This window comes from Salinivibrio sp. PR932 (assembly GCF_001996125.1).
GTDB lineage: Bacteria > Pseudomonadota > Gammaproteobacteria > Enterobacterales > Vibrionaceae > Salinivibrio > Salinivibrio proteolyticus.
The window spans coordinates 1-46,785 of sequence record NZ_MUFM01000027.1; the positions used below are offsets into that span (position 1 = coordinate 1).

Annotated in this window: 39 protein-coding genes and 1 pseudogene; 17 read left to right on the forward strand and 23 right to left on the reverse strand. The window is 48.9% G+C overall.

Annotated elements, in window-relative coordinates:
• The 3 genes and pseudogenes from BZG84_RS12265 to BZG84_RS12275 form a co-directional block, all read left to right on the forward strand.
• The coding region (locus BZG84_RS12265) for a MalM family protein (RefSeq protein WP_206744475.1) at positions 1–789 on the forward strand (789 nt) is incomplete at its 5' end.
• A gap of 44 nt (positions 790–833) precedes the next feature.
• Positions 834–1,736: pseudogene (locus BZG84_RS12270) on the forward strand (carbohydrate porin); the annotation flags it as partial.
• 68 nt (positions 1,737–1,804) lie between these two features.
• Complete coding sequence (locus BZG84_RS12275) at positions 1,805–2,674, forward strand: MalM family protein (RefSeq protein WP_077678265.1); 870 nt, start codon at positions 1,805–1,807, stop codon at positions 2,672–2,674.
• A 65-nt stretch (positions 2,675–2,739) separates the two neighbouring features.
• Here BZG84_RS12275 and BZG84_RS12280 read toward each other — a convergent pair whose 3' ends face one another.
• From BZG84_RS12280 to BZG84_RS12310, 7 genes are all read right to left on the reverse strand, one after another.
• Entirely contained in the window at positions 2,740–5,427 is a 2,688-nt protein-coding gene (locus BZG84_RS12280) for an EAL domain-containing protein (RefSeq protein WP_198536736.1), read from the reverse strand.
• Between the two features lie 274 nt (positions 5,428–5,701).
• The gene (locus tag BZG84_RS12285) at positions 5,702–6,928 is read right to left on the reverse strand and encodes an OFA family MFS transporter (protein ID WP_108743621.1); all 1,227 of its coding nucleotides are present in this window, start codon (positions 6,926–6,928) and stop codon (positions 5,702–5,704) included.
• 131 nt (positions 6,929–7,059) lie between these two features.
• Positions 7,060–7,773 carry a LytR/AlgR family response regulator transcription factor gene (locus BZG84_RS12290; RefSeq protein ID WP_274533691.1) on the reverse strand — a complete coding sequence of 238 codons (714 nt, stop codon included), beginning with the start codon at positions 7,771–7,773 and terminating at the stop codon, positions 7,060–7,062.
• A complete protein-coding gene (locus BZG84_RS12295; RefSeq protein ID WP_077678273.1) occupies positions 7,770–9,425 on the reverse strand; it encodes a LytS/YhcK type 5TM receptor domain-containing protein in 1,656 nt (551 codons plus the stop codon). Before BZG84_RS12295 ends, BZG84_RS12290 begins: the two co-directional genes overlap by 4 nt.
• A gap of 139 nt (positions 9,426–9,564) precedes the next feature.
• Positions 9,565–10,017 (reverse strand): CC0125/CC1285 family lipoprotein, encoded by a 453-nt coding sequence (locus BZG84_RS12300; protein WP_069586932.1) that lies wholly within the window; start codon positions 10,015–10,017, stop codon positions 9,565–9,567.
• A 169-nt stretch (positions 10,018–10,186) separates the two neighbouring features.
• Complete coding sequence (locus tag BZG84_RS12305) at positions 10,187–10,750, reverse strand: PhnA domain-containing protein (RefSeq protein WP_077479972.1); 564 nt, start codon at positions 10,748–10,750, stop codon at positions 10,187–10,189.
• A 187-nt stretch (positions 10,751–10,937) separates the two neighbouring features.
• Complete coding sequence (locus BZG84_RS12310) at positions 10,938–12,329, reverse strand: L-cystine transporter (RefSeq protein WP_069586930.1); 1,392 nt, start codon at positions 12,327–12,329, stop codon at positions 10,938–10,940.
• A gap of 370 nt (positions 12,330–12,699) precedes the next feature.
• On the opposite strand from BZG84_RS12310, the gene BZG84_RS12315 reads away from it, so the two are divergent.
• On the forward strand, positions 12,700–13,605 hold the full coding sequence (locus tag BZG84_RS12315) for an alpha/beta hydrolase (protein ID WP_077479973.1): 906 nt from the start codon (positions 12,700–12,702) through the stop codon (positions 13,603–13,605).
• A 34-nt stretch (positions 13,606–13,639) separates the two neighbouring features.
• Here BZG84_RS12315 and BZG84_RS12320 read toward each other — a convergent pair whose 3' ends face one another.
• Together BZG84_RS12320 and BZG84_RS12325 are read right to left on the reverse strand one after the other, a co-directional pair.
• On the reverse strand, positions 13,640–14,992 hold the full coding sequence (locus BZG84_RS12320; protein ID WP_077479974.1) for a TldD/PmbA family protein: 1,353 nt from the start codon (positions 14,990–14,992) through the stop codon (positions 13,640–13,642).
• The gene (locus BZG84_RS12325) at positions 14,989–16,377 is read right to left on the reverse strand and encodes a TldD/PmbA family protein (RefSeq protein WP_077479975.1); all 1,389 of its coding nucleotides are present in this window, start codon (positions 16,375–16,377) and stop codon (positions 14,989–14,991) included. The genes BZG84_RS12320 and BZG84_RS12325 overlap by 4 nt, the downstream gene beginning before the upstream one ends.
• Before the next feature lie 212 nt (positions 16,378–16,589).
• Between BZG84_RS12325 and BZG84_RS12330 the strand changes: the two genes are divergently transcribed.
• The gene (locus BZG84_RS12330) at positions 16,590–17,564 is read left to right on the forward strand and encodes a CobW family GTP-binding protein (RefSeq protein ID WP_077479976.1); all 975 of its coding nucleotides are present in this window, start codon (positions 16,590–16,592) and stop codon (positions 17,562–17,564) included.
• A gap of 93 nt (positions 17,565–17,657) precedes the next feature.
• Here BZG84_RS12330 and BZG84_RS12335 read toward each other — a convergent pair whose 3' ends face one another.
• A complete protein-coding gene (locus tag BZG84_RS12335) occupies positions 17,658–18,806 on the reverse strand; it encodes an acyl-CoA desaturase (RefSeq protein ID WP_077678268.1) in 1,149 nt (382 codons plus the stop codon).
• Positions 18,807–19,074: 268 nt separating this feature from the next.
• On the opposite strand from BZG84_RS12335, the gene BZG84_RS12340 reads away from it, so the two are divergent.
• The 3 genes from BZG84_RS12340 (at position 19,075) to BZG84_RS12350 (ending at position 22,231) form a co-directional block, all read left to right on the forward strand.
• On the forward strand, positions 19,075–20,658 hold the full coding sequence (locus BZG84_RS12340; RefSeq protein WP_077479978.1) for a hypothetical protein: 1,584 nt from the start codon (positions 19,075–19,077) through the stop codon (positions 20,656–20,658).
• A gap of 105 nt (positions 20,659–20,763) precedes the next feature.
• Positions 20,764–21,765, forward strand: coding sequence for a response regulator (locus BZG84_RS12345; protein ID WP_077479979.1), 1,002 nt, complete (start codon positions 20,764–20,766; stop codon positions 21,763–21,765).
• A gap of 4 nt (positions 21,766–21,769) precedes the next feature.
• The gene (locus BZG84_RS12350; protein WP_069586922.1) at positions 21,770–22,231 is read left to right on the forward strand and encodes a PAS domain-containing protein; all 462 of its coding nucleotides are present in this window, start codon (positions 21,770–21,772) and stop codon (positions 22,229–22,231) included.
• 6 nt (positions 22,232–22,237) lie between these two features.
• Here the strand turns inward: BZG84_RS12350 and BZG84_RS12355 are convergent, their stop codons facing one another.
• The gene (locus tag BZG84_RS12355) at positions 22,238–23,764 is read right to left on the reverse strand and encodes a sensor domain-containing diguanylate cyclase (protein WP_158074941.1); all 1,527 of its coding nucleotides are present in this window, start codon (positions 23,762–23,764) and stop codon (positions 22,238–22,240) included.
• 182 nt (positions 23,765–23,946) lie between these two features.
• Positions 23,947–24,741, reverse strand: a complete 795-nt coding sequence (locus BZG84_RS12360) for a M48 family metallopeptidase (RefSeq protein ID WP_077479981.1) — start codon at positions 24,739–24,741, stop codon at positions 23,947–23,949.
• 172 nt (positions 24,742–24,913) lie between these two features.
• Between BZG84_RS12360 and BZG84_RS12365 the strand changes: the two genes are divergently transcribed.
• Positions 24,914–25,360: a hotdog fold thioesterase gene (locus tag BZG84_RS12365; RefSeq protein WP_077479982.1), complete on the forward strand. Its 447-nt coding sequence runs from the start codon at positions 24,914–24,916 to the stop codon at positions 25,358–25,360.
• 5 nt (positions 25,361–25,365) lie between these two features.
• Positions 25,366–25,590: a DUF3389 family protein gene (locus BZG84_RS12370; RefSeq protein ID WP_069586918.1), complete on the forward strand. Its 225-nt coding sequence runs from the start codon at positions 25,366–25,368 to the stop codon at positions 25,588–25,590.
• Between the two features lie 101 nt (positions 25,591–25,691).
• Here the strand turns inward: BZG84_RS12370 and BZG84_RS12375 are convergent, their stop codons facing one another.
• The 4 genes from BZG84_RS12375 to BZG84_RS12385 all read right to left on the reverse strand — a co-directional run bounded on the left by BZG84_RS12375 (position 25,692) and on the right by BZG84_RS12385 (position 28,343).
• Positions 25,692–26,519: a DUF2797 domain-containing protein gene (locus BZG84_RS12375; RefSeq protein WP_077479983.1), complete on the reverse strand. Its 828-nt coding sequence runs from the start codon at positions 26,517–26,519 to the stop codon at positions 25,692–25,694.
• 99 nt (positions 26,520–26,618) lie between these two features.
• Positions 26,619–26,936, reverse strand: coding sequence for a hypothetical protein (locus BZG84_RS12380; RefSeq protein WP_077479984.1), 318 nt, complete (start codon positions 26,934–26,936; stop codon positions 26,619–26,621).
• A 124-nt stretch (positions 26,937–27,060) separates the two neighbouring features.
• Positions 27,061–27,186, reverse strand: coding sequence for a hypothetical protein (locus BZG84_RS16555; protein WP_274532433.1), 126 nt, complete (start codon positions 27,184–27,186; stop codon positions 27,061–27,063).
• 224 nt (positions 27,187–27,410) lie between these two features.
• Entirely contained in the window at positions 27,411–28,343 is a 933-nt protein-coding gene (locus BZG84_RS12385; protein ID WP_158011495.1) for an endonuclease/exonuclease/phosphatase family protein, read from the reverse strand.
• A 285-nt stretch (positions 28,344–28,628) separates the two neighbouring features.
• Between BZG84_RS12385 and nrdD the strand changes: the two genes are divergently transcribed.
• The 3 genes from nrdD to BZG84_RS12400 all read left to right on the forward strand — a co-directional run bounded on the left by nrdD (position 28,629) and on the right by BZG84_RS12400 (position 32,539).
• Positions 28,629–30,770 (forward strand): anaerobic ribonucleoside-triphosphate reductase, encoded by a 2,142-nt coding sequence (gene nrdD / locus BZG84_RS12390; protein WP_077678269.1) that lies wholly within the window; start codon positions 28,629–28,631, stop codon positions 30,768–30,770.
• 9 nt (positions 30,771–30,779) lie between these two features.
• Complete coding sequence (nrdG, locus tag BZG84_RS12395) at positions 30,780–31,277, forward strand: anaerobic ribonucleoside-triphosphate reductase-activating protein (RefSeq protein ID WP_077479987.1); 498 nt, start codon at positions 30,780–30,782, stop codon at positions 31,275–31,277.
• A 74-nt stretch (positions 31,278–31,351) separates the two neighbouring features.
• The gene (locus BZG84_RS12400) at positions 31,352–32,539 is read left to right on the forward strand and encodes an amino acid aminotransferase (RefSeq protein WP_077479988.1); all 1,188 of its coding nucleotides are present in this window, start codon (positions 31,352–31,354) and stop codon (positions 32,537–32,539) included.
• A gap of 154 nt (positions 32,540–32,693) precedes the next feature.
• Here the strand turns inward: BZG84_RS12400 and murP are convergent, their stop codons facing one another.
• A complete protein-coding gene (murP, locus tag BZG84_RS12405) occupies positions 32,694–34,148 on the reverse strand; it encodes a PTS N-acetylmuramic acid transporter subunit IIBC (protein WP_077662446.1) in 1,455 nt (484 codons plus the stop codon).
• Positions 34,149–34,176: 28 nt separating this feature from the next.
• Positions 34,177–35,079, reverse strand: a complete 903-nt coding sequence (gene murQ / locus BZG84_RS12410; protein ID WP_077662445.1) for an N-acetylmuramic acid 6-phosphate etherase — start codon at positions 35,077–35,079, stop codon at positions 34,177–34,179.
• A 236-nt stretch (positions 35,080–35,315) separates the two neighbouring features.
• On the opposite strand from murQ, the gene BZG84_RS12415 reads away from it, so the two are divergent.
• Positions 35,316–36,167 carry an SIS domain-containing protein gene (locus tag BZG84_RS12415; RefSeq protein WP_077481978.1) on the forward strand — a complete coding sequence of 284 codons (852 nt, stop codon included), beginning with the start codon at positions 35,316–35,318 and terminating at the stop codon, positions 36,165–36,167.
• A 98-nt stretch (positions 36,168–36,265) separates the two neighbouring features.
• Here BZG84_RS12415 and ylqF read toward each other — a convergent pair whose 3' ends face one another.
• A complete protein-coding gene (ylqF, locus tag BZG84_RS12420; RefSeq protein WP_077481980.1) occupies positions 36,266–37,210 on the reverse strand; it encodes a ribosome biogenesis GTPase YlqF in 945 nt (314 codons plus the stop codon).
• 291 nt (positions 37,211–37,501) lie between these two features.
• Here ylqF and BZG84_RS16560 point away from each other — a divergent pair, with 291 nt between their 5' ends.
• A complete protein-coding gene (locus BZG84_RS16560; RefSeq protein WP_077481982.1) occupies positions 37,502–38,815 on the forward strand; it encodes a methyl-accepting chemotaxis protein in 1,314 nt (437 codons plus the stop codon).
• A 67-nt stretch (positions 38,816–38,882) separates the two neighbouring features.
• Here BZG84_RS16560 and BZG84_RS12430 read toward each other — a convergent pair whose 3' ends face one another.
• Positions 38,883–39,800 (reverse strand): NAD(P)-dependent oxidoreductase, encoded by a 918-nt coding sequence (locus tag BZG84_RS12430; RefSeq protein ID WP_077481984.1) that lies wholly within the window; start codon positions 39,798–39,800, stop codon positions 38,883–38,885.
• Entirely contained in the window at positions 39,797–40,918 is a 1,122-nt protein-coding gene (locus BZG84_RS12435) for an ISAs1 family transposase (protein ID WP_077678270.1), read from the reverse strand. Before BZG84_RS12435 ends, BZG84_RS12430 begins: the two co-directional genes overlap by 4 nt.
• A gap of 336 nt (positions 40,919–41,254) precedes the next feature.
• Between BZG84_RS12435 and BZG84_RS12440 the strand changes: the two genes are divergently transcribed.
• Positions 41,255–42,136 (forward strand): radical SAM protein, encoded by an 882-nt coding sequence (locus BZG84_RS12440; protein ID WP_077481900.1) that lies wholly within the window; start codon positions 41,255–41,257, stop codon positions 42,134–42,136.
• A 29-nt stretch (positions 42,137–42,165) separates the two neighbouring features.
• Positions 42,166–42,936, forward strand: coding sequence for a hypothetical protein (locus tag BZG84_RS12445; RefSeq protein WP_077678271.1), 771 nt, complete (start codon positions 42,166–42,168; stop codon positions 42,934–42,936).
• Here BZG84_RS12445 and BZG84_RS12450 read toward each other — a convergent pair.
• The gene (locus BZG84_RS12450; protein ID WP_077678272.1) at positions 42,857–45,919 is read right to left on the reverse strand and encodes a glycosyltransferase family 2 protein; all 3,063 of its coding nucleotides are present in this window, start codon (positions 45,917–45,919) and stop codon (positions 42,857–42,859) included. The two genes, BZG84_RS12445 and BZG84_RS12450, sit on opposite strands and share 80 nt — an antisense overlap.
• The gene (locus BZG84_RS12455) at positions 45,912–46,733 is read right to left on the reverse strand and encodes a glycosyltransferase family 2 protein (protein WP_077481896.1); all 822 of its coding nucleotides are present in this window, start codon (positions 46,731–46,733) and stop codon (positions 45,912–45,914) included. Before BZG84_RS12455 ends, BZG84_RS12450 begins: the two co-directional genes overlap by 8 nt.
• Between the last annotated feature and the right edge of the window lie 52 nt (positions 46,734–46,785).

The window sequence follows — 46,785 nt, forward strand, 5'->3', positions numbered from 1 at the left end:
CTTAGTGGGTGCTCGACGTTCGTTGATAACCAATATAAGGTTGCACCGACAGGAAAGGCAGTGACGCAGATTGAAAAAGCGAAACAACTGCCGATAACAATGGACAAAGAGATAAAAATAGCGGTCACCACGCAAACACAAGTCCTCGATATCTATAGCATTGATAGCCCTGGCGTCATTTTCGACTTACCGATGGTAAAAAATGGATTAGCTATCAATATTGAGGCAGAAGTCAACGATAGTGTTTTTGTCCCAAGTGCTAAAGTCATTAACCAGTCTGGCGATATTCGTGCTGAGCTTGATGATGATGGGTTAGTCTATCTAAAGCCCCGTCTAGCCGATGGAAACCGTTTGCAAGGTAATATTAAAGTCCATCCACAAATTGGCGACAGTTCGCTCTATTTAGTTATTTTTACCGATAAAGATAAACTTAATGAAACGGTGGCGGTTAGCCACCCAGCGAAATTGGACGCAGAGGGGAGAGGGAATTACTTTCCGGAGGTAGGTGATATTCAAGTGCCGCGCGCGTTGACTGGCACGTTTTCCATCGAAGCAACCGCATTGGGCGCACGTAACAATGCTCAGTCTATCGTCCTGCCAGCGCTCTCCGCCACTGAAAGTCCGCAACAAGAAAGCGTTAGCTTTTATCATCAGGCTATTCGGGCCGCCATTGCAGACAACGATGTCGACAAAGCAATGGGCTTGCTGCGTGATGCGGAACAATTGGGTATTACTGACGCTGATCAAGTCTTTCGTGACGCGATGAAAGCACAATTAGACAAGAGGTAATCTCACCATTTAAGCCACGTTTTACATCGCGTCTTCAACAAGACATCGAATTAGGTGGTATGTCCTTTATGGGTAAGGATACCTCTATTTGGGGTGGTCAGCGTTATCTGAACCGCGCGGCTGGCTTATTGTCAGGTGAATATTGGAAGCAGTCGTCTGGGGTAGGGGCAGGCTTACAAACTAAATTGAATGGTCATACCGCTGGTGCTGCTATCGTTGTCGCTGATCCAGATGCTGGCGAAGCGTCGCGCAGTGATGACCGCACCACACTCACTTCTTATGATCTTTATTACTATGGTGTGGATGTAGGGATCGGTAGCTTAGACTTTGATTTCAAATACATGGAGCAGGCGAACAAAGACAGTAACTCTGATGATGGCTTTGGTGCTGCGATCACCCTTAACTCTAGCTACTACGGCATGGACGGCTGGACTCAAACGGCCATCGCTTATGGTAAAGGTGTGGCGCAAAACCGTGGCGTCAACTTTGGCGGCTGGTCTGGCGGCGATGAAAATCAAGAGTCGATCTTCTTAACCTCTTACGGGGTGATGAATATTTCCGACAATTGGCAAATGGGATCAGAGCTTACCTATTTTGCTGCACTCGATCAGTTGTTCGGCGCGGATGACCTAAAACGTTACATTGCGGCCGTACGTCCTTCTTATAAAGTCAATGAGAACATGCGCCTAGAGACAACCTTGTCATATGGTCATGAAGAAGGGGCTGATGGCTATTGGGGACGTTCAGGCGATGCCGTGGAAAGCGATATTTGGAACCTTGAAGTGGCTGTGCCTTTGACTGTGAATGCAGACTTCTTCGGCCGTCCTCAAATCAAGCCTTATATCATCTACATCAAAGCTGATGATAAGGCCAGCGGTGGCCAAATCGGCATCGATAATAGTGATGACGAAACCGTGATTGGTGTGCATACCGAAATTTGGTTCTAACCGATGCGTTAGTACTATCAGCGTTATAACGAGGCGGCCGAGACGGCCGCCTTTTTAGGATAGAGTTAATGACAAATATAATGAGAAATTATCAGCGCTTTAAAATGGCACTCGCAGTCAGTTCCGCGGTTTGGCTGGTAGGGTGTGCGTCTAACTTGCCGGAAGAGATGCCTGTCGCCCCCAGTCGTCAAGCCTGTTGCGAGACACTTCAACAATTACCTTACGTCCAGTTGAAAGAGAATGAGACACTGACGGTATCGCTTGACCCTCAATCGGAGGTGTTTTCATTTTCAGAGGGTAAGAGTTACACCCAAGCATTTCGTTTTAACGATCGGACAGCGCGTGCTCAGATTAGCGTAAAGAGTGTTATGCAACATGGTCGTGTCTTTATGCCGCGAGTCTTACTGTTAGATGAGCATTATCAGGTGATCAAAACACTGGGGGCGGATACGTTTACGCCGCAAACGGCTAACTTGCTTGATTCCTCTCAATTGTCGGGATCTTTCGATTCTGAGGGAGCGCGCTATATGGTCATGTACACCAATGCGACGACTCTCGGTCATAAGATTACGTTGCCACATCCGGCGAAGTTGCGTGCTCAGGAGTTAGGCGAACCAATGCCGATGGTGACTGATCCAACCTACCGTTATGCGCCGACTGGTCAAGTATCCTTCACCGTGGCAACCAAGGAGTATGCGACTGTCCTATCCAGTGACAATACAAGCGTGAGTGAATTTGTAACACACCAACGGCCCAAACAGCCCGTGGCTCAAAAGGAAACCGTGGACTTTTATAAACAAGCGATGGCCGCGGCCATCAATGAAAAGGACATCAGCAAAGCAATGGCCTTACTCAACGAAGCCAAGGCTTTAAAAATAGAAAGTGCCGATAAGACTTTTATTGAGCTAATCGAAAGCCAGCTCAATGACGCACAATGAGTTCATCTAAAAGGCAGCATTATATTGCCTTATTGTGCGTCAATTGATATCAAAAGCAGTAAGAATCATGAACCCTCATTTTCACCAAAGGTGTTTAATGCTTGCTCTGCACTCATTGGCTTGAAGAAATAAAATCCTTGAATTTCATCGACGCGCCATACATTCACAATGCGTAATTGAGAGGCGGTTTCGACGCCTTCTGCCACTGTGGTCATTCCCAACTCTTGTGCCATGTTAATGATACTGCGGACCAAGGTTTTGGCTTTATCATTGGTTTCAATTTCGCTCATGTAAGATTTATCAAGTTTGACGATATCTAACGGGAAATTGCATAAAGAACTGAATGACGAGTAGCCGGTTCCAAAGTCATCGAGCGCCAGTTGTACGCCTAATGCTTTTAACGCATGCATTCGTTTGATGGTTTCTTTATCGGCACCCAGTAGAATGCTTTCTGTTACTTCGAGTACCAGTTGCCCCGGGGCAAGTTGATAGCGATTGATCAAGCGTTTTAGGTTATCCACTAATCGTCTCGCGCCAAAGTGGGGACTGGAAAGGTTCACGTGGATCGTCAGACGATGTTGTGATTTTTTACGCCAATGTTGCTGTAGTTGTTGTAAGAATGCGCAAGCTTTTTCGAGAACAACCTCATCCAACTCAATGATTAATTTGTGTTTTTCTGCCAAAGGAACAAAAACGCCTGGTGAGACTAAGCCGAGTGAGGGGTGATGCCATCGTGCCAGTGCTTCAAAGCCAATCACTTGGTTGGATGTGGCGTTGACAATGGGTTGGAAGTAGGCGGTGAACTCATTATTTTTTAACGCAGAGACAAGATTGCGGTTGATCACCAAGGTTTCTTGCGCTGCCTGTGCGATATGTTCGTCAACGATCTCCACGTGGTATTTACTGCCGGTACGTGCTTGTTCGATAGCGTAAAAACCGCAGTGTACCAAGGTTTCAAAGTGCTGAAACTGCAGATGTGGGCCGATCAGTGCGCCTTTTAAGCCAATATCAAACTCGGCATCGGTCAGTGCAATATGGTTATCACTGGCTTTGAGGGCAAGACAGGCATGAGCCTCAAGGTCACGCTCATTGCTTTTGTCGGTAAAGACAATGAACTCGTTTTCGCTCAATCGGCCTATGGTGGCACCAACAAACTGTCCTTTTAGGGTATCGGCAATGTGTTTCACCATGCTGTCATAGGCATGATGACCATAAATCTCGTAGATCTCTCTCAGCCGTGTGGCAATAAAATAAAGTGCGAACACGCCCGTTTGGTTCGCCAATGCCGCGTTCAACGCTTTTGTTGTTGATGGGCGATTGAGTAAGCCAGACAGGGTGTCATAGTGTGATAAGGTTTCAATCAGCTCTGCTTGTTGTTTTTGTTGGCTAATGTCTTTCACGGAAAGCATCAGCGAGCTGTTTTCTCCGTCATCGAGCCTGACTGCCTCAATAGCACAAGGCAGAGTATTTCCTTTATAGCAGCGCAGGGCCGTCTCAAAGTGACTCACATCGCGGGAGCTTTGGTGATAGAGGGAGGTAAGACGTGCGAGTGTGCTCTCATCGTTACGACAGAGTTCACGAATGGATAAACTGGTAATTTGTTCTCGTTCGTACCCCAATAAATCCAATAGTGCTTGATTGACATCGATAATTTGATCATCCATTAAGATAATCATTCCCAAGTGCTGGCTGTGGTACAAGGCATCGAAGCGCGACAGCGTTTCCTTGAGTTGGCGTTCTGTTTTTGATGACGCGTGCGCTAGCGCCTTAATTTGCTCGGTAATATGGGTGAATGTATCTTTGCGTTTGTGCGATAACGGGCCGTCGCCGAGGAGGGCACTGATATCGCGCTCAAAGGAAATAAACTGTTTCGCGATTTTTCGGCGATAGAGTATAAAAACGAGTACGCTAATCAGTGATGTTATAGCGAGCATCGTCATGATCAAGTACCGGAATACTTGCCTACCTTTTTGATAGTAACGCCGCTGTTCGGTGGTTTTCAGGGTCGCGATAATCTGGTTATTTAAGTCGTACAAAGGGGTGTAGCGAGTCAGCTTGGTGTCGGTACGAACAATATGCTCGCTGGTTTCAATTTGTTTCAGAATTGCACCTTCAAGCAGGCTGTTGTCGCCGGTAAGGATGTTCTCATAGGCTGATGGGAAACGCCCAGTGAGCGCTTGGCCCCATACCATCCAACCCACTGCTGGCGCTGTGCCTGAGCTATCACGAATGGGGTTGAGACTGATCACCCAAAGGCGATTATCTATCTCTAACAGGCCGGAAAGTGGCGTCAGGGCATCATCAGGCAGCGATTGCGAAATATGCTCACGGATAGCGGCTGATTGATAAATGCGTTGGATAAACTCACGTTCATCATCGTTATTGAGCACCCGTGCCTCTACCACGCGACCGTCTAGATCAGCAAAACCCATCATACTCAACCCGAGTGAAATCAGTGTATCGGCCTCGAGATTGCGGCTGGCATATTGTGTATTCCCGTTGGTGAGTAGCCTATAGGTGTCATCCCAATAGGCCCAATCGACGGCGTACTCAACTTGATTATCCATCACGCGTTGGATAACGGCTTTTGCCTGCTGGTTGGCACGGGTTATCTCTATGTCTTCTAAATGGTTAATACCAAACAAAAAGAAATAGCGAGTCACTAATAAGCTGCTAAAGATGATCCCAACAATACCGAGAAGGAAAATCAGTGCGGCTTTGCTGTGTAGGGTGACAAACAACGTACGTGCCATGCAAAAACCTAATATAAACGCGAGGAGTGGTGAGGTGCCGTCCATTGAAAATAGGCAAGGGTTAAGGAATGATCAATAAAGCAAGGAGATATCGCCCACACTCTGGGACTTTACAGTGTAAATGATGACCTTTTAGTGACACCGTCACATTTTAGTTTTATATGAATAAGGGAAGAGTCATGGGGAGATAAGAATGATGATTGGAGAGCTAAATACCTCGCCCTGAATCACGGAAAGCGTTCAGAGCGAGGTAAAGTGCCGAGATGGCGAGCGCTTAATGGGTTGATGATTCAAGCTGCCAGCTGTGATTGACCGGTTGGTTATCACGCTTCGGCGCTTGGATAGTAAAGGCAATGCATAGCGAGAGTGCGATCATCACCAGCATGACACTGAACGCGGCGACAAAGCCACCAAATAGTGCTGCAATGACAGAGCCCATAAAGCTGCCCACACCAAAGCCAAGATAAATAAATCCGTAGTTCTGGCTGAGGTGATTCATACCAAAATAGTCGCTGACTAAGGTTGGGAAGACCGTAATTGCGCCACCAAAGCTGAATGCGACACAAGCAACTGATAGATAGAAGCTGTATTGGTCAAGTGGCATAAAGCGGAGCATGCCGACACCGGCGGCGCAGACTAACAGCGCTAAGCCAACCACTTTGCTGCGCGCCATGCGGTCAGACAGCACACCCAGCACCAGACGGCCGCCTAGATTTGCCAGTGCGATAATGGCAACGGCTTCCGCAGCGGTGGCAGCATCAAGGTGGACATAAAGTTCACCCACATCTTTAGCGACGCCAATGACATAAAGCCCACTCATACAAATCGTGACGAATACCGTGGCAAGCAGCCAAAATTGTGGCGTTTTAAAACACTCAGAGAGCGTGTAATCGGCAGGTACATCGGTCTCAGACGCGTTTGTAGCTGCTTTTTGCTGTGGTGCATCGTGCATCAGTGCGCCGCCAATCACGACCATGACACAGGCCAGAACTGCCCACATTTGAAAGCTGAGTGCGGCGCCGCCTGCGGCTAAAAAGTATAGATTGATGTATTTAAAACCTAAGCTACCTAACCCATAAGCGCCAATGGCACAAGCTGAGGCAAGCCCTTTGTTTTTTGGAAAAAAGCGTACGCAATTGGAGAGCGTCATGAGGTAGCCAGTACCGTCAGCCAAGCCAATCAGAAGGCCGGCGGTAAGATAAAGTAGCCATAGTTGGCCGACGACAGAGGTTAGCGCGAGGCTGGCGCCAAGCAATAAGCCTGCACCGATAGTTACACGGCGCACACCAAAGCGTGCTTGCAGATGGCCGGAAACGGAAGACGCTAACGCCAGTGCCAGTGTCATAATACCAAAGGTGAAAGCCACTTGGCTGACAGGCTCGTTAAGTTGGGCTGCAAGGGGAGCATTAAACAGGCTCCATGTATAGACAGAGCCAAGTGCAAATTGGGCTAATACAGTGCCAAGCAGGGTTTTCATGCCGGGGGATAAACGTGCGTTCATGGTAACGCTCCAGGGTTTTATCTATTGGGAACACCCCCAAGATACGACCCTGAATCCCCACATCAAGAGTAGGTGAAAAAGATAAAATGAGCTGCAGTTAGCGGGCATGAACTGCAGCGAGATGGCATGAATTACAACTGCATGCGTTCGCGAAACGCCTTCAGATTGCTGCGACTAACCAGCACGGGATGAGGAATACCGGGAAGAAAAACGTGGTAAGTGCTATTTAAGCCCGGTGCAATCTCGGTGATTTTATCTAAGTTAACGCAGTAAGAGCGGTGGCAACGGAAAAAGCTGGCTGGCAATTGTGTCATCAATTCACTGATGGTGTAGGGCACATAGAACTCGCCATCTGGGGTATAGACCAAGGTGGTCTTTTCGTTGGCCGCGGCGTAAAGAATGTCGGCGGTATCGGTAATACGGATCCGGTTATCGCGCATTAAATGCAAGGTATGGCGTTGCTCTGTCAGAGTATCAGCAGGAGTAGCTGCGATAGCAAGCTTGTCGAGCACGCCTTTCACGCGCGTTTCATTGAGCGGCTTTAGCAAGTAATCGAATGCCTCAAGCTCAAATGCATCTGCTGCATGCTCTTTGTACGCGGTGGTAAAAATCACAAAGGGCGGGCGCGCATCCGCGTGTAAACTGCGCGCCAGCAACATGCCATCAATGGAGGGGATGTTGATATCTAAAAACAGCACATCCACTTTATGGGTCTGCAGATATTTAAGCGCTGCTAACCCATCATCAAAACTCTCGGTGATAGTAATAGCACTGTGCTTTTCAATGAGGTATCTCAACTCTTCTTGAGCAAGATATTCGTCTTCAACAATGACAGCGCGCATTATGCCTCCTTGTTTTCGACTGTAAATGATACCCGCGTTCCTGGGTGAAGTGGCTCGACGGTGAGGCCTTGACCATAGAGTAAGATCAAGCGCTGATGAACGTTCATCAAGCCAATATGATGGCTGTCGATGGTGCCATGATAAAGCTGTTCAACAATATTAGGGTCGATGCCCACGCCGGTATCTGTAATGCTAATTTCTGCGCCGCGTTCTATCGCCCGCACTGCAATGGTGACATCACAAGGACGGCGAGAAGGTTGAAAACCGTGGCGAATGGCGTTTTCTACCAGCGGTTGTATCAGTAAAGGCGCGATATTAATGTCGGTCGTTTCAATATCAAAGTGAACGGAAAGTTTGTCACCAAAACGAGCCTGCTCTATTGCCACATAATCTTTGACTTGCTTGATAGCATCCGTAATAGGGATGAGATCTTGTGTGCGCTCTAAATTGTAACGCATAAAGTCGGCTAGATTGGCAATCAAGCCACGGGCGTCATCCGGACGCAGTCGGATCAAGCTGGAGATCGCGTTGAGAGCGTTGAACAAAAAATGTGGGTTAATTTTACTTTGTAGCGCGGCAAATTCGGCTCTACTGGCCATCTCTTTGAGCTTTTGTATGCGCGCTACTTCCATCTGGGTTGAAATCAATTGCGATAAACCAATTGCCATTTCTTGCATCGGGCGACGAATACGGTGAGGTTGACGATAAAAAACCTTTAAAGTCCCGGTGACGACGCCATTTTCCCAAAGTGGAATGATCAACAAAGAGCGAAAGTCATGCACGTTGAGATCATTGCTGATGATTTGCTCACCGGTTTTTACCGCTTGCTGAGTAAGGCGACTAATTTGGTGGTGGGCATCAATATATTGCTCCTCACCAATGCCAACATACGCCAACACATCAGCGGTATCGGTAATGGCAACGGCATCGGCACCGGTGTCTTTACGAATAATACTGCACGCTTTGGTTAAGCCTCGTGTTTCACCGCGTCGAAAGTAAGGCAACGTACGGTTGGCGATATCCAGCGCCTGTTTGGCTTGCTGGGCGGCGAGGTGTTCTTTTTCATCATCGATGTACTGTACCAGTTGAATGATCAGGCCAATACAGACGGTACCCGCAATCATCGGAAAGCTAATGGTCGCGACGATGTGCTGTGCCAGAGCTTGGTCACTCGCCAGTAAAAGAATCAGCAACATGGTCAGCGATTCACAGATCATGCCCGCTAAAATGCCATAACGGGCATAGTGCTGTTTATCGGCGCGATAATGGATCAGCGCAGACAGGCACCCAGCAATAATGCTGGCGATCAAACAGGCTTGTGAGGTTGGTCCGTCAATATCAATCAGGTAGCGGTGAATACCTGAGACGACGCCTGCTGTCACACCTACCCAAGGGCCAAACAAAATGCCCCCAGCGACGATGGCGATGATTCGCACGTTAACCAGTGATCCATCTACATTGACACCTGTGTAGGTGCTGAACAATGCAAATAACACAAATAAGGCGGCAATCAGTGCCGTTTCCATCGGGTGGCGCTGGGTTTTCTGCACAATGGTTTGGATCAGGTGGGTGCGAGTGAGCCAAAACAGCGCCATAAGGAGAAGGGCGGCGCGTTCAAACACCGCCAGCAACATTAAAAATTGGTCGTTGTACATAATCGAGCGAGGCAATGAGCAAAGAGGCGGCAGTATACACCCTTCGTCATGCCATCGATACTGACCTAGCGCAAGCATCATGGTGTACAAGCAGGCGCAAATAACGTAAGTGCCTTACCATGATGCACACTTTCGCGCGCTATTCGACCGTCACGCTGCGTAAAATAAAGGCGCTTTGATAGACCATGGCGTCGGTTTTAGGCGCTTGATGATAACCTTTTGCAATTACCATGATGGTGGTTTCGCTGGTGGTGGAGGTATTGCCGTAGCCGTAATCCCACTTCTTATCTTTACGCTCGCTATATGTGGCGTGACTGCCTTTATTGTCAACGTGTAGCTGCTCGTCACTTAAGGTGAAGTATGGATAGCCAGCGTTTTGTGCCAGCTCTGCGGCTTTGCGCAGGGCGTATTTATGGGCAATGGCCCGGTCGGTAAAGTCATTACCCACAAAACTGATGTGCCACGTGTCCTCGCTCACCGCTATCACATCAAAGCCCATGCCGAACGACCAAAAGTTCTTCTCGGTTGAGTAAGGCGTTGCACAACCGGCCAACAGCAACACTGACAAGAAGAACCAACCGCGCGTTTTCATAGTAACTCCAAGATGACTGAGAAAGGCGCGTATCATAGTGCGTGAGGCACATACCGACTAGCGGTATTTTGTATGACTCTGTCAGCGGTTTGTCAGCCGAAAAAAAACCGACGCCTTGATGGCGTCGGTTTGCATGTCACTTATCGAATTCGGCAGGTGCGAAAGTCGATTACTTACGGCGGCAGAACTCCGCAATCACAAACATGGTTTGGCCGTTTACTTTACCCTGTACATGGGTCGGATCGTCGGTCAAGTTGATGCCGCGGATCACGGTGCCTTGTTTGATCACTTGGCTTGAGCCTTTAACGGGCAAATCTTTAATCACGGTTACGTCGTCGCCTTTTTGTAGTGCTACGCCGTTAGCGTCCAGCACTCTGACGTCTTCGATATCTTGCCCCGTTTCCGCCCACTTACGGACATCGTCTTCCATGTACATCATGTCGAGATTATCTTGTGCCCAGCTTTCGCTAGAAAGACGAGAAAGTTGGCGATAGGCAACCACTTGAACCGCAGGCTCTTGGCTCCACATGCTGTCGCTTAGACAACGCCAGTGGTTCACGTCCATGTTGTCCGGGGTGTTAAGCTGATCATGACAAGTGCCACAGACCAATACGCAGCTGTTGGCTGTGGTGTCTGGCGAGTACGGGACTTCATACACAGAGAGGTTGTCTTGGCTGGTGCAAAGTTCACATTGGCCGCCACTGCGTGCCTGAAGCGTTTGTTCAATACTCATGTTTTATCTCACAACGGGCAGGGAAGTCCCTGCATTAACAATGAGGCAGAGTGTAATCGCTGACATAAATTCTTACAAGTTATAAGGGATTGAGTCAGTGAATAGAGTGGCTATATATGTCGAGTAACGCAAAAACAAAAAATGCCACGCAAACGCGTGGCATTGCCTCAATCAAGGTTGTGTAACGTTAGGCGTTAGCCGTGTCTTGCTTCACCACTTCATGGTGATCGAAAACACTTTTATCTTGGCCACCGGTTAAACGCGAGGTGAGGGTACCGGCCGTCATTGAGCCACTCACATTCACAGCGGTACGGCCCATATCAATCAAGGGTTCGATAGAAATGAGCAAGCCAGCAAGCGCAACAGGCATATCCAATGCCGAGAGTACGATCAGTGCCGCAAAGGTGGCGCCACCGCCTACACCCGCAATGCCGAATGAGCTCACAGTGACAATCGCAACCAAGGTAGCGATAAAGCCCGGATCGAGTGGGTTAATGCCAATGGTTGGCGCAATCATGACCGCCAGCATAGCTGGATACAGGCCGGCACAACCATTTTGACCCATGGTGGCGCCGAATGAAGCGGAGAAGTTGGCGCTGGCCGGATCATTGCCCAAGTTCTTCATTTGCGAGTCGATGTTAAGGGGAATCGTGGCCGCACTTGAACGAGACGTAAAGGCAAACGTCAGCACTGGGAGCACTTTTTTCAGATATTGAATCGGGCTCATGCCGACAAGGCCAATCAATACCAGATGCATCACCAAAATGGCACCCAAGCCTACATAAGAGGCAACCACAAAGTTCGCCAGCTCAAGAATTTCGCTCACGTTTGAGCCAGCCACCACTTTGGTCATTAGAGCCAAAATACCATAAGGCGTGAGGCCGATGATCATACGTACCAAGGCGCGAACAAGCTCTTGTGCCACTTCCATAAAGCGTTCAAAACGCTCGCCGAGTTCAGGCTGAGTACGCGACAAGGTAACACCAGCCATACCAACGAGTGCGGAGAAAATCACCACAGCGATGGTTGACGTCGGGCGGCTGCCGGCGAGATCTGCAAACGGGTTTTGCGGGAAGAAAGAGATAACCATATCCGCCAGTGATAAGTCTTCGACTGAGCCCAAGCGTTGCTCCAGAGCAGCACCGCGTGCCATCTCACGCGCCCCTTGTACGATATCTTGCGCAGACAAACCAAAAAGGTTGCTCACGAATACACCAATGAGCGCAGAGGCGGCGGTCGTGGCAAGCAAGATGCCGATGTTCAGGCTAGAGATTTTGCCCAGCGAGCCAGAGTCTTTCACTTTTAAAATCGCGCCGATAATTGACACGGTGATCAGCGGCATGATGATCATTTTAAGCAGGCTGACGTAGCCGGACCCGACGATATTGATGTAGCCAATGGTTTCGCGTGTGATTGCACCGTCGGCACCGTATAGCGCTTGTAGGGCAGCACCAAATGCGACCCCTAAGCCGAGGCCTGTAAACACACGTGTGGATAAGGATTTTTGTTGCTTGTGCAATTTGACAAGCACCGCCAGCAACAGCGCAAAAGCGATCAGATTTAAAAGGATAACTGTCATAGTCGGCGTTCCAATCTAGAGAATTATAATAATTTGAGCGTGAGATCCCGCGGATGTCGCTAATGGATCGATATTGCCTCGCATCTTATGCCGACTGGTGCACATAATGAAGACATATGTCACAGTGCAATTAGATAAAAAAAGCACTTGTTAAAACTAAATCGAATATGGCGCAACGATTGCGCGACTATTGATGGTATAGTGTCCAATAGAAAGCATGCATTAGGTCAACCTATTTTAAAACGGGTGTTCGTTCTATTAATACGACAAGGCTTCCGGTAAGGTGGCGACGTGTGTTAATCCCCAGACGCCGTGATGATTGGTGTAGCAAACATTAGGAGTGGTGTGTTATTGACGTAAAGGATCGCAAATGAGCAGAAAAGTCTATTTTTCAACGCCGGGTCGTTTTAGCGCTAGACGTGCGCTCGTGGGAGCGGTGAGCCGTTGTCATCATCGCTTGGCGCCTCGTCATGCTAAAAAAGTGGCACGAAAGCTCTTTCTCACTCCAACCCGCAGTCCAATGGCAAACCCAGAACCGGAAGGCTTGGTGCGTGCGCAAGTACAAAGCCAAGAAGGGGTGTTGCAAATGTATAGCCTTGGCGCTGGGCCAACTTGGTTGCTCACGCATGGCTGGTCGGGGTCTGCCAGCCAGTTCTTTCCACTCATGGCGCATATCGCGTCACTGGGCTTTCGTGCGGTGGCATTTGACCATCCTGCTCATGGTCAAAGCGGTGGAGAGGAGAGCCATATTCCCGGCTTTGTGCAGGCGATCAATGATGTATTAGATCAAGTTGATAATGTCTCTGGGATCATTGCGCATAGTATGGGCGCTGCCGCGGTACTCGAGAGTCAGCATCCGCAGATGGATGATTTACCGCTCTTTTTGGTCGCACCTGTGCTGAATTATCGCGAGAATTTATATGCCACAGTCCGAAAATCGGGGTATTCACTGAAGCTGTTTGATGAAATTGTCCGAGAAGTGGGTGATCAACATGGTTATCCGATCGAGACTATTGAGCCGCTCGAAAAATTGTCGCGTCGCCGTCATCCGGTGGTGATTGCCCACGATAAAAATGATCGTTTTGCTTCCTTTACCGTCACCGAAAAAGCCACTGACTACCCACATGTGACTGTGCTAGCTACCGAAGGGTTAGGGCATGGGCGTATTCTTACCAGTGACGTCGCCTTGCAGGCATTTACCGACTTGGCGGCAAAGATGAATCCAGCGGTACAAAGCGTAGAAGCACAAACTGAGAATAAAAAGGCATCAGCCTAAACCGATGCCTTTAGTGCCTTTAGAAGATGCGATGTTATTCACCCGCGATGGATAAGCGGGCGAAGCGGATGCGTGGCGCAAAGAAGGCGCCATCATAGTTGGGTAACACGGTATTGCCGATCGCCTCTATCTCATTGAGCATGGTATAGAAGTTACCCGCCACCGTTATCCCGCGAACCGGACGAACGCGTTTGCCATCTCGGCAAACAAACCCACTTGCACCGAAAGAGAAGTCGCCACTGATGGCATTCGCGCCTGAATGCACCCCTTGCAGTGACACCAACTCAAGGTATTCACCGGCATGTACGTCTGCATCACTGTGTTTACCTGCGGCAATCACATCATGACGAGAGGTGACATCCAAACCGCCTTTGGGGCTGCGGCCCGCGTTCGCCGTATGGGGAACACCAAAATGCTGTGCTGTGGCGCTGTTGTGTAAAAAGCCGACTAAGACGCCGTTTTCAATCAAAGGCGTGTCGGCGGTGGCAAAGCCTTCGCTATCAAACGCTTTAATACGCATCCCGCCATCAAGTCTTGCCACATCGGTGATGGTGAGCGCCGTATCTGCAACGGGCTTGCCGACTTTTTCACGCCACGGATTAGTCCCGCGCTTGGCCGCATCGCCGGAGAAGCAGCTGCCAAAGGCGCCCAGCAATTCGCTGAGACAATCATGCTCAAAAATCACCGGATACGAACCGGTTTTCACTGGGCCACCCTCGAGCAAGGCGTCAGCGGTTTGGTAGGCCAGTTGAGTTGCATGGGCGCGATCAAGATCAGCAAAGCGGCGTGACACTGACGCGCCGAGATGCATCGCTTGCTTACCGTCGTGATTGAGCAGTGCTGCGGTGTAGCAACTAAAGCTACGTTCGCTGTGATAGCAGCGTGTGCCTAAGGTATTGGCAAGCAACTGATATTGGGTTTGCTCACTGTAACCATTATAGGGCGCACCCGTTGCGCGGGGTTGGCTGACCACCTCTTGCTCAAGGGCCAGCGCCAACGCAATCTTGTCTTCAATCGGCGTGTTATCTGCTTGCAGTAAGCTAGGATCCTGCTGATCAATTTGCTGCCCTTCAGCGCGAATTTGCTGATCCGGATCGGCCTTGGTAAAGCTTGCGTTGGTGAGTGCGGCGTTCACCATGCTGGCAAGGCTGTCGCTATCTAGCGATTCTGAATAGCTGGTGGCGACTTGATCCCCTTTGATCACTCGCACACCAATCACTTGACCGGCGGTGACTTTGTGCTCGGAGAGATCGCCTTGGTCGGCTTTGAGTGACAAGCTTTCGCTGGCGTTGGCAATCACGTCTGCTTGCGCACCTTGCTGTTTCACCAAGCTGAGGACCTGATCGACGGCATCGCTTAGGGTTGCTTTAATGGTTTGCTCACTCATGCGTTACCGCCTCCTACTAGGATGTTATCGACTTTCAATGCAGGTTGGCCCACGGTGGTGGGGACTGAGCCGCTCACCGAGCCACACATACCGGCGGCAAGGGCAAGATCTTTGCCGACCATGCTGATTTCTTTAAGCACCTTAGGCCCCGTACTGATTAAGGTGGCAGACTTGAGTGGCACGGTGATCTTACCGTCTTCGACCAAGTAAGCTTCTTGGACCGCAAAGTTAAATTCGCCGGTGCCGGGCTGTACTGAGCCGCCCCCCATCTTCTTGGCGTAGATGCCACGCTCCATGGAGCCAATCATGGCGTCTAAGCTGTCGTTGCCGGGCTCAATAAAGGTGTTTCGCATCCGCGAGGTCGGTGCGAATTTATAAGACTCACGTCGGCCAGAGCCGGTGCGCGCATAACCGGTTTTCAGGCTGCCCATGTGATCGACCATAAAGGAGGTGAGCTTACCGTCTTTGATCAACTGGGTATGCTGGGTTTCCATGCCTTCATCATCGATATTGATTGAGCCCCACGCATTCGCCAAGGTGCCATCGTCCACCGCGCTCACCACAGGGCTTGCAATCATTTCGCCCATTTGGTCATGGAAGACGGAAGCTTGCTTAGCAACCGAGGTGGTTTCTAACAAATGGCCACAGGCTTCATGGAAAATCACCCCACCAAAGCCGTTGCCAATCACCACCGGCATTTCGCCCGATGGGCAAGCTTGGGCTCCGAGTTTAACCAGCGCTTGTCGTGCGACACGTTCGCCAAGCTCAACCGGATCGATATCCTGATGGAATTCCCAGCCTGTGAGCGCGCCAGGGGCATCAAAGCCCGTTGACTGCTCCTCACCGTTAGTGGCGACCGCTGTGGCGGCAATACGGGTGTAGTGGCGGGTATCTGTGACATGCAGGCCGTGAGAGTTAAAAATCTCGACCTGTTGCTCGCGTTGGCCGACACGACCAATAATTTGTGCGATCTTATCGCTTTCGGCACGAATACGCGCATCCACTTGGCGTAAGAACGCCACCTTATCCGCCACATGTTGATCTGCCGATAACGGCTCAGACACCGGATGTTTGTCATTTAAATGGGACAAATTAAGTGGACCAGCGGTGGCGATTTGATCGCGCTTATCACGCGCGCACAGCAAGCTGGTGACTTTTTTCAATTGTTCTTCATCGCGGCTGTTGGTGTAGCCATAAAGCACTTTGTGGCCGAAAAACAACCGGATACCAATACCAAAATCAATCCCTGAGCTCACTTTATCCACCTCACCAGACAACAGCTCTACGTTGCCTGAGTGATGGCGTTCGACAAAGAGTTCGGCGAAATCCGCGCCTAAAAACAGGGCATGGTCAATCACCGACTTTGCCGTTGATGGATTCAGCATACTTCCTCCTAAGAAGTGTGTTAGCGAACCTTTCATTCTACCAAGCTTTTATTGGTAATGATCACCACTTGCAGTGAGTGCATGATATTTCATCACTTTTTGTGTCATTCATTGAGCTGAGAACGGACACTTTCAATGCGCGTGACCAAAAGGCGACGAGTATGGCGCAATCCGTTACACTACGCCGATACAAGTAACGAGCGGATAGAATCATGAGTCAGATCGCAGCCAACATTATCACTGGGTTTCTTGGCGTGGGGAAAACCACGGCGATTCGTCATTTATTAGCGAATAAACCCGAACATGAGCGTTGGGCTATCTTGGTGAACGAGTTTGGCGAGGTAGGTGTCGATGGCGCTATCCTCTCTGAACAAGGTGCGTTGGTAAAGGAAGTGCCGGGCGGATGCATGTGTTGTGTGGCCGGCCTACCCATGACGGTGGGGCTAAATACCTTGCTTGCCGAGAAGCCGGATCGGATTTTGATTGAGCCGACCGGGCTCGGTCATCCTAAAGACATTATCGGTAAGCTGACTCAGCCGCCTTTCGATGCCACCTTGTCGCTGGGCGCGACCATTACTTTGGTGGATCCGCGTTGTATTGATGATGTGCGCTATCGTGAAAATCAAAACTTTCATGATCAAATCGCGCTTGCGGATGTGGTAGTGGCCAATAAGCTTGACCAGTGTAGCGAGGCGCAAATCGCCACCTTTTATGATTATGTCACCGCGTTTGATGGCGAGAAAAGCTTGGTAACCGGTGTTGAACAAGGGGCGCTCGATACCGCGTGGCTTGCGTTACCGCGTCACGCTCGTCAAGCGCACTATCATCACCATCACAACGATGCTGAGCCGATGACCACACTCGCTCTGGGCCCGGACGATACCTTTACCCGCAAAGAAAACCAAGGGCAGGGCTATGTCAGCTGCGGTTGGTTGTTTGCCGCGCACTGTTGTTTTCCGTTTGATGCCTTGTACGGTCTATTGAGCAACATCAACGCTCAACGGATTAAAGCGGTGGTCAATACAGACGAGGGTTTTTACGCGTTTAACGTCGCTAATCAGGTGGTTACCGTGACGCCTATGTCGATTGAACAGGCCGAGTCGCGCATCGAAGTGATCGATACCGACGCCTTGCCTTGGGATGAGCTAGAGTCGATCCTGCTTTCTTTCCTTACCCCGTCTAACTAACTGGCATACACAGATCTTGCCAGCGGCGCGTTCTTATCCGATAAAAAACCGGCCCAAGTGGCCGGTTTGTCGTGTGTCGCTTGTTCGTCGCGGCTAGCTGGCGTATTTGGCGGTGAGCACCTGCCAGCTACGTTTTTGTTGCTGAAAACGCACCTTTAAATCTTGGTATTGCTGGGTTAGCTCGGCGTTTTCAACTTTTTCGCGCAGCTTGTCACGCTCGAGCGCTAACAGCTGTTTTTTCAGCGTATAGTAGTCCGCCATTTTGGCGACCAAGGCATCATACTCTTGTTGCAGGATTTGCAGACGATGCGAAGCGTGTGGCTTGTCACTAAGCTGTTGTGTGACGCGCTGCAATTGCATGGTCGCACGCGCCTTTTCAATCTTCTCTTCGGGGGTCACGCGCAGTTTTTCCGCCAGACCCAACCAAGATGCGGTTTTGATCAGCCATTTAGTGGGATCAAACTGCCACCAGCGAATGCCGTTGCGGTAGTCGTTCTCAAAAATATGGTGGAAGTTGTGGTAGCCCTCGCCAAAGGTCATCAAGGCAAGCACGCCATTATCCCGCGCGGTGTTTTTATCGGTATAAGGCTGGCTGCCCCACACATGCGCCAACGAGTTAATGAAAAAGGTGGTGTGGTGGCTTAGCACCAATCGAGTAAAGCCGACCAGTAAGATAGCGCCCCAAAGGTCGCCATGGAGCAAACCAAACGCGATAGGGAAGCCAAAGTTGGTGGCCAGTGTCAGCGCAAGGTAGTGCTTGTGTTGCCACATCACGATCTTATCTTTTTGCAGATCGCGGCAGTTGCTGTAATCGCCATAGCGGTTGGGATGGTATTCGCGCAGCATCCAACCAAGGTGTGAGAACCAAAAGCCGCGCTTGGCCGAGTACGGGTCAACATCGTTGTCATCGACATGGCGATGGTGAATGCGGTGATCTGACGACCAATGAAGCGCGCTGTTTTGCAGCGCAAATGCCCCACCAATGGCGAAGATAAAGCGCAAAGCCGGATGGGCTTGATAGGTTTTGTGGGCCCACAACCGGTGATAACCGGCGGTGATCGACAGGCCACAAAAGCTGAATGCGACAATCAGCGCGGTGATCTGCATCCAATCAAAACCATGATGCCATGCCCACAATGGCGTACCAATTGCGGCAATCAAAAAAGTGAGGGTAAACACGCTAATGTTTAACCAGATTAAGCGTGGTTTCTGAGGGGGAGAGGTTGAAGCCTTGGTATCCATAACTCGTTATCTTTATTTAAGCGTACACTTGTACGCTAGAATAGATGCGTGCTACAGCTTGGTCAAGCATTCCCCGCATTGAGTCGTCACAAAATTGTTTCTGTTTTTGTCCTTCGTCCGTTACTTGTTGAGATAGCTATACTTAGCTTTCACGAGACGATGTGACGAGTACGATGTTAGCGATAGTCACGGTGAAGAGTTGCCGTTTTCTGCCGATAACGGTGATAAAAACTGGATTGATTTTTCGATTAAAAATAGGCGGATAAGCATGATGTCCTATCCGGCTATTCCGCACTTTGTGAAAACCATGGGTCACCGGGTGGTGAGCTACATTCTCAATGTCACAGAGGCGGAAGGCCGACTGATCTTGATGCAAAAATTGGGGCTAAGCCGCACACAGCGCGACACACTCAACCAATATGTCGAGCTGTGTCGACAGCTACGTGTGTCTGCGGTGGAGCAGGGGGAGAGCGAGCAATCTTTCTTCTATCGTCTGCCCCATGTGATGCAAAATGGTCGTCATATTTTCAATGTGTGGCGCGCACAACAAGGTGGAGAGTTGGCAACGCGTGTTAATAGCGTTGATCCGCTTATCAGTGCCTTTTGTCAGCTTGCCGGTGAGCTCTATCCACTCTTTTTGATCAAAGCGGGCCATCGTCCTCATCTTTTCTATCGTGGGGCAGGTTACTTAACGGCTGCTATCGAACAGTTTCCAATCAGTAAGATTGTGCAAAAGCGTATTTTGGCCGATCCGTCCCTAGAGCGCTTGTTTGACGCCATAGGTAATGATCCTCAGCAAACGTTCGGTGACTACAAAGATGCAACCGGGCATCGTGGTGTAGTGAGTTTGGCGAGCTTGCCGGTATCGATTTTAATCAACAGTTATGACTTGATGCGGATCCGCGGGATCGTCTCTGCGGATCGCTTTGTCAGCACTGTACAAGAAATGTTGGATATCGCCCGCAGTCTTGCCGATGGCGAAGTGGCACATATTCCGATGTTTGTTGGATTTCGTAATGCGGCACTCACCAACTTAGCGGAATTGGATACTAAATGGGGAAGCATTCGCCGTTATACGCCAAGCATTGCTGAATACGTACTTCAAGCGCCGGGTTTAATGGCCAAACGACGCAATAACGGTTTTATGTTGGAGTCGGGCTATGCGTTTGCGATCAACTTTGGTGACTTCCTCGAAGATGACGATTGGCCAGATGAAGTGATGGATGCGAATACCGATCAGCAAACCACGGAGCTCAACATCACTTTGTGTATGGCGCTTTGCTACCTCACAGAATATAAACCCTTTGTCGCGCCCGAGTGGGTCTGGCGCATTGATCCTTTTTCGCTGGATAACCGTCGGCAAGATTTTGGTTCAGTGGCCGAAACCAGCGATCCCATCGCGATAGGTGAACTCGATTTGGTGGACATCGAGCGTTGGAGCATGTTGGTCGATGATACGGATTCGAGCGGCATTCGTTTAGCCATGTCCCGCTTATATGCCGCGGCAAAACGTCCCAACACGCAAGGGGCGCTGGTGGATGCGATTATTGCGTTGCGAAATATTTTTGCTGCCAGTGATGACATGGAGCGCATTGAACCTGCTGCGCGTCATCTTGTGAATGCGCCGTTAGATATTTCTATGATTAGTGCACTCACAGAGGATTGGCAGGCGTTGCTGACGGGCGAGTTTTTTGAAGACCCAGAAACGATCAGCGAAAAGGTGAACGATTGTGTTCAGCTTTGCTTGGTCTGCCTGCATCATTTGTACTTACAACACCCTCATTTGATCAGTCGCGCGGATCGTCTTCAAGCACTCTGTGACTTAGCTGAAACTCAAACCAGTGACCGATAAAGACAGTATTTTGACAGGTTTGCCCTCATCCCTTTTCATCTTGGTTTATGCTTACTGTGTTGACCCAGCCACACTCTCAGTTAAGAAGTCGACAAGGAGAGGCTTTTGACCACACAAATTCTGATCACTGATGATTCCGCACTGGCGCGTAAGCAGCTCGCGCGAACCTTACCCAAAGATTTAGATGCTGAGGTGCACTTTGCCGAGAATGGCAAGGTGGCTTTAGATGTTTTAAACAGTCAGTCGATCGATATTATGTTCCTTGATTTAACCATGCCGGAATTGGATGGTTATCAAACCCTTGAAGCAATGCAATCTGCCGGGATGACAGTCCCCGTCGTGGTGGTGTCTGGGGATATTCAACCGCTCGCTCAGCAGCAAGTGCTTGAACGGGGCGCGAAAGACTTTGTTAAAAAGCCCATTAGCCGCGAGCGCGTTGAGGCATTGATTAAAGCCTATCTGCCCACCGCAACCGCCTCGGAAACGGAGCGCTCCCATGCACCGAAGGAGAAGCTGAGCCGGCGTGATATTTATATGGAAGTGGTCAACATTGCTATGGGGCAGGCGGCAGATAAACTCGCGCGTCATTGTGGCGTGTTTGTTCACATGCCCCTGCCGCAGGTTAATGTGTTTGAGGTGACTGAATTGACCATGACCATTCGCCACTTGGCACAGTCAGACACCATGAACGGCGTTTGCCAAGGTTTTAGTGGCGAAGGGATTGCTGGTGAAGCTTTAATGCTGATCAGCGATTCCAGTATCAGTGACATGATCGACTTGCTGGATTATCCCGATGATGGCTCGCTCGATAATGAACTCGAGCTGTTGGTCGATATTAGCAATATCTTGATTAGTGCCTTTTTGCGAGGGCTCGGTGAGCAAGCTGCGCTCGAGTTTTCGCAAAGCTATCCGGCATTAATGGGACAACATGTAGAGGCAGATCATTTGATAGCTGCGATGAAAGGCTCTTGGAAACGCACGGTGACCATTGAAGTGAGCTACCAGATCGATGGCACTGAGATTAAGTGCGATCTATTGCTGTTATTACTGGATGAATCGCTACCTTTGTTGGATGCGAAGCTGGCTTATCTGATGGACGAGGAGTAAGGCGATGACAGAAGATTTTGATCAATTCCATTGGATGCTCGATATGGTGCAACACATCGATATGGGACTGATTGTGTTAGACAAAGATTTCCAAATTCAGATGTGGAACGGCTTTATGGTTCACCACAGCGGCAAACACGCTAAGGATGTGCAAAATCGCACCTTATTCGAGGTGTTTCCGGAAATCAACGAGCCTTGGTTTCGCGCCAAATCACAGCCGGTGTTTGAGTTACGCTGCCGCAGCTTTATTGTCTGGCAGCAGCGCCCTTACTTGTTTCGTTGCCGTCACGTGCGTCCGATTACCGGTCAGCTTCCCTTTATGTATCAAAACGTCACTATGCACCCCATGGCCAATACACGCGGTGAGGTGAATCATATGTTTATTTCTATTCAAGATGTGACCAATGAAGCGTTAGCAAGTCAAACGCCCCGAGCTACCGCACCGACTCGAACTGCATCGTCATAACCTCGCTTAGTTTTGATCGTCACGGGGTGACGATGATAGGTGTTCCGGCTCGCAAAAAGCGTAGGTGCCACCAGATAGCGACTTTTTGGCGTAATACATCGCAGCGTCAGAGCAATTGAGCAGTTGTTCGACAGACTCCCCATGTTCAGGATAGCAAGCAATGCCAATACTGGCAGAGAGTCGTGCCTGTTGCCCGTCCCCTACGTCAAAGGGTTTATCTAGGCTGGCAATAATTTTGGTTGCCACGCGCGCTGCATCGTCTGGCTGACTGGTGTACTCGAGAATGACCGCAAATTCATCCCCACCGAGCCGTGCTAGTGTGTCGGAATTACGGATACTATGTCCCATTCGTTTGGTGGTTTCAATGAGCACACAGTCTCCCGCATCATGGCCGTAGGTATCATTTATTTTCTTAAAGCCATCAAGATCGATAAACAAAAGCGCAAAGTGAGCGCTTTGCTGACGAGCTTGAGCCATGACGACATCGGCGCGTTGTTTAAACGCAACACGGTTCAAGGCACCGGTTAAAGTGTCGGTATGCGCCATATGCTCGAACTGAAGATATAGACGTTTGGTCTCATTGATGTCTTGATGGGTGCCGGCCATCCGCAGCGGCTGGCGGTTTCGGTCCCACTCCATAATCTTGCCCTTCGCCAATACCCATACCCAAAACCCGTCCTTATGTAGCATGCGGAATTCACACTCATAAAAGGGATCATGGTCACTGAACGCTGCTTCTATCTCTTTCGATGCGCGGCTGAAATCGTCGCTATGACAGAGCTTTTTCCAAGTTTCAAAAGAAGCTGGGGTCAGCTCCTCTTTCTGGTAACCCAAGATTTCGGCCCAACGCTCATTGATGACCAGCTCCCCAGAGGGAATATGCCATTCCCACGTGCCCACATGGGTGCCGCGAATAATTTCATCGAGGCGACGTCGTTCGAGCTTAAGCTCGTATTCCGTCCGTCTGGATTTGCTCAGCACCAACCACATGACAGCAAGTCCAGCCCCTAGTAAAAAAATGATCAGCGAGGTAATGACGAGTTGATGGTCTTTTTGCTTTTCGATTTGCTCGGTTTGTGTTGCGACCATCTTTTCAAGTCGGTTCTGATAATGCCAGAGGGACTCTTGCGTGGCGCGGAAATCGCTAATATCGGCGATAATTGAGAAGAGTAATCTTGCCCCCTGATAGTCGATAGGCACCGACGAGACTTCTACGGTTCGGGAGGAGCCGTCCGCCGTACGATGGCGAAAAACAAAATAGTTTCGGTTTTCCAGTTTGGCGAGTTTGCGCTCTTCAGCAATAGCTTCTGGTGATAAATCATTGATATCACCAATGTTCATCTGCGTTAGTTTATCAATTGAATAGCCATAAAACCGACTGGCGGCAGGGTTAGCAGCTACAATCTCACCACTTTCTGGCACGATCAACATCATTACCAGCGTATTCTTTTCAAACATCTGATCAAATGGGTCGACTTGACTCTGTGGCGTGGCAAAGGCTATCGGCACAAGCAAGACGCTTAACAGAAACATCAACAACTGCTTCATCACAAGTGGTGCTCACAGCGCGTGGTCTAAATTTTAAGCGTAACATATAGGTTAATTTGTTGTGTGACAAATGTAACCTAATGCCGCTGAAACCCTTTGCATCACCGTGATTTGAAGCAGAGTGTGACACTCTTCAATATGTTAAGAAAATATTTTTATTGATAATGCTAACTGGGCTTTTCACAGTGCGGTTTTAAACGATGAGGCACTTTAGGAAGCGCCTTCACGCCTTTTTCTAGCGCTTGAATACGAGTGTCAGGCGATGGGTGGGTCGAGAGTAACTCTGGTGGCGCACCCTCTGAGGCTTCGGCCATGTTTTGCCATAAGGCGACACTCGCACTCGGGTCAAAGCCAGCTTGATGCATGAGCTGTAAGCCAATTTTGTCAGATTCAGACTCCTGCGCACGATTGTAGGGCAGTAAAATCCCTACTTGCACGCCAAGCCCTAAACCGGCCATAGCCATCGCAGCGTATGGGCTGTCAGACATTGACATACCTGTGATGGTGAGTCCCAGCGTGGCGAGTTGAGAGCGAGATAGGCGCTCGTTGCTGTGGTCAGCCAGTACATGTCCGATTTCATGTCCAATCACTGCCGCGAGTTGATCCGGGGTATCTGCCACATTGAGTAAACCCGTATAAACGCCCACTTTGCCCCCCGGTAGTGCAAAGGCATTGACTTGCTCGCTATCAAATACGACTACTTCCCATTCGGAGAAATCTGCCTGTGGGGGCACGACGGCCAAAATAGCATCGGTGACACATTGTACATAGGCATTGATGGCTTGGTCGGAACTAATCGGCTGAGATTGTTTCATCTCTTCGAAAGAGCGTTGACCAAGGTTGGCCATTTGGTCGCCGGAAAACAGTAATAGTTGATTGCGCCCGGTGGGAGAGTGTGCGCATGCTGAGAGCAATATCGTGAGGCTTGCTGACAAAAACACGGTTTTTGCGATGCGTAGCATGGGGGCTCCCTTTATGGTTATACTCGTTGATGATGACAAGCTGCTGAAAAAACTAACGTATAGTAATCAACTAGACGCCGTTTTCAATATCGGGCTTTCATGACATGTAGCTTGATCTCCACCCAACAGTATGACAAACATCCACAGCGACGATGAAAAATAGAGGCAAAGTGTGAGCATTTGGAAAAAAGCGATGTCATTAGAGGCTTTGAACGCTTCTTCGAGCAATACCCTGGTTGCTCACTTGGGCATAGAGTATACGGCATTTGATGAATCGAGCCTCACTGGGACCATGCCTGTGGCTCCCCATACCCATCAACCTTTAGGCATGTTGCATGGTGGCGCGTCTGTGGTGCTCGCAGAAACGCTGGGGTCGTTGGCGGCAAACATGTGTGTGCCCGAAGGTAAGTATTGTGTTGGGTTAGATATCAATGCCAATCACTTGCGTGCGATGCGAGAAGGGATAGTGACTGGCGTGGCAAGTCCTGTACATCTTGGGGCAACCACCCAGGTGTGGAATATCACTATTCACGATGAGCGAGGTCGAGACGTGTGTGTAAGCCGACTTACGATGGCGGTGCTCACCGATAAGCGCGCCGATAAATCGTTGGAGGATTGAGGGAGATGGTGGTTGATATCGAACACGGTAAGCTAATCGTTACCGCGCATGAAGTGGTGATCAAATTGCCCGCAATGAAATTGAGTATGCAGGTTCAATCTGATTCGTTACAGATGATTGCGGATGCCAATGTGTTGGTGGCTGATGCTGGCGATGTTCGTTGGTCACTGCCGTTAAGTGCCCAACATATTGCGTTGATCTCAGATATTACCGGTATTCAACCGCAATAACCTGACTGAAATGAACGGCATCTTCCTCTGGAGGTCGTGAGAAAGGCACACTGTGCAAGCGTTAATCATCACTTGCACAGTGTCGCGGATTGGACGCGTGGTTAACTGTGCGACGCGCTGACCTCGTAGCTGGTAAACTTGCGCACATTGATCACGCCTGTATCAAAGATCAGATACTGACCTTTGATCCCTTGTAACACACCACTGACTTCAGGGTGTTTATCAAAGTTATGCGAACTGATCTTGGTAGGGTGCTTAGTGACAGGGTAACTAAAGCTCAATGCATCCAGCTCGGCGGGCTGAACCGCATCGCTACCAAACTGCAGACGAATATCCGCGAGCTCCGATTCAATCGCTTGAGTAAGTCGCGCCGCTTCGGCGTGGAGATCGAGCTGACCATTGTCGCCCTTTAAGATCGCGCGCCAATTGGTTTTATCCGCGACATGTTGTGCAATGGCGACTTCAACCAGCCCAGAAATATGGCGTGTTTTTACCCGAAACAGCGGAAGAGCCTGTGTGGCGCCTTGATCGTGCCAGCGGGTTGGCATTTGGTTAGCGCGAGTAATCCCGACTTTTAACCCAGACGTGTTGGCCAGATAGACGATGTGGTCTGTCATGCAGAACTGCTCTCCCCATTCTGGCTCGCGACACGTCCCTTGTGCATAGTGGCAGGTTTCAGGTTTCATAATACACATGTCGCAGCGGGCGAGCTTTTTCATGCACGGATAACAATGGCCTTGCGAGTAACTCTTTTTTGTTTTTCGTCCACACGCATCGCAAAAGATATTGCCAGTGTGGGTCAGGGTAAGGGTTTGTCCGAGGAGAGGGTTGAGATGCAGCTCTTCGTCACCGACACGCAGAAAGTACTGTACCTCTGCGCCGGCTTCTGTGCGCATCTTATCTAAGGTTCCAATCACGACATTGCTCATTCTAGTTTTATTAAGAGCGGCAAGTGTAGCAAATGGCGTGCACGGACGTCAGGTGGGAAAACACAGGCCAGCAGCGACTCGCCTGTGTTTGGCTAATCGTTAGCCGAGGCGGTCTTCAACCATTTGTTGGTTGTCGGTGGCATGTTCACGGTACAGGCTCACCGAGACGACTAACACTTCTTCTTGTGTGTCTTCGTTAATTTGTTCAATCACGAAATAGTCTGCGTCTTGATCTTGAACGCCACGCTCTGCTAAACGCAGCACATCTTCTTGAATGTTTCCTTGGATCTCGATATTGGCGGTCTTCTCAAAATCCCCAAAATCGAGGGTGGATTTGGCAATCAATTCCGGCGCAGCAAATGCATTGAAAGAAAGTAGTGAAGCAAAAAGCATGGACATCGAGAGGATTTTTTTCATGACGCATCGTTAAGTCGGTGGATTTGCTGACAACCTAGCAAAATGGCGGCGGGAACGTTGTCAGCACTGCGTTAAAACTGAAAAATTCGTTATTTACTGGTGACGAATGACGCAATGATATCCGTTAGCGGGATGCGTCTTCTACATCATCGCTAAATATGTCGTCTTCCTCGAAGCCGGTCGCATTGCCAAGATAGTCGGCAAGCAGATCGTCATCGGTTGGGATCACGTGCTGTTGTAATGTATCCATGATGGTTCTCCTTGTGCTGCGCCTGTTTTCAAGGCTAAGCGGTTTCCCCTTTTAGTTTGCACATGGCAGTTAGCTGACTCAGGATGCCAGATGACAGTCAGGACCTTTTTGCCAACTGCCCACATTAAACGATTTAGATGGTTGATTGCCATCAGTGTATTCAGTCTATGGCGGCTCGATGTCAGTATTGTGACAAGTTAACCAAAGCGACTATGCGCTTTGAGTTAGCGTTGCGAAGCTGCTGGCTGAGTGAATTGAGCCACGACGGGACAATGGTCACTTAAGCGGTAACGCATCACGGTATGATAATCAAAGTGATGCTGGTAGCTATATTGCCACTGCTTGGCTAAAGGTTCACTGACTAAGATGTGATCCACCAAGCGGTTATACATAACTTGATTCCACGATTGGGTTCGATGGTTGTACCGTCTTGCCTTACAGCGTGCTCGGACAGACTCGGTGACGTTTATTAAATGGGGCGGTGTGGGGGACTTTTCAACCAGACGAGTCTGAAAGTCTCGCCAAACGGCATCATCGCTCTCACCAATGTAGCGATTAAAATCGCCCGCGACCACGACGTGTTCGCCCGCATGATGACGATCACTCACCCAATCGGCTAACACGCGCATCTGCTTGTTAAGTTTATCGCAGCTTCGGGTGCCTTGTGATTGATGAAAACAACCTGATTTCAGATGGACAGAGAGCATATGAAACGGCGCTTGGTCAGGGGGCGTAATAATCACGTAGGTGGCGTAGCGTAGCGCTGGGACACCAAAAAAGCTGGGTAACGCGATCGCGCGAAGATCTTTTGGATCCGAAACGGTCCATCCATTGCGTACCGCAATGCCAGTCAGTTGTTGACTATTGGGTTTATCGCGCAGCGCGGGGTAGCGGTCAGAAAAGTAATAAGTGTATTGATCGCTGGGTACAACCCGTGCGAGTGCCGCCGGACTATCGACTTCTTGAAACGCGAGCACGTCCGGCGAGAGCTGTTCAAAAACCGAGGCGAGTTGATGATAGTCTTCGTCACCACGATCTCCAGCGCGTTGATCGCCTTTTAGGGTTAACCATTCAAAGTTCCATGTTGCTATCGTCAGCGCAAAGCTCGGGCACGTTACCGCCCAAAGCAACACTACGATTCCAAACCGCAGGATCACAGTGGCGTAAACCTCAATGATGACTTCATAACTGTGATCTTACTTGAAGCCTGTAAGTCACATTTGATCGAACCCACAAAATGCGGACAAGGTTTGATTTTAACTAACAAAAGTCACAACAATTCATCACAACATTGATGACCTTGTACGCGTTTATTCCTCCGAATTTCTCTATTCGAAACTTCGATGATCTGTATCAACACAATGGCGACCCCACTTGCTATTAAATGCCACATCTTGTGTTGTTTGCTAGGTTTAAATCCAATATATGGTGATGGAGGGCATATGCCAGCGGTAATAAAGCGCGACGGAACACGCGTCTCATTTGATGCTGACCGGATTGTTCAAGCGGTAACTTGTGCGCGAGAATCGGCACAGCGTGCGCAGGGGACGCGTTCGTGTTCGTTATCGGATCAGGCGATTCGATCATTGGCCGATAAGATCGCAACCCAGTTCGCTGGCGAGAAAGAAGTGGATATCGACCACATTCAATATGCCGTGGAAGATGCGCTGATGTCTGGGCCGCATAAAGCGGTTGCACGTGCCTACATTGAGTATCGTCACGATCGCGATATTGCCCGTGAACGCCGTGGCCGATTGAATCACGAAGTGCAAGGCTTGGTGGGACAAACGAACACCGAGCTGTTGCACGAAAATGCCAACAAAGATAGCAAAGTGATCCCAACTCAGCGGGATCTGCTGGCTGGTATTGTCGCCAAGCACTATGCCAAACAACATATGCTACCCAGTGCGGTGGTACGTGCGCATGAATCGGGAGAAATCCATTATCACGATCTCGATTATGCGCCTTTCTTCCCGATGTTTAACTGTATGTTGATTGACTTGGCGGGCATGTTGCAAAAAGGCTTTAAGATGGGTAATGCGGAAATTGCGCCGCCAAAGTCCATCTCGACTGCAACCGCGGTAACGGCACAAATCATCGCGCAGGTGGCCAGTCATATTTATGGTGGTACCACGATCAATCGTATCGATGAAGTGTTGGCACCCTATGTCGAAGCCAGCTATCACAAACACCTAAAAGTGGCGCAAACTTGGTCCATTGCCAAGGCGGATCAATACGCCATGGCACGTACCGAGAAAGAGTGCTTTGATGCGTTTCAGTCGTTGGAGTATGAAGTGAACACCTTGCATACCGCCAATGGGCAGACGCCATTTGTAACGTTTGGCTTCGGACTCGGACAAAGCTGGGCCGCCCGTGCGGTGCAACGAGCCATCCTTGCCAATCGTATTGCGGGCTTGGGCGAAAATCGCAAAACGGCGGTTTTCCCTAAACTTGTGTTTTGTATTCGCGAAGGGCTCAACCGTCATCCTTCAGATCCGAATTACGACATCAAACAGCTTGCGTTGGAGTGTGCGTCCAAACGCATGTATCCCGATATTCTCAACTATGAGCAAGTCGTTCAGGTAACCGGTTCTTTTAAAACACCCATGGGATGCCGCAGCTTTTTAAGCGCCTATCAAGAAAATGGTGAGTGGGTCCACGAGGGACGCAATAACTTGGGGGTAGTCAGTGTTAATTTACCCCGATTGGCGATTGAGGCTGAAGGCGATGAAGAGACATTCTTTGCGCGCCTAGATGCCACGCTTAATATTGCCCGCCAAGCCTTGGATACCCGTATTGCACGTTTTAAAGGGGTGAAGGCCCGTGTTGCGCCGATTTTGTACATGGAAGGGGCCTGTGGCGTACGTCTTAATGCGGATGATGACGTGAGCGAGATTTTTAAAAACGGTCGCGCATCTGTCTCCTTAGGGTATATCGGATTGCATGAGACCATCAATGCTCTATACGGCAGTGAGCCTCATCTTTACGACAGCGTGATTAAACAGAAAAAAGCCAAGGCAATAGTCGCGTATTTACATGATGCGACGGAGCGCTGGAAAGAAGAAACGGGCTACGGCTTTAGTTTGTACAGCACACCGAGTGAAAACCTGTGCAGTCGTTTTTGCCAACTCGATACCAAAGCCTTTGGAATGATTGAAGGGGTCACAGATAAAGGCTACTACACCAACAGCTTCCACTTAGACGTGGAAAAGCAGGTGACGCCCTACGATAAGATTGATTTTGAAATGGATTATCCACGCTTGGCAAACGGCGGATTTATTTGTTATGGCGAGTACCCCAACATGCAGCACAACATCGAAGCGCTCGAAAATGTTTGGGACTATAGCTACACACGTGTGCCTTACTATGGGACCAATACGCCTATTGATGAGTGTTACGAGTGTGGATTCACAGGGGAATTTGATTGCACCAGTAAAGGATTTACCTGCCCTGCATGCGGCAACCATGATCCCGCCAAAGTATCGGTCACGCGCCGTGTCTGCGGTTACTTGGGCAGTCCTGATACGCGGCCATTTAATCCGGGTAAACAACAAGAAGTGATTCGTCGCGTCAAACACATGTAGGAGAGGGGCGTGAACTACCACAAATACATTCCTATTGATGTCGTGAATGGTCCCGGCACACGGTGCACATTGTTTGTCTCGGGTTGTGAGCATCAGTGTCGTGGTTGTTACAATAAATCAACATGGTCGCTTACCAGCGGCCATCCATTCACGGATTTAATGTGTGAGAAAATCATGCGCGATCTCACGGATACGCGTATTCCAAGGCGTGGCTTATCACTGAGTGGTGGTGACCCCCTGCATCCTGCCAATCTCACCAGTGTAAAATTATTGTTACAAAAGGTGGGCAAGCATGCACCAGACAAGGATGTTTGGCTATGGAGTGGTTATACCTTGGCGGATCTCTCGCCGGAACAACAAGCAATATTGGCTTACGTTGATGTGCTGATTGATGGGAAGTTTATACAATCTCGCGCCGATCCTAACTTGGTCTGGCGAGGGAGTGACAACCAATGCGTACACTTTTTGTCCGAGCGAGCCCAGCAGTGGCAAGAGAATCAGCGCTGAGAGGTTGCCAATTTTCCCGCATGGGGTAGGGTATTACGTATCTTGAGCATCCAGGCCTAAAAGGACGTAATACTATGTTAGATCTGCTCTCGCCTGCCCAGCAGGATCCGATCCTCTCTTTGTCATTGGCATTTCGTGACGATCCTCGTGAGCACAAAATGGATTTGGGCATTGGTGTATATCGTGACAGTCACGGGCAAACACCGATTATGCAAGCGGTTAAAACCGCGCAGCAATCATTGGCGCAAAGCCAGCAAACCAAAGCCTATGTTGGCCTTGCTGGCAATGAAAACTTCAACCAAGCCATGGTTGATCTACTGCTGAAGGGTACGGATGCTTACCATCGCTGTGCCGCAGTACAAACCCCGGGTGCGAGCGGTGCGTTGCGGATGCTGGCTGACTTGATGCATCTCGCCAAGCCGGTGACCACGGTATGGCTTACTGACCCAAGCTATGTGAACCACAAACCTGTCATGGAAGCGGCAGGCCTAACGGTCAAGTTCTACCCGTATTTCAATCGAGACACCAAGATGGTGGATACCGATGCCATGCTGAATGCATTGTCTCAAGCCGGCGCTGACGACGTGGTGTTACTGCATGGCTGTTGCCATAACCCAACGGGAGCGGACATTAGCCTGAAAGAGTGGGAAGCCATCACTGAGTTGGCTAATCGTAATGGCTTTACCCCGTTTGTGGATATTGCGTATCAAGGATTTGGGGATGGCGTAGATGAAGATGCGCGTGGTCTACGTGTGTTAGCCGATAACGTTGAAGAGATGCTGATTGCCACCTCTTGCTCGAAAAGCTTTGGCCTCTATCGTGAGCGTACCGGTGCTGCCATTGTCGTGGGGAAATCCGCCAAGGAAGCGCAAAATGCCAAAGGGCGTATTTTGCAACTGGCGCGCAGCACCTACACCATGCCACCGGATCATGGGGCGGCGATCGTCGAAACCATTCTCACTGACGACGCCCTCACGAAGCAGTGGCGCGAAGAAATCGAAACGATGAACACGCGCATTAACCGCCTGCGTGAAGGCCTAACGGCAGCGTTACGCGCTCGAACCGGTGATGGCTACTTTGACTTTATTCAACAGCACCGCGGGATGTTCTCTGTCTTGGGATTGAGCACAGAGCAAGTCAACCAACTGCGTGATAAGCATGGCGTGTATGCGGTTGGAGATAGCCGCATCAATATTGCCGGCTTAGCGGAGCGCCATATTGATACATTGGCCGATGCGCTGGTGGACGTAACGCGCTCTTAATTTAGCGCGGGTTGTATAACGGAAGAGGGCTTTTAGCGCATATTGCTAGGCCCTCTTTTTTGTCAGTGTAAAACGCGCATGCGGACGTAGAAAAAGGTGCGCCCTTGAGGAAGACAAGGGCGCAAGCTGGTTCATGTGGATGGGGGATAATGAACTAGCTTAAATCGACATCTTTACAGCCAAAGAAGTATGTCGCGAGAAAGCCAACCACATAAGCGATAAGCAGTCCGGCAACAAAAATCAGCATGCCCGGGAAAATGCCGCTATCTGACGTCATCAACGGAATGGCTACGATACCGGAAGGGCCGAATACTGTGTTCAAGCCAACCGGCAGACCTAAGTACGACACCAGACCGATAAAAAATCCGCCGGCTGCGCCACCAATACATGCTGTCACAAAGGGCTTCACGCGAGGTAAGGTCACGCCATAAATTAGTGGTTCACCAATACCGAGCAGACCAGGAATAATTGCGCCTCTCACTTGGGTGCGCAGTAGCGCATCTTTCTTCGCTTTGAAATACAGCGCCATGGATGCACCCACTTGGCCACCACCCGCCATCGCGAGAATAGGGAACAGCGAATTAAAGCCTTGGGCCTCCATCAACGCGAAGTACACAGGGACGAATCCTTGGTGAATGCCGAATACCACAGAAATCAGGAACACGCCGGCTAAAACCGCAGCACCTAACGGGTTATCGTTTAAGTTAAGGAACAGCCAAGACATTGCTTTGAATAGCTCGCCACCGATCGGCATGATCAACAAGAAGGTCACCGCACCCATGATAAATAGGGTAATGAGCGAGGTTAAAATCATGTCGAGATCGTCTGGCATGTATTTGCGAACCTGACGTTCTACTTGCGCACCGACAATGGCTGCGATCAATACGCCAATAATATTGCCGCGAGGATCGATCGTCATGCCAAAAAACTCACTCATGCCCGAGTAGATGCCCGAGCTGGCGTCGGGGTCATAGCCCAACACAAACAAAGACGCGAGAATGGCACCATTGACGCCTGAACCACCAAACGCTTGCTGGGCGTTGTAGCCGAGTAAGATACTCAGAAACGCGAACAAGCCTTTGCCAAATACTTGCATATACGCGATCAAATCGACCACAAACGGACTCGGGGTTTGGCCCAGTACAAACATCTGCTCTAACAAGGTCGCAAAACCAAGTAGCAAGCCCGCGGCAATAAAGCCGGGGATCAGTGGCGTGAATATGGTGGCAAACTTACTCAGAAAGCGTTGAATAGCGCTGGTTTGTTTGCTTTTTAGCTGTTGTTTTTGCTCGGCCGCCAATGTAGACAGATCTGGCTGCGTCTCAGCTGACGCTTCGTCACCACTGACGGTCAAGGATTCAAGAAGTTGATTCATCATCTCTGCGGCTTGCTGTGCTTTACCGGGGCCGAGAATAATTTGAAACTGCTCATTGCTCTCGACCACCCCCATAACGCCGGGGATTTTTTTGAGAACAGACTGGTCAGCCAAGCTGTTATTGGCAAGGGATAACCGTAGTCTTGTCATACAGTTGCCACATCGACTGATATTGCTGCTCCCTCCAACGGCGGACAGCAGTTGCGCGACGGTATTGGCAGTGATTTTGGCCATGGGGGCGATCCTCTGGAGCTAAAAATAGTTAATCACGATGGAGGGCTGCACGAATAAAACCGTTGTGCTCGGTGAGGCGAGTTTTTGCTTGCTCGGCATCCAAATCGGCCAAAATCATCAAGATGGCGGTTTTGCAATGACGATCGCATGCGCAGAGGGCCTGTTCAGCCACCGCTTTTGAGGCGCCGGTTGCCTCCACCACAATATTGATTTGGCGTTGGATCAGTTTGGCGTTAGTGGCTTCAACATCAACCATCAGGTTACCAAACACTTTACCGCTGCGGATCATTGCTCCAGATGTCAACATATTGAGGACGAGCTTTTGCGCGGTACCGGCTTTCATGCGCGAAGAGCCGGTGACGACTTCAGGCCCCACGATGGGCAGAATGGCAACATCTGCCGACTCAGCCATTTGGCAATGAGGATTACAAGCAATCGATGCTGTCATGGCGCCAATGGTTTTCGCATAGGCTAATCCGCCGAGTACATAGGGTGTACGACCGCTCGCCGCAATGCCGACAACCACATCTTTATCGGTTAGGTTGAGTGAGCGTAAATCGTCTTGGCCTAGTTGCTCGTTATCTTCAGCGTTTTCCACCGCCTTTAAAATAGCTTGATGGCCACCCGCGATAAGCCCAATGACTTGATCCGGATGTGTGCCATAGGTGGGAGGACATTCGCTGGCATCCAAGATGCCCAAGCGGCCAGATGTTCCCGCACCCATGTAGATTAAGCGTCCGCCGTGTGCAAATGCATGCGTAATTGCATCCACCACTTGCGCAATTTGTGGCAAGACGGCTTTCACCGCAAGCGCCACTTTTTGGTCTTCATCGTTGATCACCTGTAGCATTTCGACCGTTGAAAGTGTGTCTATCTCTGCACTGGCCGGGTTGCGGCTTTCTGTGACCAATCCGCTTAAATCAATTGTCATGCTTTGTTCTCACATCAGCTGTTATTTGACGGCGATTCTATGGAATAAAATATTCCAATATAGTGATCAAAATCACTGTTATGGTTATTCTTTATACACGGTTATTCTGGAATAATGTCGATAATACTTGGGGTAAATGGCGCTTAATATGCAGGTGAATGATGCTTTTTCAGCAATTTAGGGATATTCGATGTAATTCCAATATTGGAATAATTTATTTATGGCGTTGAGGCGTTATGTCAATTATCAATAAAATTTTGGCTCGGCGGACACAATTATCGCAGCGCGGGTGCCTGATTGGCGATTGGGTTGTCGCGCATCCAGAGAAAGCGGCGCAGCTAACGAGCCAAGCGCTGGCTAAGCAGGTGGGGGTGAGCCAATCGAGCATTGTGAAATTCAGCCAAAAAATGGGTTACAAAGGATACAGTGAGTTCAAGTTGGCGCTGAATGAAGAGATTGGCCGTAAGCAAGTGATGCAATCGACACCGATGCACAGTGACATCTTAGCTGATGATCCGATGACGGTGATTTCCCAAAAGTTAGTCAAAGCGAAAACGGAGGCCATGTTTCAAACTACCAATGCCCTTTCTTATGAAGCCTGTCATCAAGCGGTAGCGTGGCTTAATGGAGCACGTCGGGTACAAGTGGTGGGGATTGGCAGTTCGGCGCTGACTGCGAAAGATCTGAGTTTTAAATTATTGAAACTAGGGATCACGGCGCTGTGTGAACAAGACAGTCATGTACAAATTGCCGTCGCGCGCACATTGGGGGTGGATGACGTGCAAATTGTCATTTCATTTTCGGGGGAACGAAAAGAGATTTTAGTCGCCACGGAGGCGGCTAAAGAACAAGGTGCCAAGGTGATCGCCTTATTAGGACCCGGCCGAAGTCGTATCAGACACATCGCAGACATTACGTTCGATACCATTGCCGACGAAACCAAACATCGCAGTTCGTCGATCGCGTCCCGCACGGCGCAAAATGTGATCACAGATTTACTGTTTATCAGTTTGGTGCAACAAAGAGATGAGAGCGCTCGGCAATTGATCAGTGATATTTCTTCCGATATCAAACAGATCTTATCGTGATAAGCTTAAAGGGACGTTTGATTAAAAAGGCCCGATGCTATCAGGCCTTATTGTGTGCGGATTCTCCGGCATCTTACAAGGTAGATGCGGGGTAGTGCTTAGCGTTTATTCTTTAAATAGCGCTTACGCCGTGCTTCTTTGTTCGCCGCTTTTTCTGCCTCGCGGCGTGCGGTTTCTTCTTCCACTTGCACTAATTCAGTTTCAATCATATCGGGCGCTTCTAGGGTGATACCTCCTAGCGCGCCGGCGCGGAGGTCGTGAAGCAGAATTTCTGATGCTTTATGAATATCGACCCGCCCGCCAGCACGCAAACAACCGCGTTTCGCACCAATCGCTTCCATCAACTCGATTTCAGTTTCGGGTAAATCGTCCAGCTGATAACGCTCTTGCAGACGCTCTGGATAGGCGCTGGCTAAGTATTCGACGGTGTAAAACGCCACTTCGTCGTAGTCCATTGCCGTGTCTTTAACGGCGCCGGTTGCCGCGAGGCGAAAACCGCTATGTGGATTCTCTACTTTCGGCCATAGAATTCCCGGTGTATCCGAAAGCACTACGCCATTTTGCAAGTTAATTCGTTGCTGCTGGCGCGTCACAGCGGGTTGGTTACCGGTTTTTGCAATCACCCGGCCGGCAAGGCTGTTAATGATGGTTGATTTCCCTACATTGGGGATCCCCATGATCATCGAGCGAATATTTTTGCCCATGGCCTCGCGATGAGGAGCAAGCGCGCGACACCGCTCCATGATTCGATTGACTTCACTTTGCTGCTGCGTGGTGATGGCCATAGCAGAAACGCCTTGCTCTTGCTCCAGATGTGCCATCCACATATCTGTCATGGCAGGATCGGCAAGATCGCGCTTGTTCAGTACTTTGATAACAGGCTTATCGCCACGCAGTGTGCGGATCAGCGGGTTCTCGCTACTAAAGGGAATGCGTGCGTCGAGCACTTCGATGATCACATCGATCTTAGGAACGACTTCTTCGATTTCTTTCCGCGCCTTGTGCATATGGCCCGGAAACCATTGAATCTTATTGTTAACCATTTGAAAAATTGCCTTTTATCATCCGCAGTCACTCGCGGGCAGCGTTTTATCTTTTATACGTTTTCGAGTGACAGTCATATTAACTCTTCATCCTATCACTTTTTGATCCAAAAGCAGGAGTAGAAAGCCGTTGCGGAGGCGTATCGCCGTTTTATGTATGCAAATAAATACAAAAAAGGTCAGCTGTGAAAGCTTTGCTAGACTAAATGTGTTTGTGTGGGCGGTTGTGCCAAGTGATGTAGAACAGCGCTCATTTTCTGGTTAGCCATTTTGCTAAGAGAGAAAGCGACTATGTTACGACGGAAAAAGAATAAGAATCTAACTGATACTGAAATCACGGTATTACAGCAAAAGTACAATGCGATATGGGACGGTAATGCTGTCATCGAGTTTGAACCAGATGGCACAATTATTCGGGCTAACGAGAACTTTCTTGGTGCAGTGGGTTATCGCTTGGATCAAATTCAGGGACAGCATCACCGAATGTTCTGTCCGCCTCATGTTGCCAACCACCCAGACTACGGCTTGTTGTGGCAGAAAGTTCAGCAAGGCGAGAACGTCTCCGGCATCTTTGAGCGCATTGATGCGCAGGGGAATACGTTATGGCTCGAAGCGAACTATTTTCCTGTGCGAGATGAACAAGGAAAGGTGATCAGTGCCGTCAAGATCGCGGCGGATGTGACGCAACGAAAGCAGGAAGCCGATAAAACGGGTTCAATCATGCAAGCACTCGATCGCTCACAAGGGGTGGTGGAGTACGATATTGATGGAACGATAAAAACGGCTAATCGCAATTTTCTCTCGCTAGTGGGGTATCAGGCTGACCAATTGCAGGGTAAGCCTCACAGTGTGTTGTGCGAAAGTACCTTTAACGAAGACTACCCACAGTTTTGGCCTCAGCTTGCCCAAGGACAGTTTCAATCCGGACTGTATCGCGTGCTCTCGAAAACCGGTGACATTATTTGGGTCGAAGGAAGCTATAACCCGATACGAGACGGTCAAGGAAATATCATCAATGTGATTCAGTTTGCGCGCGATGTCACTCAACGCATTGAGCGAGAGCAAGAGATCCAGTGCACCATTAAGGAAGCATCGGAAATTGCTAGCAGTACGTCTGAGCAAACGGCACAGGTCTGCCAAGAGGGGCTTAACTATTTGCAAGAAGCGCTCACGACATCAGCGTTGATTGCACAGCAGGTTGGCCAAGCCACCGTCAGCATTGAAAAGTTAAATGCGCAGTTTGCTGATATTGAAAAAATCGTCCACACCATTCGTGATATCGCAGAGCAAACCAATTTACTCTCACTGAACGCAGCGATTGAGGCTGCGCGCGCAGGTGAGCAAGGGCGGGGATTTGCTGTTGTTGCCGATGAGGTGCGCCAGCTATCGCAAAGGACCAGCTCTTCAACCAGCGAGATTGCTAATGTCGTTGAAAATAACCGTAGCTATATTGAGGCAATACGAATATCGATACAAGAAGCCCAAGGCACATCAGATACGGGGAAAGATAAAATCGAGCAGGTAGCGGCATCGATGGAAGAAATTGAGCGCGGTGCGCAGTCTGTCTCGTCGATGGCGACAGAGCTGATCCAACTGCAGCAATAAGAGGCTCAGGAGAAATACCGCAGTGCCTGGCCCTGCACATGCTTGAGCCAGACACGCTCGGCGCGATTTAGGATTGGCTGGATTGAGTGTCTGAATCAAATTGCTTGATTAAAACAGAGGTATCACAGCGGCTAAACCCGCGCTGTTGAAGTTGTGCGTAACGCTGATCAACTTGTTGGGTGAGAGGGAGATCCACGCCTAATTTGGCGGCTTCGTCTAAACAAAAGCCAAGGTCTTTGCGCATCCAGTCAATGGCAAAACCGAAATCAAACTGATCGTCTGCCATGGTAAGGGCGCGGTTGTTCATCTGCCACGAGCCTGCTGCACCGTGCTGGATGGCGCTAATCATTTTGTCGATATCTAAATTGGCCGACTGGGCAAATGCGATCGCTTCTGACAAGCCCTGCAAAACGCCCGCAATACAAATTTGATTGGCCATTTTACAGCGCTGTCCACTGCCATGGGGGCCAATGTACTGGCTTGCCTTGGCGTAAGCGCGCATGACGGGTTCAACGCGTTCAAAAACGGATGGCTCACCTCCAACCATAATGGTCAATGCGCCATTTTCCGCGCCTGCTTGTCCGCCCGACACAGGAGCATCTAGAAACTGGATGCCTTGTCGGCCACAGACGTCGGCGAGCTCTAAGGCCAGTTTGGCTGATGTCGTGGTATGATCGACCAGCACACTGCCTTTTTTCATGTTGGCAAGCACTCCGATATCGCCATACACGACGCTTCGCACATCGTCATCGTTACCGACGCACATAAAAACAATATCGGCGTGAGCGGCAGCCTCCGCTGGTGTCGTACCGAAGGCCCCTTGATATTGTTCTGACCAGTGTTCTGCTTTGGCCGTTGTGCGGTTATAGACAGTGGTTGGAAAGCCATTTTTTTGTAGATGTCCGGCCATGGGAAACCCCATGACGCCTAGCCCAATAAAAGCCACAGAAGGAGTTTGAGTCACGGCAAGCGCATGAGTGTTCATTTTTCAACCATCGCCGGTATGCCTGCGGCTAAAACCTTTTCTAAGAAGCTGGTATTCATGAGACAACGCTTCTGTTTAGATACCAAACTGATCTTGGTTGGCTCTGCCCGCACCATGTTTGAGGCCATGTGTCGCAGACAGGCTACGTTCGCTGCGCCATTGTCTTTATAAATCTGGCAGGCGTCTTCACCCGTATTGACATCTAACACCCAGAGCATAGCTTCAATGCCCCAATGCGAGCGGATAGCACGGCTTGCTTCATCGGCAGTCAGTGATTTTGAGCTGATATAGTAGCGATACTCCAGCGACATCGGACGCCCTTTTTCAACACGCAAAGACTCAACCATGACAAGGCTTTGTAGTGATGGCCAACGAGTAAAGTCGCCGGATAAGCATTCTTTATCAATTACATAGCACTGGCGCGACTCAGTACGACCGTGGCCATATTCAAACACAACATCGTCATTGAAGGTTCGGCGCTGCTCACTGAATGCCGCGGTGATCGCGTTCGCTAACTTGCCTTGATTTTGTTTCACCGCTAATAAGTAATCACCACCCTGCTCAAGAATCGTCTTGGCAATCGTCGTTTGGCAGGCCATGGCATCGATGGTGACTAGCGCACCACGTAAGTCGAGCAGACGGATTAACTCGGGAATAGCACTGATTTCATTGCTTTTTTCGTCTGTTTTGAGCTGACCGAGCACCAGATGATTTTCACTGGCATACGCACTAACCATGTGGATCGTACTGCTTCTATCTTCACGGTTGTAAGAGCCCTTTAGGGTTTTGCCGTCGATCGCGACCACCTGGCCATCCGTCATTTGATGGACGGCTTTCATCCAATCGATAAAGCAAGCTTGAAAGGCGCTCGGTTCAATCGTGGAGATGGCACGTGCGATAGTATCGTCGGCAGGAATACCGTCTTTAAACATGCCGTTGTGCTTAAACCAATCATGGTGGCCTAGGATGTATTCCCGAATATCGTACCATCCTTTGGAACCCGCAATAACAGCGCACAATGAAGCAAAGAGCAGGTCAAAAAGTGGGTAGGTTATCTTGGCACTCTGGCGGTTATCATCAACGGCACTGAAGTAGTCTTTAAATGTATCGATATCCACGGTATCTATCCCGAACTATTTTAGAATCGGCCTATATGATCACAGCCAGAGGTGATCGTCAAACCGATCCTTTTTTGGTCAAAAAACGTTCGCGATCTCGCCCTGGGTGGAAGGTGAGGTAGATGAGTGGATGGGGGATGTACTTAAGGTTCGTGATTTAAATAGTTTAAGTTCACGATGCGGGTAAATATCTGAGTATTTTTACTAGGCCGTGTAACAATTGCTTACATGTAACAATTACTTTATCTTACGATGATAGTGAACGACATATCATCGTGTTAGGTTGAGATATCGTTTGGCGAAGGCATTTACAACAAAATTAAAAGAGAGGTCATTGTGGCTTTGCGTCGTAATGAAGAACCATTTAAGTACTCGCGTGGCTATCCTCATAAGTGGTTTTATGTTGTTAAGTTTTGGTTCAAGCTAAAAGCTTTTTGGCGATGGATTCGCATTCAGAAGCCAATGACTAAGTTGATGGGTTACCAATATCAGGTTGCTGATGACTTGATTGAAATAGATATCACCTACCAGTGTAACTTGAAGTGCAATAACTGTAATCGCTCTTCAGCCCAAGCCCCATCGAAAACACATATTGGACTCGATGAAATAGCCCATTTTGTTGACGATAGTCTAAGCCAGAATAAGCACTGGCGAAAAATACGTGTATTAGGTGGAGAACCAACGCTACATCCCGAGTTCAGCGAGATCCTTTCGGAGTTATATCGCCTGAAGCTTGCTCGTCCTGCTCTGACTATTCAGCTTGTCACTAACGGCTATGGTCGTCACGTCAACAAAGTAATATCGATGCTGCCAGAGTGGTTGTGTATTGAAAACTCAGCAAAAACTGATTCCGTTCAACCAGATTTTGGCCCATTTAACTTAGCTCCTGTTGATAGCTGGTCCCACAAGTTTAGTGACTTCTCGAACGGGTGTGATATCGCAAAGACTTGCGGTTTAGGTCTAACGCCTCAGGGTTATTATCCTTGTGCGGTTGCTGGTGGTATTGACCGAGTATTAAACCTAAAAGGTGGACGGCAGCGTTTACCATCCAGTGATGATGAAATGCGTGATCTAATGAGGCGTAATTGTGGCTTATGTGGACGATTTCGAGATGGCCATTATGTTCCTCCAAAACTACGCCCTAGAATATTTGAGCAGCAGACTTCAGCAACATGGAAGAAGATTTATCAAGATTGGGAAAGCAACAGAAAATCTTAGTTCTTGCTTGACTTCAAAAGGCATAGAAAGTGGATGAATGGCATATTGTTGGCAATGGTCCGGGTGACTTAGTCATCAAAAAAAATGAGAAAGTTATTCGATTTAATCAACCTTTGACCATCGCTTCAAGCGCTGACTTGTTGATTACCAATAGTAAGTTGGCAGGCATCAAGACAGGCGTTCTTGTTCAAGGCGAAGTACCAAGCAAACTATTTTGTAAAAAGCTAGAAGCACATGGGAAGGAATTGGAGAGCCTATTGGGGTGTAAACCTTCAATTGGTCTGCTCACTCTCAAGACAATGCTGGAATTTGGTGTCACGATAAATGTTAGTAGGATGACTTTGCTGCCTTCACTAGAGAGGCCCCTAGATTATAATAAACGGAAAGCGCTGCCGGCTGCATACCATAACTGGCTGGGAGAACGGCGTCTCGCATCTGGTTGGATGGACAAATTAAATTGGCCAGGCTTTGAAATGAAGCTAGTGCGTCATGACAAAGTGAATGACGCAACAATCACTCGACACTGCTTCAAGCTTCAGTCGTTGCCAAGCTTACCAAAAGAAGAAACGACTCAATTATTGAAAGGTCTATCCGAGGTTAAGCCTATGACATGGTTGGAGCACATTGATTCTTCGAGCTTAAAGACCTTAGAGTCACTATTTTTTGTTTTAAGGGGGAGTAGCATCTCCCCAAACTGGTGGCTTTACGACAACGAATTGTCTACTGTGGTAAACCGTCTTCAAAAAAATCTGGCTTTGGCTCAACAAGCTCTATTCCTCTCCGAGAAAGTGAAGGCATAGACATAATTTCTTGAACCATTTGGTTATTGCGCTCTTTTTCATCTCGGCCCAGCTTTTTGCGTATGTGCCAATAGGTGTAGCCTGTATCTAAGTAAATAGGGGCTTTTGCGAGTTCCGCCATAGGTAACATGGTTAAATAATCTGTAGCCGAATCGAACCACTCAGAGCTGTCTTTATGTTTGTAATATTCCTCAGGGACTTTTTCAAATAACGCTTTGGTGAAGACTCTTAGGTGGCTCCATACATTCGCACCCGCAGCAAGCCTAGGACTAGTATAATCCGGCTGGTATAAATGCAGTGGTTTATTAGGGCGGAACATAGGCATCTGAATTAAGTCTGCCCCCTGTTTCTTAGCCGCATACAAAGCATCAACAACATTGGGTTGCATTAAGCAGTCATCTTGGTCTAACACTGCAACCAGGGTGCTAGGGTCTTGGCAGATTTCTTTTATTGCCAATATGAAGTTTGGCATTCTCCCAGTATTAGAGCTACGCCTTACTAAGGTAGTTTTAGCTTGTAGCTCATCCAACAACATTGGATAACACCAGTTATGAACGGCGCCACTGGCATCGTCAATAAGGACAATACCAAAATTTTGATTTGTCTGATTTCGCAAAGACTCTAGGCAGCGTCTTAGCAGGGCATGGTCTGTGTACCTACCTTTCAACAAAAAAACGACTTTTTCGCGCCTTTGCTCATATTGCCAATGATTGCCGGGTACCCAATCAAACTCCTCATGTTGCTTTGTAGGTTCTTTTCCCTGGGCAATTAGATCTCTCGCTAATGAAAGTTCAGAAAAGTGTTTGTGCTCGTTTCTAGGATGAACGTAGTAACTTCGTGGATCGCCACCACGTACAGCGCGAAGTCCTCTATGTTTCATTGCTTGCTGTAGTGCACGATGCCAGGTGAGAGTGAACTTGCCTTCGTCCAAAGGATTATCAATTGGTAGTTGATTGCGAATCTTAGCAAGATCTAAGAGTCCGAAACGGACTTCGGGAGCAAATTCGCCTGGCTCTCCTTTATAAGGATTGAAACTAGAGCCGCTTTTGGGAATGTTGAAGCCAACGGTAAGCACATCCTCAGGCTTACAGGCGTAAATCATGTCGGCGATATAATCATGGCTCCAATTTCGGCGACCAATAAGCACGTCTAAATCGCACTGCAGTAGATATCGAGTCGTAACTTGGTCAAATCCCCAGATCTGAGGGAATAAGGGAGCATTTTGAATGGTATGTGTTTCTCCGCAATCAGATTGCGCAAACCATTTTTCATACGTTGTATTTATGGTTGTTGCGCTTGTAGGGGAAACTAGCACGGAGTCAATTAGTCCATCGTCTCTCAGCTTCTCGGCTTGTTCAATAACGGAGGCTAGGTTTGGGTTTGAATACTGGCGTAAAAATTGTCCCTCGTGAGGATCAATCAGAAGAATTGTTTTAGCGAAATTAACTGGGTAGCGCAGCTGCGTCACGATATGCAGTACTTGGTCAGTAAGTACCTCTGCATCTTGTGCGCAGGCTTTAATCATTAGAGTTACTGCATCGCTCTTAGATGAGGCCATCGGGGTTAGTGCTTGGCAAGGTTCGACGCATTGTGGATGAAGCTCTGTGATCAACTTGTGGTAAAACTGCTCGAATCCGGGAAGGCTCATTAAAGCATCATCTTGTCTTCGCCAACTCCGCCGACGCACGAGTTCTTCGTCAGCATTAGCCAGTATTCCAATAGAATAGAGGCGGGCGCACATATCCCGAAAGTGTGAGGAGGTTAGAGGCTGTATGTCCTTTCCGATATCAATATATTCCAAGTCTCCTTGTGGAGTGACAATTAAGTTATCTCGCTTGATGTTGAGAGTGCAAACTCCAGCGCGATAGAGTTTTTTGAGGTAATCTACAATGGATTTTTCGGAAAGTTTCTCGTTAGTTAATGCATTACTTTGGAAGAAGGTGCTGTACTGCCAAATTCCATCACACTTTCTCCAAGTCGCCGTCGGAATTGGAGCATCTTTTTCAGCGAGTAAGGTTCTCAGGCTTCGGACTTCGTTGTCAGAAATAGCCCAAGGGTAAAACTCCTTAACCACTTGATTATGCTGTAGCCAAACCGCCCCTTCCATACCAACACCAAGCAGATGGCGATTGGTAGACAATAGAGTGCTCCATGTTCTTGCAACATAGGCAAGCCTTTTTCTCTGCTCTCGCCAAATTTCGTTAGTCTTATTTTTCTTTGTATCTTCTCCATCAAGAGAATAGATGGCATAAATAGGATAAGAACAAACTGCTACCTTAGAAGGATTTAGCATTAATAGTTTAGTGACCAACCAGTGGTCTTCTGCGCTTCTGATGTTTGGGTACCTGATACCCAGATTGGTCTTGAGTAATAAGTTGCATGACGGGAGCTCGTGTTGTTGCTTGGCTGAAGCAAAATCATCGATAAATCTCGCTAAACTTAAATGATTACAGAGCTTGTTTGGATTTGCGATATTGTTATTTTGGAGAATCACATCTTCTTTTCTCAGCTTATTGCTTCCCAGAGCTGCTACTTTATCTGTATTGCGAACGGCGCTCCATAATCCATGTAGGCTATCTTTAGCAAACAGTTCATCGTCAGCGTCTAATCTTGCAACCCATTTTATACATGGCTGTGTATCTGCCCAGTCTAAGAGAAGGTTTCGTGCTCTAGCTGGTGACCCGCATTCTGCTTGTAAAAGGGTAACAGCTGGATGGTGAAGTAAAGCACTTGCTTCTGATGACCAACTTATATCCGAGCTATCATCCAGTACAACAATGCGCGCAACCTGCTTTTGAGTGAGACACTGATTTATAGCGCTGTTAAGCGCTCGAATGAGATATTGTGGTTGGTTTTTATGGGCAATGGCGATTACTACTTCAGCAGAGTCAAATTCTGGTGAGGAAGTGTGTAAAACTTGCAAATTACGATCGCACAAGATCTTAGTGTATTTAATGGGCGCACGCGAGTAAAAGTTAGCCATTGACACTCTCCAGCAGTTTTATTTCGTCTAATATATCGTTCTTGGAAAGCGCAAACAGCTCTGCAGCGCGTTCGAAATAAATATCCATCTCACTTCGTGACATTTTCTCTCCATGAAGTTTTAGAAACTGCGCACAGCCGTGCAGTTTCTGTTTAGAGCCAGGGGCTGATAGCGCATCGGGTGATTGATTGCACATCCAATCAACGGTCGCCAAATTGGTATAGCGAATGGTGGCCAAGCCTGACTCTAAAACTCGAATCGCAAAATCCTTATCATTTCCACTGGTTAAGCCGTCAGTGAAACCACCAATTTTGGTAGCAAGCCCAGTCTTAATAAAGGTATTTGAGCCTTGCCATCCTGGGTTACCAACTAGAAAGTCACTGGCCTCAAGACCTTTGGGAATATTAGTAGCGACCGTTTTGTTATTAATCTTCACATTGATACCAGACAGAACGATATCTGCCGTTCCTTCTTCACTGCTAAGTAGGCAAGAAGACAGATGCTCTGGCTGCCAAACATCATCATCATCGATGATAGCGATATAGCTATTTGGGAAGTTATCAGAGATATAGTTGATACCGGTATTCCAACTGCCAGCGGCGCCGGACGCACGTGAATTGACCAACACATGCAGCGGAATACTTTTGAGTTCAGAGCGAAGGTTCTCTACTTCATGCCGATCTAGTGAGCGTGTATCTGATACGAGCACAACAGCTTTAGGTTGGCATGTTTGATTGGTGACAGAAGGAAGCGCATGCGCAGAAACAAGTGAAAGCCTGGGCGTTGTAGCGATAAGTACAATGACATTATTCATTATTGGGACTTTGATTGATGATTAACTTGATTATAATAAGTAAATTGATGAG

Coding starts and splice junctions, on each gene's coding strand:
- ylqF (WP_077481980.1), bottom strand. CDS start 37,210: ATGGTTAACAATAAGATTCAATGGTTTCCGGGCCATATGCACAAGGCG.
- BZG84_RS12430 (WP_077481984.1), bottom strand. CDS start 39,800: ATGAACACTCATGCGCTTGCCGTGACTCAAACTCCTTCTGTGGCTTTT.
- BZG84_RS12330 (WP_077479976.1), top strand. CDS start 16,590: ATGAGTCAGATCGCAGCCAACATTATCACTGGGTTTCTTGGCGTGGGG.
- BZG84_RS12335 (WP_077678268.1), bottom strand. CDS start 18,806: ATGGATACCAAGGCTTCAACCTCTCCCCCTCAGAAACCACGCTTAATC.
- BZG84_RS12360 (WP_077479981.1), bottom strand. CDS start 24,741: ATGCTACGCATCGCAAAAACCGTGTTTTTGTCAGCAAGCCTCACGATA.
- nrdD (WP_077678269.1), top strand. CDS start 28,629: ATGCCAGCGGTAATAAAGCGCGACGGAACACGCGTCTCATTTGATGCT.
- BZG84_RS12300 (WP_069586932.1), bottom strand. CDS start 10,017: ATGAAAACGCGCGGTTGGTTCTTCTTGTCAGTGTTGCTGTTGGCCGGT.
- BZG84_RS12280 (WP_198536736.1), bottom strand. CDS start 5,427: ATGGCACGTACGTTGTTTGTCACCCTACACAGCAAAGCCGCACTGATT.
- BZG84_RS12375 (WP_077479983.1), bottom strand. CDS start 26,519: ATGAGCAATGTCGTGATTGGAACCTTAGATAAGATGCGCACAGAAGCC.
- BZG84_RS12305 (WP_077479972.1), bottom strand. CDS start 10,750: ATGAGTATTGAACAAACGCTTCAGGCACGCAGTGGCGGCCAATGTGAA.
- BZG84_RS12310 (WP_069586930.1), bottom strand. CDS start 12,329: ATGACAGTTATCCTTTTAAATCTGATCGCTTTTGCGCTGTTGCTGGCG.
- BZG84_RS12400 (WP_077479988.1), top strand. CDS start 31,352: ATGTTAGATCTGCTCTCGCCTGCCCAGCAGGATCCGATCCTCTCTTTG.
- BZG84_RS12380 (WP_077479984.1), bottom strand. CDS start 26,936: ATGAAAAAAATCCTCTCGATGTCCATGCTTTTTGCTTCACTACTTTCT.
- BZG84_RS12340 (WP_077479978.1), top strand. CDS start 19,075: ATGATGTCCTATCCGGCTATTCCGCACTTTGTGAAAACCATGGGTCAC.
- BZG84_RS12320 (WP_077479974.1), bottom strand. CDS start 14,992: ATGAGTGAGCAAACCATTAAAGCAACCCTAAGCGATGCCGTCGATCAG.
- BZG84_RS12370 (WP_069586918.1), top strand. CDS start 25,366: ATGGTGGTTGATATCGAACACGGTAAGCTAATCGTTACCGCGCATGAA.
- BZG84_RS12415 (WP_077481978.1), top strand. CDS start 35,316: ATGTCAATTATCAATAAAATTTTGGCTCGGCGGACACAATTATCGCAG.
- BZG84_RS12275 (WP_077678265.1), top strand. CDS start 1,805: ATGACAAATATAATGAGAAATTATCAGCGCTTTAAAATGGCACTCGCA.
- BZG84_RS12325 (WP_077479975.1), bottom strand. CDS start 16,377: ATGCTGAATCCATCAACGGCAAAGTCGGTGATTGACCATGCCCTGTTT.
- BZG84_RS12450 (WP_077678272.1), bottom strand. CDS start 45,919: ATGGCTAACTTTTACTCGCGTGCGCCCATTAAATACACTAAGATCTTG.
- BZG84_RS12295 (WP_077678273.1), bottom strand. CDS start 9,425: ATGTACAACGACCAATTTTTAATGTTGCTGGCGGTGTTTGAACGCGCC.
- murP (WP_077662446.1), bottom strand. CDS start 34,148: ATGGCCAAAATCACTGCCAATACCGTCGCGCAACTGCTGTCCGCCGTT.
- murQ (WP_077662445.1), bottom strand. CDS start 35,079: ATGACAATTGATTTAAGCGGATTGGTCACAGAAAGCCGCAACCCGGCC.
- BZG84_RS12285 (WP_108743621.1), bottom strand. CDS start 6,928: ATGAACGCACGTTTATCCCCCGGCATGAAAACCCTGCTTGGCACTGTA.
- BZG84_RS16560 (WP_077481982.1), top strand. CDS start 37,502: ATGTTACGACGGAAAAAGAATAAGAATCTAACTGATACTGAAATCACG.
- BZG84_RS12355 (WP_158074941.1), bottom strand. CDS start 23,764: ATGTTTCTGTTAAGCGTCTTGCTTGTGCCGATAGCCTTTGCCACGCCA.
- BZG84_RS12350 (WP_069586922.1), top strand. CDS start 21,770: ATGACAGAAGATTTTGATCAATTCCATTGGATGCTCGATATGGTGCAA.
- BZG84_RS12455 (WP_077481896.1), bottom strand. CDS start 46,733: ATGAATAATGTCATTGTACTTATCGCTACAACGCCCAGGCTTTCACTT.
- BZG84_RS12315 (WP_077479973.1), top strand. CDS start 12,700: ATGAGCAGAAAAGTCTATTTTTCAACGCCGGGTCGTTTTAGCGCTAGA.
- BZG84_RS16555 (WP_274532433.1), bottom strand. CDS start 27,186: ATGGATACATTACAACAGCACGTGATCCCAACCGATGACGATCTGCTT.